At 65.7% G+C, this 55,564-nt stretch carries 54 protein-coding genes and 1 pseudogene (2 of these 55 cut by a window edge); 30 read left to right on the forward strand and 25 right to left on the reverse strand.

Translation table 11 applies throughout. The features are described from left to right. A protein-coding gene (gene speA, locus HU825_RS08645; protein ID WP_234303313.1) for an arginine decarboxylase crosses the window boundary here: on the forward strand, positions 1–1,528 show its 3' portion. It extends 383 nt beyond the left edge of the window; the window shows 1,528 of its 1,911 coding nt (coding positions 384–1,911); the start codon falls outside the window, past its left edge; the stop codon is at positions 1,526–1,528. 6 nt (positions 1,529–1,534) lie between these two features. Here speA and HU825_RS08650 read toward each other — a convergent pair whose 3' ends face one another. The 3 genes from HU825_RS08650 to HU825_RS08660 all read right to left on the reverse strand — a co-directional run bounded on the left by HU825_RS08650 (position 1,535) and on the right by HU825_RS08660 (position 3,757). Further along, on the reverse strand, positions 1,535–1,993 hold the full coding sequence (locus tag HU825_RS08650) for a DUF2214 family protein (protein ID WP_043297979.1): 459 nt from the start codon (positions 1,991–1,993) through the stop codon (positions 1,535–1,537). Position 1,994: 1 nt separating this feature from the next. Then, positions 1,995–3,374 carry an MATE family efflux transporter gene (locus tag HU825_RS08655; RefSeq protein WP_234303314.1) on the reverse strand — a complete coding sequence of 460 codons (1,380 nt, stop codon included), beginning with the start codon at positions 3,372–3,374 and terminating at the stop codon, positions 1,995–1,997. 89 nt (positions 3,375–3,463) lie between these two features. Beyond that, positions 3,464–3,757: a hypothetical protein gene (locus HU825_RS08660; RefSeq protein ID WP_043297977.1), complete on the reverse strand. Its 294-nt coding sequence runs from the start codon at positions 3,755–3,757 to the stop codon at positions 3,464–3,466. Positions 3,758–4,000: 243 nt separating this feature from the next. Between HU825_RS08660 and HU825_RS08665 the strand changes: the two genes are divergently transcribed. Then, positions 4,001–4,930, forward strand: a complete 930-nt coding sequence (locus HU825_RS08665; protein WP_234303315.1) for an SdiA-regulated domain-containing protein — start codon at positions 4,001–4,003, stop codon at positions 4,928–4,930. A 6-nt stretch (positions 4,931–4,936) separates the two neighbouring features. Here HU825_RS08665 and HU825_RS08670 read toward each other — a convergent pair whose 3' ends face one another. The 5 genes from HU825_RS08670 to HU825_RS08690 all read right to left on the reverse strand — a co-directional run bounded on the left by HU825_RS08670 (position 4,937) and on the right by HU825_RS08690 (position 7,796). Beyond that, on the reverse strand, positions 4,937–5,386 hold the full coding sequence (locus HU825_RS08670; RefSeq protein WP_234303316.1) for a DMT family transporter: 450 nt from the start codon (positions 5,384–5,386) through the stop codon (positions 4,937–4,939). Between the two features lie 87 nt (positions 5,387–5,473). Continuing rightward, entirely contained in the window at positions 5,474–6,034 is a 561-nt protein-coding gene (locus tag HU825_RS08675) for a DUF4136 domain-containing protein (RefSeq protein WP_043297974.1), read from the reverse strand. An 88-nt stretch (positions 6,035–6,122) separates the two neighbouring features. Further along, positions 6,123–6,728, reverse strand: coding sequence for a DUF4136 domain-containing protein (locus HU825_RS08680; protein WP_077682620.1), 606 nt, complete (start codon positions 6,726–6,728; stop codon positions 6,123–6,125). 16 nt (positions 6,729–6,744) lie between these two features. Continuing rightward, the gene (locus HU825_RS08685; RefSeq protein WP_234303317.1) at positions 6,745–7,494 is read right to left on the reverse strand and encodes a methyltransferase domain-containing protein; all 750 of its coding nucleotides are present in this window, start codon (positions 7,492–7,494) and stop codon (positions 6,745–6,747) included. Then, entirely contained in the window at positions 7,491–7,796 is a 306-nt protein-coding gene (locus HU825_RS08690; protein WP_043297971.1) for a nucleotide pyrophosphohydrolase, read from the reverse strand. Before HU825_RS08690 ends, HU825_RS08685 begins: the two co-directional genes overlap by 4 nt. Before the next feature lie 144 nt (positions 7,797–7,940). Here HU825_RS08690 and HU825_RS08695 point away from each other — a divergent pair, with 144 nt between their 5' ends. Then, entirely contained in the window at positions 7,941–8,258 is a 318-nt protein-coding gene (locus tag HU825_RS08695; protein WP_043297970.1) for a TraR/DksA family transcriptional regulator, read from the forward strand. Between the two features lie 21 nt (positions 8,259–8,279). Here the strand turns inward: HU825_RS08695 and HU825_RS08700 are convergent, their stop codons facing one another. Further along, positions 8,280–8,588, reverse strand: coding sequence for a hypothetical protein (locus HU825_RS08700; protein ID WP_043297969.1), 309 nt, complete (start codon positions 8,586–8,588; stop codon positions 8,280–8,282). A gap of 68 nt (positions 8,589–8,656) precedes the next feature. Continuing rightward, a complete protein-coding gene (locus HU825_RS08705) occupies positions 8,657–10,240 on the reverse strand; it encodes a peptide chain release factor 3 (protein WP_043297968.1) in 1,584 nt (527 codons plus the stop codon). A 393-nt stretch (positions 10,241–10,633) separates the two neighbouring features. Between HU825_RS08705 and HU825_RS08710 the strand changes: the two genes are divergently transcribed. After that, positions 10,634–11,797 carry a type III PLP-dependent enzyme gene (locus HU825_RS08710; RefSeq protein ID WP_043297967.1) on the forward strand — a complete coding sequence of 388 codons (1,164 nt, stop codon included), beginning with the start codon at positions 10,634–10,636 and terminating at the stop codon, positions 11,795–11,797. A gap of 85 nt (positions 11,798–11,882) precedes the next feature. On the opposite strand, the gene HU825_RS08715 is transcribed toward HU825_RS08710, so the two are convergent. The 4 genes from HU825_RS08715 to ytfE form a co-directional block, all read right to left on the reverse strand. Continuing rightward, positions 11,883–12,080 (reverse strand): hypothetical protein, encoded by a 198-nt coding sequence (locus HU825_RS08715; protein WP_008567390.1) that lies wholly within the window; start codon positions 12,078–12,080, stop codon positions 11,883–11,885. Between the two features lie 51 nt (positions 12,081–12,131). After that, complete coding sequence (locus tag HU825_RS08720; RefSeq protein ID WP_054093519.1) at positions 12,132–12,815, reverse strand: Crp/Fnr family transcriptional regulator; 684 nt, start codon at positions 12,813–12,815, stop codon at positions 12,132–12,134. A gap of 145 nt (positions 12,816–12,960) precedes the next feature. Further along, on the reverse strand, positions 12,961–13,119 hold the full coding sequence (locus tag HU825_RS08725) for a hypothetical protein (RefSeq protein WP_156716262.1): 159 nt from the start codon (positions 13,117–13,119) through the stop codon (positions 12,961–12,963). A gap of 60 nt (positions 13,120–13,179) precedes the next feature. After that, a complete protein-coding gene (gene ytfE / locus HU825_RS08730) occupies positions 13,180–13,851 on the reverse strand; it encodes an iron-sulfur cluster repair protein YtfE (protein ID WP_043297966.1) in 672 nt (223 codons plus the stop codon). Positions 13,852–14,002: 151 nt separating this feature from the next. Here ytfE and norR point away from each other — a divergent pair, with 151 nt between their 5' ends. The 5 genes from norR (at position 14,003) to ubiT (ending at position 18,396) form a co-directional block, all read left to right on the forward strand. Continuing rightward, complete coding sequence (gene norR, locus HU825_RS08735) at positions 14,003–15,526, forward strand: nitric oxide reductase transcriptional regulator NorR (RefSeq protein WP_043297965.1); 1,524 nt, start codon at positions 14,003–14,005, stop codon at positions 15,524–15,526. 81 nt (positions 15,527–15,607) lie between these two features. Then, on the forward strand, positions 15,608–15,817 hold the full coding sequence (locus tag HU825_RS08740) for a hypothetical protein (RefSeq protein ID WP_003287976.1): 210 nt from the start codon (positions 15,608–15,610) through the stop codon (positions 15,815–15,817). Between the two features lie 196 nt (positions 15,818–16,013). Next, a complete protein-coding gene (ubiU, locus tag HU825_RS08745; protein WP_043297964.1) occupies positions 16,014–17,009 on the forward strand; it encodes a ubiquinone anaerobic biosynthesis protein UbiU in 996 nt (331 codons plus the stop codon). Positions 17,010–17,023: 14 nt separating this feature from the next. After that, complete coding sequence (locus tag HU825_RS08750) at positions 17,024–17,914, forward strand: U32 family peptidase (protein ID WP_234303318.1); 891 nt, start codon at positions 17,024–17,026, stop codon at positions 17,912–17,914. After that, positions 17,908–18,396 carry a ubiquinone anaerobic biosynthesis accessory factor UbiT gene (gene ubiT, locus HU825_RS08755; RefSeq protein WP_043297962.1) on the forward strand — a complete coding sequence of 163 codons (489 nt, stop codon included), beginning with the start codon at positions 17,908–17,910 and terminating at the stop codon, positions 18,394–18,396. The genes HU825_RS08750 and ubiT overlap by 7 nt, the downstream gene beginning before the upstream one ends. Positions 18,397–18,497: 101 nt before the next feature. On the opposite strand, the gene HU825_RS08760 is transcribed toward ubiT, so the two are convergent. Beyond that, positions 18,498–18,893, reverse strand: a complete 396-nt coding sequence (locus tag HU825_RS08760; RefSeq protein WP_043297961.1) for a putative zinc-binding protein — start codon at positions 18,891–18,893, stop codon at positions 18,498–18,500. A 99-nt stretch (positions 18,894–18,992) separates the two neighbouring features. Then, the gene (locus tag HU825_RS08765; RefSeq protein ID WP_054093522.1) at positions 18,993–19,670 is read right to left on the reverse strand and encodes a Crp/Fnr family transcriptional regulator; all 678 of its coding nucleotides are present in this window, start codon (positions 19,668–19,670) and stop codon (positions 18,993–18,995) included. A 237-nt stretch (positions 19,671–19,907) separates the two neighbouring features. Between HU825_RS08765 and HU825_RS08770 the strand changes: the two genes are divergently transcribed. The 3 genes from HU825_RS08770 (at position 19,908) to HU825_RS08780 (ending at position 22,850) form a co-directional block, all read left to right on the forward strand. After that, positions 19,908–21,926 carry a ribonucleoside triphosphate reductase gene (locus HU825_RS08770; protein ID WP_193749378.1) on the forward strand — a complete coding sequence of 673 codons (2,019 nt, stop codon included), beginning with the start codon at positions 19,908–19,910 and terminating at the stop codon, positions 21,924–21,926. Positions 21,927–22,002: 76 nt separating this feature from the next. Further along, positions 22,003–22,158 carry an anaerobic ribonucleoside-triphosphate reductase gene (gene nrdD / locus HU825_RS08775; protein ID WP_043297960.1) on the forward strand — a complete coding sequence of 52 codons (156 nt, stop codon included), beginning with the start codon at positions 22,003–22,005 and terminating at the stop codon, positions 22,156–22,158. After that, on the forward strand, positions 22,155–22,850 hold the full coding sequence (locus tag HU825_RS08780) for an anaerobic ribonucleoside-triphosphate reductase activating protein (protein WP_043297959.1): 696 nt from the start codon (positions 22,155–22,157) through the stop codon (positions 22,848–22,850). Before nrdD ends, HU825_RS08780 begins: the two co-directional genes overlap by 4 nt. Before the next feature lie 10 nt (positions 22,851–22,860). Here the strand turns inward: HU825_RS08780 and HU825_RS08785 are convergent, their stop codons facing one another. Next, complete coding sequence (locus HU825_RS08785; RefSeq protein ID WP_138301062.1) at positions 22,861–23,331, reverse strand: Lrp/AsnC family transcriptional regulator; 471 nt, start codon at positions 23,329–23,331, stop codon at positions 22,861–22,863. A 198-nt stretch (positions 23,332–23,529) separates the two neighbouring features. Between HU825_RS08785 and HU825_RS08790 the strand changes: the two genes are divergently transcribed. The 9 genes and pseudogenes from HU825_RS08790 to HU825_RS08825 all read left to right on the forward strand — a co-directional run bounded on the left by HU825_RS08790 (position 23,530) and on the right by HU825_RS08825 (position 36,212). After that, complete coding sequence (locus tag HU825_RS08790; RefSeq protein WP_156716265.1) at positions 23,530–27,000, forward strand: indolepyruvate ferredoxin oxidoreductase family protein; 3,471 nt, start codon at positions 23,530–23,532, stop codon at positions 26,998–27,000. An 84-nt stretch (positions 27,001–27,084) separates the two neighbouring features. Continuing rightward, on the forward strand, positions 27,085–28,179 hold the full coding sequence (locus HU825_RS08795) for a Glu/Leu/Phe/Val dehydrogenase dimerization domain-containing protein (protein ID WP_234303319.1): 1,095 nt from the start codon (positions 27,085–27,087) through the stop codon (positions 28,177–28,179). Between the two features lie 104 nt (positions 28,180–28,283). Beyond that, positions 28,284–29,693 (forward strand): sodium-dependent transporter, encoded by a 1,410-nt coding sequence (locus HU825_RS08800; protein ID WP_043297956.1) that lies wholly within the window; start codon positions 28,284–28,286, stop codon positions 29,691–29,693. A 306-nt stretch (positions 29,694–29,999) separates the two neighbouring features. After that, positions 30,000–31,082, forward strand: coding sequence for a 4-hydroxyphenylpyruvate dioxygenase (gene hppD / locus HU825_RS08805; RefSeq protein ID WP_077682627.1), 1,083 nt, complete (start codon positions 30,000–30,002; stop codon positions 31,080–31,082). Between the two features lie 80 nt (positions 31,083–31,162). Beyond that, on the forward strand, positions 31,163–31,813 hold the full coding sequence (maiA, locus tag HU825_RS08810) for a maleylacetoacetate isomerase (RefSeq protein ID WP_234303320.1): 651 nt from the start codon (positions 31,163–31,165) through the stop codon (positions 31,811–31,813). Positions 31,814–31,891: 78 nt separating this feature from the next. Next, positions 31,892–33,352 (forward strand): sodium-dependent transporter, encoded by a 1,461-nt coding sequence (locus HU825_RS08815; protein ID WP_234303321.1) that lies wholly within the window; start codon positions 31,892–31,894, stop codon positions 33,350–33,352. 309 nt (positions 33,353–33,661) lie between these two features. Next, positions 33,662–34,501: pseudogene (locus HU825_RS18860) on the forward strand (cache domain-containing protein); the annotation flags it as partial. 141 nt (positions 34,502–34,642) lie between these two features. Beyond that, the gene (locus tag HU825_RS18865; RefSeq protein ID WP_431978470.1) at positions 34,643–35,407 is read left to right on the forward strand and encodes a methyl-accepting chemotaxis protein; all 765 of its coding nucleotides are present in this window, start codon (positions 34,643–34,645) and stop codon (positions 35,405–35,407) included. Between the two features lie 121 nt (positions 35,408–35,528). Then, on the forward strand, positions 35,529–36,212 hold the full coding sequence (locus HU825_RS08825; RefSeq protein WP_234303323.1) for a type 1 glutamine amidotransferase domain-containing protein: 684 nt from the start codon (positions 35,529–35,531) through the stop codon (positions 36,210–36,212). A 1-nt stretch (position 36,213) separates the two neighbouring features. On the opposite strand, the gene HU825_RS08830 is transcribed toward HU825_RS08825, so the two are convergent. The 4 genes from HU825_RS08830 to HU825_RS08845 form a co-directional block, all read right to left on the reverse strand. Next, positions 36,214–37,008, reverse strand: coding sequence for a S6 modification regulatory phosphodiesterase RimA (locus tag HU825_RS08830; protein ID WP_234303324.1), 795 nt, complete (start codon positions 37,006–37,008; stop codon positions 36,214–36,216). A gap of 116 nt (positions 37,009–37,124) precedes the next feature. After that, positions 37,125–38,042: an alpha/beta hydrolase gene (locus HU825_RS08835; RefSeq protein WP_102827620.1), complete on the reverse strand. Its 918-nt coding sequence runs from the start codon at positions 38,040–38,042 to the stop codon at positions 37,125–37,127. Next, positions 38,039–38,344, reverse strand: coding sequence for a DUF2218 domain-containing protein (locus HU825_RS08840; RefSeq protein ID WP_102827619.1), 306 nt, complete (start codon positions 38,342–38,344; stop codon positions 38,039–38,041). Before HU825_RS08840 ends, HU825_RS08835 begins: the two co-directional genes overlap by 4 nt. 51 nt (positions 38,345–38,395) lie before the next feature. After that, positions 38,396–40,534, reverse strand: a complete 2,139-nt coding sequence (locus HU825_RS08845) for a TonB-dependent siderophore receptor (protein WP_234303325.1) — start codon at positions 40,532–40,534, stop codon at positions 38,396–38,398. A 172-nt stretch (positions 40,535–40,706) separates the two neighbouring features. Between HU825_RS08845 and HU825_RS08850 the strand changes: the two genes are divergently transcribed. Beyond that, positions 40,707–41,660: a helix-turn-helix transcriptional regulator gene (locus HU825_RS08850; protein WP_234303326.1), complete on the forward strand. Its 954-nt coding sequence runs from the start codon at positions 40,707–40,709 to the stop codon at positions 41,658–41,660. A gap of 22 nt (positions 41,661–41,682) precedes the next feature. Here HU825_RS08850 and HU825_RS08855 read toward each other — a convergent pair whose 3' ends face one another. The 3 genes from HU825_RS08855 to phhA all read right to left on the reverse strand — a co-directional run bounded on the left by HU825_RS08855 (position 41,683) and on the right by phhA (position 44,234). Continuing rightward, positions 41,683–42,876, reverse strand: coding sequence for an amino acid aminotransferase (locus HU825_RS08855; RefSeq protein WP_234303327.1), 1,194 nt, complete (start codon positions 42,874–42,876; stop codon positions 41,683–41,685). Beyond that, a complete protein-coding gene (locus tag HU825_RS08860; protein ID WP_234303328.1) occupies positions 42,876–43,232 on the reverse strand; it encodes a 4a-hydroxytetrahydrobiopterin dehydratase in 357 nt (118 codons plus the stop codon). Before HU825_RS08860 ends, HU825_RS08855 begins: the two co-directional genes overlap by 1 nt. A 216-nt stretch (positions 43,233–43,448) precedes the next feature. Beyond that, the gene (gene phhA, locus HU825_RS08865; protein WP_234303329.1) at positions 43,449–44,234 is read right to left on the reverse strand and encodes a phenylalanine 4-monooxygenase; all 786 of its coding nucleotides are present in this window, start codon (positions 44,232–44,234) and stop codon (positions 43,449–43,451) included. A 255-nt stretch (positions 44,235–44,489) separates the two neighbouring features. Here phhA and HU825_RS08870 point away from each other — a divergent pair, with 255 nt between their 5' ends. Beyond that, positions 44,490–46,046 carry a sigma-54-dependent transcriptional regulator gene (locus HU825_RS08870; RefSeq protein ID WP_077682638.1) on the forward strand — a complete coding sequence of 519 codons (1,557 nt, stop codon included), beginning with the start codon at positions 44,490–44,492 and terminating at the stop codon, positions 46,044–46,046. 426 nt (positions 46,047–46,472) lie between these two features. Next, complete coding sequence (locus tag HU825_RS08875) at positions 46,473–47,465, forward strand: TRAP transporter substrate-binding protein (RefSeq protein ID WP_234303330.1); 993 nt, start codon at positions 46,473–46,475, stop codon at positions 47,463–47,465. 7 nt (positions 47,466–47,472) lie between these two features. Here the strand turns inward: HU825_RS08875 and HU825_RS08880 are convergent, their stop codons facing one another. After that, positions 47,473–47,874 (reverse strand): DUF488 domain-containing protein, encoded by a 402-nt coding sequence (locus HU825_RS08880; protein WP_043297943.1) that lies wholly within the window; start codon positions 47,872–47,874, stop codon positions 47,473–47,475. Between the two features lie 216 nt (positions 47,875–48,090). Here HU825_RS08880 and HU825_RS08885 point away from each other — a divergent pair, with 216 nt between their 5' ends. The 6 genes from HU825_RS08885 to HU825_RS08910 form a co-directional block, all read left to right on the forward strand. Then, complete coding sequence (locus tag HU825_RS08885; RefSeq protein WP_043297942.1) at positions 48,091–48,441, forward strand: hypothetical protein; 351 nt, start codon at positions 48,091–48,093, stop codon at positions 48,439–48,441. A gap of 109 nt (positions 48,442–48,550) precedes the next feature. Next, positions 48,551–48,991, forward strand: a complete 441-nt coding sequence (locus HU825_RS08890) for a CopD family copper resistance protein (protein WP_043297941.1) — start codon at positions 48,551–48,553, stop codon at positions 48,989–48,991. 173 nt (positions 48,992–49,164) lie between these two features. Then, entirely contained in the window at positions 49,165–50,415 is a 1,251-nt protein-coding gene (locus HU825_RS08895) for an acyl-CoA dehydrogenase family protein (protein ID WP_138299298.1), read from the forward strand. Between the two features lie 255 nt (positions 50,416–50,670). Continuing rightward, positions 50,671–52,851, forward strand: a complete 2,181-nt coding sequence (gene nosR / locus HU825_RS08900) for a transcriptional regulator NosR (RefSeq protein WP_234303331.1) — start codon at positions 50,671–50,673, stop codon at positions 52,849–52,851. Between the two features lie 74 nt (positions 52,852–52,925). Continuing rightward, complete coding sequence (gene nosZ / locus HU825_RS08905; RefSeq protein WP_234303332.1) at positions 52,926–54,839, forward strand: TAT-dependent nitrous-oxide reductase; 1,914 nt, start codon at positions 52,926–52,928, stop codon at positions 54,837–54,839. Positions 54,840–54,972: 133 nt separating this feature from the next. Continuing rightward, on the forward strand, positions 54,973–55,564 hold the 5' end (the start) of the coding sequence (locus tag HU825_RS08910; protein WP_431978455.1) for a nitrous oxide reductase family maturation protein NosD. Its footprint extends 719 nt past the window's final position; 592 of the gene's 1,311 nt are visible here — the first part of the coding sequence; its start codon is at positions 54,973–54,975; its stop codon lies off the right edge, out of view.

The following is a 55,564-nucleotide window of genomic DNA, read 5'->3' on the forward strand; positions in this document are numbered from 1 at the left end:
CGGGCTGGAAGCCGGCTCGAAGCCGGAGCTGATGGCCGTGCTGGCACTGGCGCCGAAGGGCGGCACCATCGTCTGCAACGGCTACAAGGACCGTGAGTTCATCCGCCTGGCGCTCATGGGGCAGAAGCTCGGCCACAACGTGTTCATCGTCATCGAGAAGGAATCCGAGGTCGGCCTGGTGATCGATGAGGCCAACGAGCTCAAGCTGATGCCGCAGATCGGGCTGCGCGTGCGGCTCTCCTCGCTGGCCTCGTCCAAGTGGGCCGATACCGGCGGCGAGCGCTCCAAGTTCGGTCTCTCGGCGGCGCAGCTACTCTCGGTGATCGAGCGCTTCCGCGTCGCGGGCATGGATCAGGGCATCCGTCTGCTGCACTTTCACATGGGTTCGCAGATCGCCAACCTAGCCGACTACCGCCAGGGCTTTCGCGAGGCCATCCGCTATTACGCCGAGCTGCGCGCGCTGGGCCTGCCGGTGGATTACATCGATGTCGGCGGCGGGCTGGGCGTCGATTACGACGGCACCCATTCGCGCAACGCCAGCTCGATCAATTACGACATGGACGAGTACGCCGGCACCGTGGTCGGCATGCTCAAGGAGTTCTGCGACCGCCAGGAACTGCCGCACCCGCACATCTTCTCCGAGAGCGGCCGCGCGATGACCGCGCACCACGCGGTGCTGGTGATGCAGGTCACCGATATCGAGCGGCACAACGACGAGGTACCGCAGATCGACAACTACGACGAGCTGCCGGACATCGTCCAGTCGCTGGTCGATCTGCTCGGTCCGACCGATCCGGAAATGGTCACCGAAACCTACTGGCGCGCCACCCACTACATGAGCGAGTCCGGCGCGCAGTACGCCTCCGGCAAGCTGACCCTGGCGCAGAAGGCATTGGCCGAGCAGAGCTACTTCGCCATCTGCCGCCGTCTGTACAACCAGCTCAAGGCACGCCAGCGTTCGCATCGCGCGGTGCTCGACGAACTCAACGACAAGCTCGCCGACAAGTACATCTGCAACTTTTCAGTGTTCCAGAGCCTGCCGGATACCTGGGCCATCGACCAGATTCTGCCGATCGTGCCGCTGCAGCGGCTGACCGAGGAGCCGGTTCGCCGTGCCGTGCTACAGGACCTGACCTGCGACTCGGACGGCAAGATCAAGCACTACGTCGACGAGCAGAGCATCGAAAGCAGCATGCCGGTGCACGAGGTCGCGCCGGGGGAGGAGTATTTCCTCGGGGTGTTTCTGGTCGGCGCCTATCAGGAGATCCTCGGCGACATGCACAACCTGTTCGGCGACACCGACTCGGTGAACGTCTATCAGCGTGAGGACGGCAGCTACTACCACGCGGGCATCGAGACCCACGACACCATCGAGGACATGCTGCGCTACGTGCATCTGTCGCCCGAGGAGCTGATGACCTACTACCGCGACAAGGTCGCCAGCGCCAAGCTCAGCGCCAAGGAACGCACCCAGTTCATCGATGCGCTGCGCCTGGGGCTGACCCGCTCGTCCTACCTCACGCCTTGAGCCGGCTCAGCCGGTCAGCACGCCGAAGCCGCGCGCCATCAGCGCGGCCAGCAGCGGGATGACCAGCAACAGCAGCAGCTCCAGACGAATCACCCAGGTCAGCCAGCGTGCCGTGGGGGCGCTGAGTACCGGCACTTGGCGGTTACGCAGCGCGCTGCGCCAGCCGAGGAAAGTTACGGTCGGATAGATCGACAGCACGGCAACGATGACGAACAGGCCGACCTTGGCGTGGAACAGGCTGTTCTGCAGGTAATAGTCGGCGCCTTTGCCATACCAGCCGGCGCGTGCGACTCCGCTGACCAGCGCTGCCCCGGCGACGATGCCGAACAGCAGGTCGGTGCGAAACAGGCTGCGGGCGCGGGCGAAGCTCAACGGCCGCCGCAGCAGCTGGTGTTCCAGCAGCAGCAGTGCAAACAGCAGGAAGACCGCCAGAAAGTGCAGGTAGGCGGCGATGGCGTAGGCCATGTCAGTGTCCTTTGGCTGGATGTCCCGAAGGTGTGCCGTGGGTCGGTGCGAGCCACGCCTGGCGAACCTGCAGGCGCCACGCCAGCCCGCCGAGGCAGACTCCTCGCAGCAGCATGAAGCAGAGGAACGCCAGCCACAATCCGTGATTGCCCATGTCCTGCAACAGCCAGCCCAGCGGCAGGCTGAGCGCGACGGCGAGCAGCATGCTGTCGCGCATCTCGCGGGCGCGGGTGGCGCCGATGAACAGGCCGTCGAGCAGGTAACTCCAGACGGCGATCAGCGGCAGCGCGGCGAGATAGGGCAGATAAGTCCAGGCCAGTTGGCGCACCTCGGGCATATCGGTCTGCAGACGAATGAACAACTCACCGCCGAGCAGGAAGAACAGCGCGAAGGCGAGGCTGGCCAGCAGCGACCAGCCGCCGGCGACCACCAGCACCCGGCGCAGTGCCAGGCGGTCGCGCGCGCCGATGGCGTGGCCGCAGAGCGCCTCCACCGCATGGGCCAGGCCATCCAGCGCATGGGCGGTGAGCAGCATACCGTTGAGCAGCAGCGCATTGGCCGCGACGGTGGCGTCGCCCAGGCGAGTGCCCTGCACCGTCACCATGAAGAACACCAGCTGCAGCGCCAGCGAGCGCAGGAAGATGTCGCGGTTGACCGCCATCAGCGGTCGCCAGCTGGCCCAGCGGCGCAGTTGCGCGTAATCGACCTGGCCCGGATGGCGGCGGAGGGCGCGTGCCGCCAGCGTCAGGCCGAGCAGCGCGCCGCTCCATTCGGCGATCACCGAGGCGCGTGCTGCGCCGAGCACACCCCATTCCAGACCGAGCACGAACCACAGATCCAGCACGACGTTGAGCAGGTTAGTGGTGAGCAGGATCGCCAGCGGTCCTCGCGCATTCTGCGCGCCGAGCAGCCAGCCGATCAGGGCATAGCTGGCCAGCGCGGCCGGCAAGCCGAACAGGCGGGTATGGAAATAATCGCGGGTCAATGCGTCGAGTGCCGCCGAAGGCTGCATCAACTGCAACGCCAGGCCTTTGAGCGGCACCGCCAGCGACCCGAGCAGCAGCCCGAAGCCCAGCGCCAGCAATAGCCCCTGCAGCAGGACCTGGCGCAGCGTGCCGCCGTCGCGGCGGCCGCTGGCCTGAGCGGCGAACCCGGTGGTGCCCATGCGCAGAAAGCCCATCAGCCAGACCAGCAGGGTGTACAGGCTGCCGCCAACCGCGACCGCGGCCAGTTGATGTGGGTGCGGCAGATGGCCGACCACCGCACTGTCCACCAGCGTGACCAGGGGCACGGAGAGGTTGGACAGGATCATCGGCGCGGACAGGCTCCAGACTCGGCGATGAGTCGGAGCATGGCGCCAGGCAGCGAACAGCCGGGACATCACGAGAGCACTCCAGAACGGCCCGAAACTATACGTGTCCCCGACGTCGAACGCAGCTGCGGCGGGCGGCGCCGGTCACCGCCGGCGACTCAGCGGATCAACCAGCTCAACAGCCACAGGCCGAGGAACAGCCAGACCAGACCGCTGATGAATGCTCGCCGGAGGAACGCCCGTACCGCCGCCACCAGCAACAGCAGCCCGATCACCAGCGCCGCCAGACTGAGCAGCGAGCGGTCCATGCCCAGCGTGCGCGACAGTCCCTCGAGGAAATCGTGTCCCGCAGTCACGAAGAATCCGAAGAAGCCGCTGAGTGCTTCGACGATGTAGCGAATCACCGTTCCGAGAACCTGGCCCAGCCATTCGAAAACGCCTTCCACCCGCATGCTGTTCTCCCACTCCGCTGAAATGGCGGCGTGCCATACCCGCCGCCGACCTCGCTTTGTCCGTCGAGACGGCCGGCGAGTTCCGTCAGCTTGAACGGTGCGCCACGGAACCTCGAGCGGCGAGGGCAGTCGGACTCTGGCTTGGCTATTCGTGTCGGTGATCGGGGCGTGTTGTCAGCGTCATCCAATTGCAACGGCTTTGCCGCAAGGTGCGGGCAGGCCAGAACGAACGAGAGCCAGCCAATGCCTGCAAGTTCCAGACGCCTGCGCCTGATCGGCGGCGTGCGCCCGCAAATGTGGATCGCCGGGCTGCTTCTGCTCTGCGGTTATGTGAGCACCACCTTTCACCTCGACGAGCGTCTGTTCTTTTCCCTGAGTACCGCCTGGCACGAAAGTCGGTTGAGCGAACGCAGCCTCTGGCTGCCGGAATACCGCGTGCGCACCGAGGCGGCGCCGGTAACCGGCGTGGCGAACAATCTGTCCGGTCTCACCTACGATGAGCAGCGCGACCAGCTCTGGGCGGTCGTCAACAATCCGGAGGAACTGCTCGCCCTGGATACCGACGGTCGCCTGCTAGCGCGCTACCGACTCGAGGGGTTCAGCGATGTCGAAGGTGTGACCTACCTCGGTGACGACCTGCTGGTGATGGCCGAGGAACGCAACCAGACGCTGGTCGTCGTGCCGCTGCCGACCGCGGCCGGGCCGTTGCAGCGCGCGGACTACCAGGCGATCAGCCTCTCTCTGCACGCACCGGGCAACAGCGGCTTCGAAGGCGTCGGTTACGATCGCGCCGGCGATCGGCTATTCGTGGTCAAGGAGCACTCGCCGCGCAAGCTCTACGAGATCCACGGCCTCAAGCGCAGCCTGGGCGGCACGATGGAGCTGAAGATCATCGACCGCGAGGCGTGGATCGAGGACAAGGACATGGCCAGCGACCTGGCTTCGGTGCATTTCGACGAGCGCACCGGGAACCTGGTGCTGCTCAGCGACGAAGCGAGGATGATGCTCGAGCTGGATGGCCAGGGACGGATGGTCAGCTTCCGCTCGCTGTGGAGCGGTTTTGCCGGACTGGAGCGCAGCGTGCCGCAGGCGGAGGGCATGACCTTCGACGCGCGCGGCAATCTCTATCTGGTCAGCGAGCCGAACCTGTTCTACGCCTTCGACCGCGACTGATTGGCGTCAGCTGCGGCGGATCAGCCAGACGCCGACGACGATCAGCAGCAGGCCGGCGACTTTGCCAGGGCTGAGCGGCGCCGGGCGAAAGCCCGCCCAGCCGAAGTGATCCAGCAGCAGCGCCATGCACAGCTGCCCGGCCAGCACCAGCGCCATGAACAGCAACGCGCCGGTACGCGGCGCGGCAAACGCGGCGGTGGCGATGAAGAACGCGCCTAGCAGGCCGCCGCTCCAGTGCCACCAGTTCAGGCTTTTCAGCGTCTGCAGCGCCGGCAGGTCGCGCTGCGCCGCGACCACGCAAAGCAACGCCAGCGTACCCACGGCGAACGACAGCAGGGCGGCGCCCATCACGCTGGCCAACTGGCGCGCCAGCTGTCCGTTGATCCCTGCCTGCAACGGCATGAAGGCTCCGGCAACGAAAGGCAGGGCGAGCAACCACCAGGCTACAGCAGGCATGCAGCGTATCTCCGCGGATAAAAAGGGGCGGCAGTATGGGCAGTCCGACGCGGGCTGGCCAGGGGGACGCTATCGGCGATGCGCCGCTCAGCGCGGCGGATAGTGCGCCAGCAGCTGGGCCACGGTTTCGCGCAGCATGCGTTCGCGCTCGGCAGGCGTTCCGGCGCTCCTCGGCAGGATTCGCTCGGTACTGCCGCGCCAGACCAGCTTGCCGTCGGCGGCGTCGTAGAAGTCGATCTGCAGCGTGCCGACCTGATAGTCCACGGTGCGCGTATCGGCATAGATCGGGGCGCCCCAGAAACCGGGCCAGGCCCCGCCCCAGGCGCCGCCGGACATGCTGGTGTAAGTCTGCGTGCGTTGTTCGACGATCAACCAGGCCTGCACCAGCACCTGCGCCGGCGCGCTGGCGGTCGCCGGACGCAGCCCGCGCTGCTCGAGCTGCTCGGCAAGGGCATTGCGCACGCGCTGTTCGGTGAGATCGCTGCGAATGCGCGGGTCATCCGGACGGTACTGAAGCGCCGGTTCCTTCCAGCCCCAGTTGCGATAGCGGCTGAAGTCGCGGTCGGGATCGAAGTCGCGCTGCAACGGCGCGCTCTGGCAGGCGACAAGCAGGACCAGCAGTGGAATCAGCAGCAGATGGCGGTACATGAGCGGTCTCCGATGCGGCATATGTTTGAGTGTATGCCCGCGCGCGCTGGTTGGTGTGCGAGCGCGTGCCGCGCTGCCGGCCAATGGCTCAGCGCGGCGGATAGTCCGCCAGTGCGCGGTCTACAGCCTCGCGCAGGGCGTCACGCAGCTGGCTGCGGTCGCCACCCTGGCGTGCCTGCGCCTGGTTGCTCCAGACCACGGCGGCGCGGCGCGGATCGAACAGTTCGAGGTGTACCACCAGTACGGTTTCCTCGTAGGTCCGCACCAGCGGCGCATGCCCCCACATGCCGTAGTCGCTGCCGTAACGGCCGCGGCCGTAGTAGCTGCCGTAGTCGTCGTAGACCTGCCGCAGGCGGGTCTCGCTGCGCACCTGGGCGGCGATCTGCAGGTCGGCCGCACCGCCTGGCGCGGCCGGGCGCAGGCCGTGCTGATCGAGCGCGCTGGCGACGATCTCCTGCAGTTCTTCGGGCGTCAACGAGCCGGTGCCGGCCGGCGGGTTGCGCCAGCTCCAGGTGCGATAGCTGGAGAACTCCACAGGTGCTGCCGGATAGGCGCTGCGGTCGGGTGTGGCGGCGCCGGCCGGCGGCGCCGCCGGGACGGGTGCGGCCGTGCTGGTGTAGGGGTTGTCGTGCTGGCAGGCGCTCAGGCCCAGCGTCAGCAGACAGAGCGTGAGGCGTGCGAACGAGCGTGCCATGAATACCTCCTCGCCGTCAGCGCGGTCGGCACAGCCAGTGCAGGTAGCGCCCGAGACCGGCGAAGGTCGGGTGACGCCGGTAGGCCAGCTCCATCTCCAGCAGCTCGGCCGGCTCGGTGCGCGCCTGGAATTCGGGCGGCATGTAGTCGTGGAACACGCGCACGCCGCTCCTGTGTTCGACCTGCCATAACGGGGCGAGTTGCGTCGCCAGCTCGCGCGGATCGAGCGGCTGCTGCGGGGTCAGGCTCTGCCGTTCGCCGGCGAACGATTGCGCGCGCAGCTTCTTGAAATGTCCCTTGAGCAGGTTGCGGTAGATCAGTGCGTCGCGGTTGTAGAACGCCAGTGACAGCCAGCCATCGCTGGCGGTCAGGCGATGCAGCAGCGGCAGGATCGCCTGCGGCTCTGCGAGCCACTCCAATACCGCGTGGCAGATCACCAGATCGAAGCGGCCGTCGACGAGTGTCTCGACTTCCTGCCAGGGCGCCTGAATGAACAAGGCGTGCTGGCCGGCTTCGGCGAAGCGCGCCCGCGCGCCCTCGAGCATCGGCGCCGCGGGCTCGGCGAGCGAAACGTCATGCCCCTGCTGCGCCAGCCAGAGGCTCATGTGGCCGAGTCCGGCGCCGATGTCAAGCACGCGCAGCGGGCGCGGCGCCAGCACCTCGGCCAGATCGGCCTGCAGCACGGCGAGGCGGATCGCCCCCTTGGCGCCGCCGTAGATCTTCTCGGCGAAGCGCGCGGCGAGCTCGTCGAAGTGGCGATCGCTCATCGGGCAAAGCGCCTCTCGTTGTCGGCCAGCTTGCTCAGCAGTGCCTGCTCCATGTCGATGCCCAGCTCGCTGCACATCAACAGCAGGTACATGAGGATGTCGCCGACTTCCTGGCCGGCGTGTTCGAGCCGCTCGGCGGGTAGTTGGCGCGATTCGTCCTCGCTGAGCCACTGGAAGATTTCCACCAGTTCGGCCATTTCCACGCTAGCTGCCATGGCCAGGTTCTTCGGACTGTGAAAACGCTGCCAGTCATTGCTGTCGCGGATCGCGTGCAGGCGCTGGGTGATGGCTTGGATATTCATGAAGACCACGAGTTACGGGAAGGCGGCTAGCTTCCGCCACTCGTCGCCGGCTCGCAAGGGGCTGGCGGTGCAGCGGGATTGACGGCTATCAGTGCGCGATTCCTGGAAGCGGCCACACTCAAATCATTACTCAGGAGGCGAACCATGTCCCGATTCGAACCGCGTGAAGAGCTCGAGCGCCTGTCCAGCGAATACCTGCAGCGTGCCGCCGCGCTGCGTCGTGATCTGGCGAAGGCTCACGACCCGGATTTCGCCGAGCAGGCACAGGAGCGGCAAAACGATGATGTTCTGCGCAGTCTGCTGATCGAGGCCGAAGAGGAGTTGCGTCTGGTCGGTCTGGCGCGCCAGCGGCTGGCGCAGGGCCGCTATGGCGTATGCCAGCGCTGTGGCGAGCCGATCGACGAGGCGCGTCTGCGGGCGAAGCCGGCGGCGGAGTTCTGCCGGCAGTGCGCGGCTGGCTGAACCCCGCTGCGTGGAGTCCGGTCAGCAGCGCCTTCCGTGGAGTGGGCGGTCACCCTTGGGTTCGACGCACTGCTGCTCGCCGTGCTGTTCGATGCGTGGAGACTTGCCGCGCAGGCTTGAGGTCAGGCTGTTCATGAACTTCCCCGCCTGCGTTGGATCGTCGAAGCGCCGGGCACCGTTCAGCGAGCCCGTATAGCCAGCATTGCTGGAGGCATAGCAACGCGGGTTGTTCGGGCAGTCCAGGGCGATCACCCAATAAGGACTGTTGATCAGCACCCCCGCCTGAGTGGCAGGGGCGAGCAGGGCGAGAAGAATCAGCAGGCGTTGCACGAGGGTTGCTCCGGAAGTCGAGCGCCGGAGCATAGTCTATCGTTCACGCGCCGCCTGCGCGGCGGGTCTCAGTGATGCTCGCGGGTGGCGCGGAATTTCACATCCGGCCAGCGCTCTTCCATCAGGCTGAGATTGACGCGGGTCGGTGCCAGGTAGGTGAGGTGGCCTCCGCCGTCGATGGCGAGGTTCTCGTAAGCCTTGTCCTGGAATTCCTTGAGCTTCTTCTCGTCGCTGCACTCGATCCAGCGGGCTGACCAGACGTTGATCGCTTCATACGCGCACTCGACCTTGTATTCCTCCTTCAGGCGGCTGGCGACCACGTCGAACTGCAACACGCCGACCGCGCCGAGGATGATGTCGTTGTTGCGCTCGGGGAAGAACACCTGGGTGGCGCCTTCTTCGGCCAGCTCCTGCAGGCCCTGGCGTAGCTGCTTGGACTTCAGCGGGTCCTTCAGGCGCACGCGGCGGAACAGCTCCGGGGCGAAGTGCGGGATGCCGGTGAAGCCCAGCACCTCGCCTTCGCTGAAGGTGTCGCCGATCTGGATGGTGCCGTGGTTGTGCAGGCCGATGATGTCGCCGGCATAGGCTTCTTCCAGCATTTCACGCTCGCTGGAGAAGAAGGTCAGCGCGTCGGCGATCTTCAGATCCTTCTTGATCCGCACGTGGCGCATCTTCATACCCTTCTCGTACTTGCCGGAGCAGATGCGCATGAAGGCGATGCGGTCGCGGTGCTTGGGGTCCATGTTCGCCTGGATCTTGAACACGAAGCCGGAGAACTTCTCCTCGACCGGCTCGACCACCCGCTCGTGGGCGGCGCGCGACAGCGGCATCGGCGCCCAGTCGACGATGGCGTCGAGCACTTGGTCAACGCCGAAGTTGCCGAGCGCGGTGCCGAAGAATACCGGGGTCATCTCGCCCTTGAGGAAGGCCTGCTGGTCGAACTCGTGGCAGGCACCCTGGACCAGTTCCAGCTCCTCGATGAAGCGCTCGTACATATCGCCCAGGTGGGCACGCGCTTCGTCGGAGTCCAGTTTGTTGATCACCCGCTGCTCGGTGCGCTCATGGCCGTGGCCCGGCACGTAGACGATGATCTTGTCCTCGTGCAGGTGGTACACGCCCTTGAAGTCGCGGTAGCAGCCGATCGGCCAGGTGATCGGCGCGGCCTTGATCTTCAGCACCGCCTCGATCTCGTCGAGCAGTTCGATCGGATCGCGAATGTCGCGGTCGAGCTTGTTGATGAAGCTGACGATGGGCGTGTCGCGCAGGCGGCAGACTTCCATCAGGGCGATGGTGCGTGGCTCCACGCCCTTGCCGCCGTCGAGCACCATCAGCGCGCTGTCCACCGCGGTCAGGGTGCGGTAGGTGTCTTCGGAGAAGTCTTCGTGGCCGGGGGTGTCGAGCAGGTTGATCATGTGCTCGCGGTAGGGGAACTGCATCACCGAGGTGGTGATGGAGATGCCGCGCTGCTTCTCCATCTCCATCCAGTCGGAGGTGGCGTGGCGGTCGGATTTGCGCGACTTCACCGTGCCGGCGACCTCGATGGCCTTGCCCATCAGCAATAGCTTCTCGGTGATGGTGGTCTTGCCCGCATCGGGGTGGGAAATGATGGCGAAGGTACGGCGCTTCGCGACTTCGGCGGCCTGAGTGGTCATCGGAATAAAGGAACCCGTCGACGAGTAGTCGGTCTGTCAGAAAAGGCGGCGATTATAGCGGCAAATGCCTCGGACTGCGGTTCGCCGGACGCCGGAAAATCGCTGTTTGTGCAGTTTCTGGGACGCTTTGTTTTGAATCGAGAACAAGCCGGAAACGGATGCGTGGCGAGGGTGTTTTTTTGATTGATCTATGTCCCCCTTGGTCCTAAAGTTCGCGCCCGAACGTCCATGCTGGCAACGATCCATCCGGCTCAAGTACTGACGACGAGAGATCGCGCCCGCGATACTCGGCGACATGCCTTGGGAAGTAGGCGAACCAAAGTGGGGAAACTGATCAGGCGTTCTGTTTTTCATCCCTAATCCGACTTTCGTTTCCCGTTTTGGAGTTCAGGCATGACCGTCAAGATCGAAGACTATTTCCCCCGCGCGACCTTCCAGAAAATGAAGGCCTTCGCCGACCAGCAGGAAACCCCCTTCGTCGTCATCGACACCGACACTATCAGCAAGGCCTATGACGATCTGCGCGCCGGGTTCGAGTTCGCCAAGGTCTACTACGCGGTCAAGGCCAATCCGGCCGTGGAAATCATCGATCTGCTGCGTGACAAGGGCTCGAGCTTCGACATCGCCTCGATCTACGAGCTGGACAAGGTCATGTCGCGCGGCGTTGGCCCGGAGCGCATCAGCTACGGCAACACCATCAAGAAAGCCAAGGACATCCGCTACTTCTTCGAGAAGGGCGTGCGCATGTTCGCTACCGATTCCGAGGCCGACCTGCGCAACATCGCCAAGGCCGCGCCGGGCTCCAAGGTTTACGTACGCATCCTCACCGAGGGCTCGACCACTGCCGACTGGCCGCTGTCGCGCAAGTTCGGCTGCCAGACCGACATGGCGATGGACCTCTTGATCCTCGCCCGCCAGCTGGGTCTGGTGCCGTACGGTTTGTCGTTCCATGTCGGCTCGCAGCAGCGCGACATCTCCGTGTGGGACGCCGCCATCGCCAAGGTCAAGGTGATCTTCGAGCGCCTGAAGGAAGAAGACGGCATCGAGCTGAAGATGATCAACATGGGGGGGGGCTTCCCGGCCAACTACATCACCCGCACCAACAGCCTGGAAACCTATGCCGAGGAAATCATCCGCTTCCTCAAGGAAGACTTCGGCGATGATCTGCCGGAAATCATCCTTGAGCCGGGCCGTTCGCTGATCGCCAACGCCGGCATTCTGGTCAGCGAAGTGGTGCTGGTGGCGCGCAAGTCGCGTACCGCCGTCGAGCGCTGGGTGTACGTCGATGTGGGCAAGTTCAGCGGTCTGATCGAGACGATGGACGAGTCCATCAAGTTCCCGATCTACACCGAGAAGAAGGGCGAGGTGGAGGAAGTGGTGATCGCTGGCCCGACCTGCGACAGCGCCGACATCATGTACGAGAACTACAAGTACGGCCTGCCGCTGAACCTGGCCATCGGTGATCGCCTGTACTGGCTGTCCACCGGTGCCTACACCACCAGCTACAGCGCCGTCGAATTCAACGGCTTCCCGCCGCTGAAGGCCTTCTACATCTAATAAGCCGGATGCCGCGAAGCAACGCCCCGCTCAGTCGGGGCGTTTTCGTTTGTGCTGCGGAAAGCGGCGTGCGAGCCGGGCGGCTTCAGCCGAAGATGCTGCCGCGCGGCAGCCAGACGATCATCACCGCGCAGAAGATGGTCAGCGCGATGCAGAACCACAGAAAACGCCGCTGGCGTCGCTCGCCGGCACCGTCGGCGCGTGCCGGCAGCGGCATGCCGCAGTTCAGGCAGTCGGCCTGGTACGGTGGGTTTTCCTCCTGGCAGTAGAGGCATTTGGGCATGTCGATGCTCCTGTGACTACGGATGCAGCAGGGCGAGGGGCCCGCGTCGGCTCATTCGAACTGCTCCAGCCGCTGGCGGTCGAGGATGCTGATCTGCCGGCCTTCCTGGGCGATGATTTCCTCGTCGATCAGGCGGCGGATGATCCGCGAGAAGGTTTCCGGTTGGATCGACAGGTGCCCGGCCACCAGCTGCTTGGCCATCGGCAGCTCGAAGCTGGTGCCGCCGTCCTTGACCCGCGCCAGCTGGGTCAGCAGATAGCGCACCACGCGGTGGGTGGCGTTCTTCAGCGACAACGTTTCGATCTCGTTGATTCGCTGGTGCAGGCGCACGCTGAGTTTGCCGAGCAGGGCGAAGGCCAGGCGCTGGTTGGCTTCCAGCAGGCGCATGTAGGCCGTGTTGGAGAAGCGGTAGACCTGCGACGGGCACACCGCCTGCGCCGAGGCGACATAGTTGGGTGTGTCCATCAGCATCATGGCTTCGGCGAAGGTCTGCCGGTTGCCGATGACCTCGAAGACCTTCTCCTGACCATCAGGCGTCAGGCGGTAGATCTTGATGGCGCCGGAAATCACGAAGTAGAACGAATGCGCCGGCTCGCCCTGCAGGAACAGGTTGTCGCCCTTGTCGAGATTGAGCAGCTGGCTGGCATTCATCAGCTCGTCCATCTGCTCGTCGTTCAACGGCTCGAACAGGTGGTGGCTGCGAAGGATCTGGTGATGTACGCGATGAAGCACCATGCAAGGCATTCCTGAGTTCTTGATGTGAGGAGCGCGAGCTCGACCGCTCAGCGGCTCGGCCTGGACCGGAGGCGCACGGCGGTGATGCGACGATAGCATTGACCGGCGCGTCGGTTCGAGCGCTCTCCGGGGTACGCGGCGATGTCTATTCGGCGCGTAGCGGCTGCAATTCGGCAACCGCCTGCGGGTTCGGGGCGACGGGCTGGGCGGTGCTGGCGACCAGATCCAGCGCCAGGCTGCTCGCGGTTGCCAGGATCGAGGCTAGGACAAGGCCCCAGGCAAGGGGTTGAATGACTGTGTTCATGCGGGCCTCCGTTACTGCAGGAGTGGCGGACACGCCGTCCGCCACGGCATGCCTCTTTCTTCAGCGGGCTTCGGCACCACGAAAGAGGATGTTGTTTTCCAGGTGAATGTGCTGCATCAGATCGCCGTGCAGCTCTTCCAGCCCGCGGTACAGCGCACGCCAGGTGTTGCAGGCGTTGGCCGGCGGGGTGATGTCATTGGTCAACGCGGACAGGCGCGCCAGCGCGTCGCCGTGCTGGTCGTGCTCGTAGCGCATCACCGAGATCGGGCCGTCGGTCTGCGGGGTCTTGATGCCGCGCTGCAGCATCGGGAAGAGGATCTGTTCCTCCTTGAGCATGTGGCTTTCCAGCTCCTGCTGCAGCGTCCACAGCATCTCGGCCAGCCCGTTCGGGCAGTCCGGCTTGGCACCGTGAACGTGTTCGACGCGGCTGGCCAGGCGGATCAGCTCGGGCAGCTGTTCGCGATGGCGTTCGTGGAAGCGCTCGAGGATGTGTTCGATCAGCTCGTTGGTCGGTGCGCTGCGCCAGTCCGGCTCGCCATCGGCCGAGGCGCCGAGCGCTGTCAGTTCGGCTGCGATCTGCGCAGCGTCGAGGCCGCGGCTGGCGGCGGCTTCATGCAGCGGGACGTTGCCGCCACAGCAGAAATCCAGGCGGTACTGGTGGAACACACGGGTGGCGCCGGGGATGGAGCAGGCCAGATTGCCAAGGGTTTGGTCGGTCAACGCAACGGTCATGATCGAATATCCGGTTGGTGGGAAGTTGTCTGCACGGTCGCAAGCGCTGTGCCAGGTCGGAACCGGCGAATTGTCGGGGGTTGGCGAATCTTGCTGGTTAAATCGACCATTCGCGGTTAGGGTTATAAAAACCTTGAGGGTCCGAAAAACCATGATGGAAGAAGCGCTTCTCGCCGATCTGGTCACCGAACTGCCCAATGCAGTGCGTCTGCAACGTCTGGTGCACACCCTGCATCAGCGGTTTCGCTGCGGCGCCGTGGTGCTGCTGCGCCTGGACGATGACAGTCTGCGACCGATGGCAGCGGTCGGGCTGGTGCAGGAGGCGCTCGGCCGGCGCTTCATCGTCGCCCAGCATCCGCGGCTGGCGGCCATCCTCTCGCAGCGTGAGCCGACCTGGTTCGAGCCGGATAGCCGGCTGCCCGATCCCTACGACGGCCTGCTCGACGAGCGCGTCGGCGAACCGCTGCCGGTGCACGATTGCATGGGCGTCAGCCTCTACGTCGAGGGCAAGCTGTGGGGCGCGCTGACGCTCGATGCACTGCATGCCGGCACCTTCGACGATGACGCGCGCCGCGACCTGCAGCGCTATGCGCTGGTGATCGAGGCGGCGGTGCGCATCACCCGTCTGGAGCACGAGAATCGCGGCCTGCGCCTGGCGCGTACGGATACGCTGGAGGCGCGCCTGATTCAGGATGACGGTGAAATCCTCGGCCACAGCGCGGTGATCCGCGATCTGCTGCGCGAGCTGCAGGTGGTCGCCGATTCCGAGCTGCCGGTGCTGCTGCTCGGCGAAACCGGTGTCGGCAAGGAGCTGTTCGCCCGCTGGTTGCACCGTCACTCGCGGCGGCGCAACAAGCCGCTGGTGCACGTCAACTGCGCGGCGCTGCCCGAGTCGCTGGCCGAGAGCGAGCTGTTCGGCCACGTGAAGGGCGCGTTCTCCGGCGCCACCACCGACCGCCCGGGGCGGTTCGACGCAGCCAATGGCGGCACGCTGCTGCTCGACGAGGTCGGCGAGCTGCCGCTGACGGTACAGGCCAAGCTGCTGCGTGCGCTGCAGAATGGCGAGATCCAGCGTCTGGGGGCCGATCAGCCGCGGCGGGTGGACGTGCGCATCATCGCCGCGACCAACCGCAACCTGCGCGACAGCGTACGCGACGGGCATTTCCGCGCCGATCTCTACCATCGCCTGTCAGTCTACCCGGCGCCGATCCCGCCGCTGCGCGAGCGTGGCAACGATGTGCTGATCCTCGCCGGGCACTTCCTCGAGCTCAATCGCGCACGCCTGGGGTTGCGCAGTGTGCGCCTGTCGCCGGCCGCCGAGCGCGCGCTGCTCGGTTACGACTGGCCAGGCAATGTGCGCGAACTGGAGCACGTAATCAGCCGCGCCGCGCTGCGTCTGCTCAGCCGCGGCGGCTCGCGCAGTGAGATTCTCACCCTGGAGGCCGACATGCTGGCGCTGGACAGTCGTCCCGAAGGCCCCGCCGCGGTGGTGGTCGAGCCGCTACAGGTGGGCGAGCGAATCCTGCCGCTGCGCGAGGCGGTGGATGCCAGCCAGCGCCTGGCAATCGTCCGGGCGCTCGAGGCCAGCGGCGAGAACTGGGCGCAGGCCGCGCGACTACTGGATGTCGATCCGAGCAATCTGCACAAGCTCGCGCGCCGGCTCAAGCTCAAGTAGCACGACGGTCGTCGGCCGGCTGGAGACGCTGGCGCGACGGCATGGTCTACCCTCATTGCGCACCCGCTGAGGAGACCCGTCATGGCGCTGAACCAGGAAGAATTCGACGGCTTGCTGAGCCAGGCGCTGGCTCATGCCGAGCTGGCCGCCCGCGAAAACGAACCGCTGCACTATCGCGAAGCCTTTGTCGCCACGCTCAAGGCCATGCGCCTGCTCGGCGAAGAGTCCGGCGCCTGGCGGCAGATGGTCGCCCGCGCCACCGAGGAGTTCGAGGGCGACGAGGGCGTTTGAGCCATTGCCCGCCGGGCTTTCGCCATGCCGGACGCGCCGTTCGTGGCGCCGGCAGCCCCCGGGTCGATCTTGACGCCCATCAATGCTGGCCCCCTGTCAGCTGCCTAGACTGCCGGCTGTTTTTTGCTCCGTTCAGCCCGAACGATCGCTGTGCCTCGGGGTGCAGCGTGCATTATCCGAACGTCTAGGAGTTGCCATGCACCTGGTCTGCCCGGCAGGAAGCCTGCCCGCGCTCAAGGCCGCCGTCCAGCAGGGCGCCGATGCCATCTATGTCGGTTTTCGCGACGACACCAACGCCCGTCATTTCGCCGGACTCAACCTCGACGAGAAGCAGCTCGACAAGGGGCTGCAGCTGATCCGCGAGAAGGGTCGTCAGCTGTACGTAGCCGTCAACACCTACGCACAGCCCGAGGGCTGGGAGCGCTGGCAGCGTTCGGTGGACCAGGCGGCGGACATGGGCGTCGATGCGCTGATCGCCGCCGACCCCGGTGTGCTCGGCTACGCCAGCAAGCGTCATCCGAAGCTCAAGCTGCACCTCTCGGTACAGGGCTCGGCGACCAACGCCGCGGCGCTGGGGTTCTACCAGGAACGCTACGGCATCAGCCGTGCGGTGCTGCCGCGCGTGCTTTCGCTCAAGCAGGTCAAGCAGGTCGCCGCCAGCAGTCCGGTGCCGATCGAGGTGTTCGCCTTCGGCAGCCTGTGCATCATGGCCGAGGGCCGCTGCCACCTGTCGTCCTATCTCACCGGCGAGTCGCCGAACCTTTGCGGCGTCTGCTCGCCGGCCAAGGCAGTGCGCTGGAGCGAGGAGCCCGAAGGGCTGACCTCGCGCCTGAATAACGTGCTCATCGATCGTTACGCCGAGGGCGAATCGGCCGGCTATCCGACGCTGTGCAAGGGCCGCTTCATGGTCAACGGCCAGCGTTTCCATGCGCTCGAAGAGCCGACCAGTCTGAACACCCTCGACCTGATTCCCGAGCTGGCCGCCATCGGTGTCACCGCGATGAAAATCGAAGGCCGCCAGCGCAGCCCGGCCTACGTCGAGCAGGTCACCCGCGTCTGGCGCGCCGCGCTGGACAGCTACCTCAAGGCGCCGCAGCGCTACAGCGTGCAGCCGGCGTGGCGCGAGGCGCTCGACGGGCTGTCCGAAGGCTCGCAAACCACCCTGGGTGCCTACCACCGGGCCTGGCAATGAACGAGGAAGCCACCATGAAACTTTCCCTGGGCCCCATCCTGTTCTACTGGGACCGTCAGCAAACCCTGGACTTCTACGCCAACATGGCCAGCCAGCCGCTGGACGTGATCTACATGGGCGAGACGGTCTGCTCCAAGCGCCGCGCGATGATGCTCGACGACTGGATGGGGCTGGCGCGCGATCTGGCCGAAGTCACCTCGGCACAATTGGTGCTGTCGGGCCTGACGCTGGTCGAGGCGGCCTCCGAGCTTTCCAGCCTGCGCCGCCTATGCGAGAACGGCCAGCTGCTGGTCGAAGCCAACGACATGGGCGCGGTGCAACTGCTGGCCGAACGCAAGCTGCCGTTCGTCGGCGGTCCGGCGCTGAACCTGTACAACGGCCATGCATTGGCCGAACTGGTCAACAGTGGCATGCAGCGCTGGGTGCCGCCGGTGGAGGCCTCCGGCGCGCTGATCAAGAGCGCCCGCGCGCAGCTGCAGCGGCTGGGCGTCACGCTGCCGGAGATCGAGATCTTCGCCTACGGCCACCTGCCGCTGGCCTATTCGGCGCGCTGCTTCACCGCCCGCGCCGAGAATCGGCCGAAGGACGATTGCCAGTTCTGTTGCCAGAACTACCCCGAGGGCATTCCGCTGCTCAGCCAGGAGGGCGAGGCGCTGTTCACCATCAACGGCATCCAGACTATGTCTGCCTCGGTCAGCAACCTGCTGGCCGACTACGAAGGGCTGGTCGACAGTGGTGCCGACCTGCTGCGTCTGAGCCCGCGTGCCGCCGGCATGGAAGAGGTGATCGCCGCGTTCGACGCCGTGCGCAAGGGCGCACTGCCGCCGCTGGCGGTGGACGGTTGCAATGGTTATTGGCATGGCCAGCCGGGCATGCTGCGTGCCGAGGAGGCCGGTCTATGCTGAACCCGCGTGCCCATCTGGTGAACCTCGGCGGGCGCCTGCTGCCGCTGGCGGCCAAGACGCCATTCCTGCTGCAGCGCCTGGCGCTGGAGCGCAGTCTCAATCAGATCTTCGCCGAGGCGCTGGCCGATGGCGCCTTCGACGTGCTGGAAGGCCACTGGATGAAGCTCGAGGTCATCGACCTCGGACTGGCCTGGTGTCTGACCTGCGACCGGGAAAAGCTGCGCATCGCCGCGCAGGCGCCGGTGGAAGTGAGCATCCGCGGCAACTGGCGCGAATTCCTCCTGCTGGCCAGCCGTCAGGAAGACCCGGACACGCTGTTCTTCCGTCGTCGGCTGATCATCGAAGGCGATACCGAGCTGGGCCTGGCGATCAAGAACCTGATCGACAGCCTCGATCCCGATACGCTGCCGTCCTGGTTGTGGAAGATGCTGCAAGGCGCCGGTGAGGAAGTGGCGCGCGCAGGCAAGGCACAGCCGGCGTAACGAGATAGTTGCTCTGAGGGGGGCGACAAGGCGGGGCATGCCCCGCCTTTTTTATTCGTACTTCGAAGCGCCGCTAAGCGCGCGCAGGTGGATCGTGTGGTTCAGCAGACCCGCAGGCGGCGCGGCTGCATGCGGTCGCTGGCGATGATGTCCTTCATGTCCTCGAACAACGCGTTGGCTTCTTCCTCGCTGCAGTCCTCGCGATAGCGCTTGCGCAGACCGTAGCTGCTGAGGGTGATGTGCACGTCGGGCGTGACGCCATGCTGTGCCAGGCATGCGCGGGCGCAATGCAGCGGGCAGCCGTCGATGGCCAGGATCGGCCGGCCGGAATGCGCCTTGCGCACCAGCGCCTCGACGCGACCGCCGACGCCGGCGATGCAGGACATTTCCGCCAGCCCGGCGCGGTCGAGGCGTACGGCGAGGGTATTGGCCATCTGCGCCACGTTGGAGCAGCCCGAGCAGGAATACACCAAAGGTTGAATGCTGGACTTGGTCATGAGCTCCTCCCGCTGCGTGAAACCGAAAGGCAGTATCGCGCCCGACCCCGGGCGCGGCCTTGATGATGATCAAGATGCCTGAGGCGATCTGCCGCAGGTCTATTCGTCGTAGGCGGTCAGCGCGCGGCTGTCGAGAATCTCGATGCGGCGGCGTTGCACGGCAATGGTTCCGGACTCCACCAGCCGATGCAGGATGCGCGAAAAGGTTTCCGGCTGGATACCCAGCTTGGAGGCGATCAGCCGCTTGGGCACGTCGAGTGTGATTACGCCGCTGTCGTCGCTCTGCGCCTGGGCGAGAAAGCGCGCCACGCGGCGGCTGGCGTTGGCCAGCGTGAGGGTGTCGATCTCACCCATGCGTTGGTGCAGGCGCACGCTGAGCGTGGCGAGGATTTCCAGGCAGATCGCCGGGTGCTCCTCGAGCATGCGGCGGTACTGGGGGCCGTTCAGGCTGGCGACCAGGCTGGTCTTGAGCGCTGTGGCGCTGACCGGATACAGCGGGGTGCCGCGAAACAGCAGCGCCTCGGCAAACGACTCGCCCGGACGCATCACCTCGACCAGTTTCTCCTGGCCGTCGCAGATGACCCGGTGCAGCTTGATCTGCCCGCTGAACAGGAAATAGAAACGGTCGGCCCTGTCGCCCTGATGAAATAGCGAGGCACCTGCGGGCAGGCGCTTGAGATTGGCCGTGGCGCAGATTTCCTGCATGGCGGCTTCCGGCAGGCGGCTGAACAGGTGATGACGGCGCAGCCCGGCGATGAGCGACGGTTCTGTAAGCATGGCTCCTCCCCCGGCACCGGGCCGGGATGGTTCGAGGCTGCATCCTAGAAGGTGGCTGCCCGGATTTTCCTTGACCGCGGACAAGTTGGGGCGCCGTCGCACCTCGCTGAACGCCTCCGGTCGATGTTTTGCCCGACTTGATGATGGTCAATTCGCTGCAGCCCTTTAGCCCGTAGATTCCCACCATATTGTGTGTATGTGTGAATTGAGTATCTACATATAGTATTCGGAGGCGGGATGGACGAGCGGGTTGAGGGCGCGGTGTCACGGATGCTGCGCAAGCGCGATGGACGGCGGGTCGCGTTCGAGTTGGACAAGATCAGCCGCGCCATCGCCGCGGCGGGTGAGGCCACTGGCGAATTCGGTGGTGCGGCAGCGCTGACGCTGGCCGACACCGTGCAGCGGCAGCTTGGCGCGCTGGACGAGGTCGATGTCGAACAGGTGCAGGATCGCGTCGAACATGCGCTGATGCGCGCGGGTTACTTCGACACCGCGCGCGCCTACATCGTCTACCGCGAGCGCCACGGGCGCCTGCGCCGCGACCGCAAGGCCATCGTCGATGTCGCCTCCTCGATGAACGAATACCTCTCGCGCGAGGACTGGCGCGTGCGCGCCAATGCCAACCAGGGCTATTCGCTGGGCGGGCTGATTCTCAACGTGTCCGGCAAGGTCACCGCCAACTACTGGCTGGACGAGGTCTATAGCCCGGAGATCGGCCGTGCCCACCGCGACGGCGATCTGCACATCCATGATCTGGATATGCTCGCCGGCTACTGCGCCGGCTGGTCGCTGCGCACGCTGCTCAACGAGGGCTTCAACGGCATTCCCGGGCGTGTCGAGGCGGGGCCGCCGAAGCACCTGTCCAGTGCGCTGGGACAGATGGTCAACTTCCTCGGCACGCTGCAGAACGAGTGGGCCGGTGCCCAGGCGTTCAGCAGCTTCGATACCTACCTCGCGCCCTTCGTGCGCAAGGACAATCTCGGTTATGACGAGGTGCGCCAGGCGATTCAGGAGTTCATCTACAACCTCAACGTGCCGTCGCGCTGGGGCACGCAGACGCCGTTCACCAACCTGACCTTCGACTGGGTCTGCCCCGAGGACCTGCGTGAGCAGATTCCCTATATCGGCGGCGAGGAAATGCCTTTCGCCTACGGCGAGCTGCAGGCCGAGATGGAGCTGATCAATCGGGCCTATATCGAGGTGATGCAGGCCGGTGATGGCCTCGGCCGGGTGTTCACCTTCCCGATCCCGACCTACAACATCACCCACGATTTCCCGTGGGACAGCGAGAACGCCGAGCGCCTGTTCGAGATGACCGCACGCTACGGCCTGCCGTACTTCCAGAACTTCCTCAATTCCGATATGCAGCCCAACCAGGTGCGCTCGATGTGCTGCCGCCTGCAGCTGGACGTGCGTGAGCTGCTCAAGCGCGGCGGCGGTCTGTTCGGTTCGGCCGAGCAGACCGGCTCGCTCGGCGTGGTGACCATCAACTGCGCGCGCCTGGGCTATCTGCATGCCGGTGACAAGGCGGCGTTGCTCGAGCATCTGGATGCCCTGCTGGAAATGGCGCGGCAGAGCCTGGAGGTCAAGCGCAAGGTGATCCAGCACCACATGGATGCCGGGCTCTACCCGTACACCAAGCGCTACCTCGGCACGTTGCGCAATCACTTCTCCACCATCGGCGTGAACGGCCTGCACGAGATGGTGCGCAACTTCACCGATGACAGCGAGGGCATGCACACGCCGGCCGGCCGCGCGCTGGCGGTGGAGCTGCTCGACCATGTCCGCGCGCGGCTGGTGCAGTTCCAGGAAGACACCGGCCACCTCTACAACCTCGAAGCGACACCTGCCGAGGGCACCACCTACCGCTTCGCCAAGGAAGACCGCAAGCGTTTTCCGGACATCCTCCAGGCCGGCTCGGCCGAGGCGCCGTACTACACCAACTCCTCGCAGCTGCCGGTGGGCTTCACCGACGATCCCTTCGAGGCGCTGGCGCTGCAGGACGAGCTGCAGACCAAGTACACCGGCGGCACCGTGCTGCACCTGTACATGGCCGAGCAGATTTCCTCCACCGAGGCCTGCAAGAAGCTGGTGCGCAACGCGCTGTCGCGTTTCCGCTTGCCATACCTGACGGTGACGCCGACGTTCTCGATCTGCCCGGTGCACGGCTACCTGGCCGGCGAACACGAGTTCTGCCCCAAGTGCGACGAGGCCCTGCTGCACAAGCAGCGCGCCGAAGCGGCGTTGCCCGCCTGAGCTGCGACCCCATGCCCCGCAGCTCCGCGCGGTGCGGCGCTGCATACTCACACCCCAGCAAGTAAGGAGAAGCACCATGAGCCAAGCCAGCCAACTGCCCCAGGAACAGCGCCAGCGTTGTGAAGTCTGGACCCGCGTGATGGGCTACCACCGCCCGGTTGCGGCGTTCAACCCGGGCAAGCAGTCCGAACACCGCGAGCGCCTGCATTTCACCGAAGCGGCGGCGCGGTGACCGCAGCGCTGCGGGTCGGGGGCCTCGTGCCCCTGACCACTCTGGATTTCCCCGATCACCTGGCCTGCGTGCTGTTCTGCCAGGGTTGCGGCTGGCGCTGCCGTTACTGCCACAACCCGCAGCTGATCCCCGCCTGCGGCAGCGAGGAAAAGTCCTGGGCGGAGATTCTCGATTTCCTCGAGCAGCGCATCGGCCTGCTCGAGGCGGTGGTGTTCAGCGGTGGCGAACCGACGCTGCAGACCGCGCTGCCGGACGCAATCGCCCAGGTGCGGGCGCTGGGTTACAAGGTCGGCCTGCACAGTGCCGGGATCAAGCCGAAGCTGTTCCGTCAGGTGCTGCCGCTGGTGGACTGGGTCGGCTTCGACATCAAGGCGCTGCCCGAGCAGAGCACGCTGATCACCGGCGTCGAGGGCAGCGGCAAGGCCAACTGGAAGAGCCTCGACCATCTGCTGGAAAGTGGCGTCGAGCACGAGTGCCGGACCACCGTGCACTGGAACCTATTCGATGCCGGGCTGCTCTGGGACATGGCCCAGCGCCTGCGCGCCCGCGGTGTCGAGCGCTTCGTGGTGCAGTGCGTGCGCACCGCGCGCATGCTCGACGCCAGCCTGGCCGACAGCACGGCGCCGTATGACCTGCAGCGTCTCTGGGAGCGCCTGGACCGGCTGTTCCCCTCGTTCGTGGTGCGCGGCTGAGCGCACCGACTCAATCCAGCGGCAGCTCCGTGGTGCGCTTCACCTCGCTCATGGCGATGTGCGAGTGCGCCTCCTGCACATGCGGGCGCTGCAGCAGCTGGTCGCGCAGGAAGCGCTCGTAGCTGTCGATGTCCCGGGCCACCACCTTGAGCAGGTAGTCCGATTCGCCGGCCATGGTGTAGCACTCCAGCACCTCGGGATAACCGACCACCGCCTGCTCGAACTCGTCCAGGTTGCTGCGCCCGTGCGCCGAGAGCTTGATGTTGACGAACACCGTCATGTTCAGCCCGAGCTTCTTCGGGTTGAGCAGGGCGACCTTGCGCTCGATCAGTCCTTCCTCCTGCATGCGGTTGATCCGGCGCCAGCAGGGCGATTGTGACAGCTCGACCCTCTCGGCGATCTCCGCGGCGGAAAGATCGGCGTTGTGCTGCAGCAGCAGGAGAATCTTGCGGTCGATGGGGCTGAGTGGAGAGGGCTGCATGGTTGTTCCTGTTTTATTGTTGTTCGCGAAATGATCATGCACGGCACGGCCGTTCCAACGCAAAAGTAGAAAGAAAATCTCTGTTCGTCGCGGCCAGACTGTACGCACGAGCAGGCAGGGCGATCCCCTGTCCGAGCAAAAGGCGGGTGGCAACATCGTGACCACCCTGACTCCGATAACAACAAACAGGAGCGCCCCATGTCACTGGCCGAGATCCGTCTGGATGACAAGTACCGGCTCGCAACCGGTCATCTGTACCTCACCGGCACCCAGGCGCTGACCCGCCTGCCGATGTTGCAGCATCAGCGCGACCAGGCCCGTGGCCTGAACACCGGCGGCTTCATCTCCGGCTACCGCGGCTCGCCACTCGGCGGGCTGGACAAGAGCCTGTGGGACGCCCGCGACTATCTCAAGCAACACGCCATCCACTTCCAGCCGGGCGTCAACGAAGAGTTGGCCGCCACCGCCGTATGGGGCAGCCAGCAAACCAACCTGTTCCCCGGCGCCAAGTACGACGGCGTGTTCGCCATGTGGTACGGCAAAGGCCCGGGTGTCGACCGCGCTGGCGATGTGTTCAAGCACGCCAACGCGGCCGGTGTTTCGCCGCATGGCGGCGTGCTGCTGCTCGCCGGTGACGACCACGGTTGCAAATCCTCGACGCTGCCGCACCAGAGCGAGCACGCCTTCATCGCCGCCTCGATCCCGGTGCTCAACCCGGCGAACGTCCAGGAAATCCTCGACTACGGCATCATCGGCTGGGAGCTGTCGCGCTACTCCGGCTGCTGGGTGGCCCTGAAGACCATCGCCGAGAACGTCGACTCCTCCGCCGTGGTGGAAGTCGACCCGCTGCGCGTGCAGACGCGTATCCCGGAAGATTTCCAGCTGCCCGAAGACGGCGTGCACATCCGCTGGCCGGACCCGCCGCTGGCTCAGGAAAAGCGCCTCAACCTGTACAAGATCTACGCCGCCCGCGCCTTCGCCCGGGCCAACAACCTGAACCAGGTGATGCTCGATTCGCCGAACCCGCGCCTGGGCATCATCACCACCGGCAAGTCCTATCTCGACGTGCGTCAGGCACTGGATGACCTGGGCCTCGACGAAGCGCTGTGCGCGCAGGTCGGCCTGCGGGTGCTCAAGGTCGGCATGAGCTGGCCGCTGGAACCGGTCTCGGTGCACGAGTTCGCCCAGGGGCTGGACGAGATCCTGGTGGTCGAGGAGAAGCGCAGCATCATCGAGGACCAGCTCACCGGACAGCTCTACAACTGGCCGGTGGACAAGCGCCCGCGGGTGGTCGGCGAATTCGACGAACAGGGCAACTCGCTGCTGCCGAACCTCTCCGAGCTGACCCCGGCGATGATCGCCCGGGTCATCGCCAAGCGCCTCGCGCCGATCTACACCAGCGACAGCATCCAGACGCGCCTGGCCTTCCTCGATGCCAAGGAAAAGGCCCTGGCCGCGCGCAGCTACACCACCGTGCGCACCCCGCACTACTGCTCCGGCTGCCCGCACAACACCTCCACCAAGGTGCCCGAGGGCAGTCGCGCCTCGGCCGGTATCGGCTGTCACTACATGGTGCAGTGGATGGACCGGCGTACCGAGACCTTCACCCAGATGGGCGGCGAGGGCGTCAACTGGATCGGCCAGGCGCCGTTCACCGACACCCCGCACATGTTCCAGAACCTCGGCGACGGCACCTACTTCCACTCCGGCAGCCTGGCGATCCGTGCGGCCGTGGCGGCGGGCGTCAACGTCACCTACAAGGTGCTCTACAACGACGCCGTGGCGATGACCGGCGGCCAGCCGATCGACGGCGAACTGCGCGTCGACCAGCTCAGCCGGCAGATCGCCGACGAGGGCGTCCGGCGCATCGCCCTGGTCAGCGACGAGCCGGACAAGTACCCGAGCCGCGACGGCTTCGCGCCGATCACCAGCTTCCACCATCGCCGCGAACTGGACGCCGTGCAGCGCGAGCTGCGCGAGTTCAAGGGTGTCTCGGTGATCATCTACGACCAGACCTGCGCCACCGAGAAGCGCCGTCGGCGCAAGCGCGGCAAGCTGGAAGACCCGGCTAAGCGCGTTTTCATCAACCCCGCCGTGTGCGAGGGCTGCGGTGACTGCGGCGAGAAATCCAACTGCCTGTCGGTGCTGCCGCTGGAGACCGAGCTGGGGCGCAAGCGCGAGATCGACCAGAACGCCTGCAACAAGGATTACTCCTGCGTCGAAGGCTTCTGCCCGAGCTTCGTCACCGTGCACGGCGGCGGGCTGCGCAAGCCCGAGGCGGTCGCTCATGGCCTCGAAGCGGCCGAGCTGCCCGAGCCGCAGCATCCCTCGCTGCAGCGGCCGTGGAATGTGCTGATTCCCGGCGTCGGCGGCAGCGGCGTGACCACCCTCGGCGCGCTGCTGGGCATGGCCGCGCATCTGGAAGGCAAGGGCTGCACGGTGCTCGACCAGGCCGGTCTGGCGCAGAAGTTCGGCCCGGTGACCACCCACGTGCGCATCGCCGCCAAACAGAGCGACATCTACGCCGTGCGCATCGCCGCCGGCGAGGCCGACCTGCTGCTCGGCTGCGACCTTGTGGTGGCCGCCGGCGACGAGTCGCTGACCCGCCTCAACGAGCTGAACAGCAACGCCGTGGTGAACAGCCACGAAGCGGCCACCGCCGAGTTCACCCGCAACCCGGACGCCCAGGTGCCCGGCGCGGCCATGCGCCAGGCGATCAGCGATGCGGTCGGTGCCGACAAGACCCACTTCATCGACGCCACCCGCCTGGCCACGCGGCTGCTCGGCGACAGCATCGCCACCAACCTGTTCCTGCTCGGCTTTGCCTATCAGCAGGGGCTGCTGCCGATCAGCGCCGAGGCCATCGAGAAGGCCATCGAACTCAACGGCGTGTCCGCCCGGCTGAACCTGCAGGCGTTCCGCTGGGGCCGTCGCGCGGTGCTGGAGCGTGAGGCGGTGGAGCAACTGGCGCGCCCGGCGGAGGCGGTCGAGCCAGTCTGCAAGACCCTGGAAGAAATCGTCGACTGGCGCGTGGACTTCCTCACCCAGTACCAGAGCGCCGCCCTGGCGCGGCGTTATCGCCAGCTGGTGGAGCGCGTGCGCGACGCCGACACGGCGGACGACCTGGCGCTGTCCAAGGCGGTCGCGCGTTACTACTTCAAGTTGCTGGCCTACAAGGACGAGTACGAGGTGGCGCGGCTGTACAGCGAGCCGGAATTCCGCCAGCAGCTCGAGGCGCAGTTCGAGGGCGACTACAAGCTGCAGTTCCATCTGGCGCCGGCCTGGCTGGCCAAGCGTGACCCCGTGACCGGCGAGCCGCGCAAGCGCCAGTTCGGTCCGTGGATGCTCGATGTGTTCGGCGTGCTGGCCAAGCTGCGCTTCCTGCGCGGCACGCCGCTCGATCCGTTCGGCTATGGCCATGACCGCCGCGTCGAGCGCCAGCTGATCGTCGACTACGAAAAGACCGTCGCCGACCTGCTGGCTCAGCTCAAGCCGACCAACTACCGCACCGCCGTGGCCATCGCCGCGCTGCCGGAACAGATCCGCGGCTACGGCCCGGTGAAGGAGCGCGCCCTGGCCAAGGTCCGCCAGCAGGAAAAACTGCTGCGCGAGCAGCTGGCCAAAGGCGACGAAGTGCAGAGCGTGCGGCTGTTCCAGCCGGCGGCGTGAGCGGCGCAGCATCCGCCCGGAATGTTTTGCCCAGAGCCCCGCGCCTGCGGGGCCACAACCTGACAACAACCACGAGGTAACACCATGTCCGTCTTCGCTCACCCCGACTTCGACCGCCATGAACAGGTGGTCTTCTGCCATGACCAGGCATCGGGTCTGAAAGCCATCATCGCCATTCACAACACCCGCCTGGGCCCGGCGCTGGGCGGTTGCCGGATGTTCCCCTACGCCAATGACGACGACGCGCTGCGCGACGTGCTGCGCCTGTCGCGCGGCATGACGCTGAAGTCCTCGCTGGCCGGGCTCAAGCTCGGCGGCGGCAAGGCGGTGATCGTCGGCGATCCGCACACCGGCAAGAGCCAGGCGCTGCTGCACGCGATGGGCGATTTCATCGAGAGCCTCGGCGGCCGCTACATCACCGCCGCCGACTCCGGCACCGGCGACGCCGAGATGCAGGCCTTCGCCCAGCGCACCCGCCATGTGATGGGCGCGACGCCGCGCACGCTGCTCGATGGCAGCATCGCCAGCGGTGACCCGTCGCCGTCCACCGCGCTCGGCGTGTTCGTCGGCCTTAAGGCCGCGGTGCGTCATCGCCTCGGTCGTGACGACCTGACCGGGCTGAAGGTGGCGATCCAGGGCGTCGGTCATGTCGGCCTGGGCCTCGGCCGACACCTCAAGGCGGCCGGCGCCGAGCTGTGGGTGGCGGACATCTTCGACGCCAACGTGCAGCAGGCAATGAACGAGCTGGGCGCCAACGTGGTGCGGCCGCAGGACATCTATGGTCTGGACGTCGACGTGTTCGCCCCCTGCGCCTTGGGCGGCATTCTCAACGAGCAGACGCTGGAAGTGCTGCGTGCCCCGGTGATAGCCGGCGCCGCCAACAACCAGCTGGCCACGCCGGAGATCGGCGCCGAACTGCAGCGCCGCGAGCAGCTGTATGCGCCGGACTACGCGATCAACGCCGGAGGCATCATCGACGTCTACTACCAGCGCATCGGCGGCAGCGCCGCGCAGAGCGATGCCCACGTGCGCGCCATTGGCGACACCCTGGGTGAAATCTTCACCCGCGCCGCCGCCAGCGGCGAGCCGACCTCGGTGATCGCCGACCGGCTGGCGTTGGAGCGCTTGCATGCCGGTGGCGACGCTCAGCCCGAGGCGCTCCAGCGCCAGGCGTCGTGACCCGCGCCGGCCGTTCGGCCGGCATCTCTTGAGCCGCGCCAGCACGCACCGGCCGCGCGCTCCGTTCGTTTCGACCTGACAAAAACAACAAGCAGGAATCCGCAATGACCGATAAAAGCAGCCTCGCCGCCGGCAGTCTCGCCGGCGCGCTCGCTCGTCCGCAACCCAGCGCCGCCCGCGGCCTCTGGTCGTCCCGCTGGGTGTTCTTCCTCGCCGCCACCGGCTCGGCGGTGGGCCTGGGCAATATCTGGAAATTCCCCTACATCACCGGCGAGAACGGCGGCGGCGCCTTCGTGCTGGTGTACCTGGCCTGCATCCTCACCATCGGCATCCCGCTGTTGATGGCCGAGGTGATGATCGGCCGCGCCGGCCGGCAGAACCCGGCGGGCTCGGTGGCGCGGCTGGCCGCCCTGGCCGGCGCCAGCGCGCACTGGCGCAAGGTGGGCTGGCTCGGCGCGTTCACCGGTTTTCTGATCCTGAGTTTCTATGTGGTGATCGCCGGCTGGGCACTGGCCTATGTGCCGGCAACGCTGGGCGGCGCGTTCAGCGGCGCCGATGCCGCGGCCAGCACGGCGCAGTTCGACGCGCTGCTGGCCGATCCGCTGCGGCTGGTGCTGTACGGCTCGGCGGTGCTGGCGGTGACCATGCTGATCGTCGGGCTGGGCGTGCGCGACGGCCTGGAGCGCGCATTGCGTTTCATGATGCCGGGCCTGTTCCTGCTGCTGCTGGGCATGGTCGGCTACGCGGCAATCGCCGGCGACTTCGCCCGCGGCGCCGCATTTCTGTTCGTGCCGGACTTCTCCAAGCTGAGTGCCGAAGGTTTCCTGCTCGCCCTCGGCCACGCGTTCTTCACCCTCAGCCTCGGGTGCGGCGCGATGATGGCCTACGGTTCGTACCTGCCCAAGGGCGTGTCGATCGCCAAGACCTCGTTGCTGGTCGCGCTGGCCGACACCACGGTGGCGCTGCTCGCCGGATTGGCGATCTTCCCGCTGGTGTTCGCCAACGGCCTGGAACCGGGTGCGGGGCCGGGACTGATCTTCGTCACGCTGCCGATCGCCTTCGGCCAGATGCCGCTGGGCCAGCTGTTCGGCGGGCTGTTCTTCGTGATGCTGGTGCTCGCGGCCGTGACCTCGACGATTTCCCTCAGCGAGCCGGGCATCGCCTGGCTCAACGAGCGTTTCGGCGTCAGCCGGACCCGCGCGGTCCTGCTGACCGGCGCGGTGCTCTGGCTGATGAGCCTGGCCAGCGTGCTTTCGTTCAACCACTGGGCCGAGTATCAGCTGTTCGGGCATACCTTCTTCGACAGCATGGACTACCTCACCGCCAACTGGCTGATGCCGCTGGGTGGCTTGGGCACGGTGCTGTTCACCGGCTGGGTGCTGCAGAAGGAAGCGGTGCGCGAGGCCATCGGCATCGCTCAGCCGGGCTGGTTCAGCGCCTGGTGGAACCTCTTGCGCTACGGCACGCCGGTGGCGATCACGCTGGTGTTCCTCAACCTGATCGGGGTGATCTAGCGGGAGCTGCGGGGCGGCGGGCTTCGGCGCGCCGTCGTTCAGGGGCCACGTGGTGCCCCAGAGGAGCTGTGCGACAGCCTGTCGCAGCCGGTTGTCAGCTTTTCGTTACGCCTGGCAAGGCGGATGGCCGCGCCAGCGCGCGGTTGGCGCGGTGTAAGGAAAAGCTGACGCGGCCACCGGCATGCGGCTCGCCCAGGCGGCCGCCGCCCGCTTGTTTCGCCGCCTGCGCTGGTTTGTCATGGCCTCAGTCATGCGTGCAGGAGTCTTCGGACTTCATCGAATCGATAACAAGAAACAGGAGGCGCAATGAACGCCGTTAACAAGATCGAGCAACACAATCCCATCGGTACCGACGGCTTCGAGTTCGTCGAATTCACCGCGCCGAATGCCGAGGGCATCGAGCAGCTGCGCACGCTGTTCACCCAGATGGGCTTTACCGAAACCGCCAAGCACCGCTCCAAGGAGGTCTGGCTGTTCCAGCAGCACGACATCAATATCGTGCTCAACGGCAGTCCGACCGGGCATGTGCGTGAGTTCGGCGAAAAGCACGGGCCGAGCGCCTGCGCCATGGCGTTCCGGGTGAAGAACGCCGCGCAGGCCGCCGCCTACGTCGAATCCCAGGGCGCCAAGCTGGTGGGCAGCCACGCCAACTTTGGCGAGCTGAACATCCCCTGCGTCGAAGGCATCGGCGGCTCGCTGCTGTATCTGGTCGACCGCTACGGCGACAAGAGCATCTACGACGTCGATTTCGAGTACATCGAAGGGCGCACGCCGAACGACAACGCCGTCGGCCTGATGTGCATCGACCACCTGACCCACAACGTCAAACGCGGGCAGATGGACGTCTGGTCCGGTTTCTACGAGCGCATCGCCAACTTCCGCGAGATTCGCTACTTCGACATTGAGGGCAAGCTCACCGGGCTGTTCTCCCGCGCCATGACCGCGCCGTGCGGCAAGATCCGCATCCCGATCAACGAGTCGGCCGACGACAAATCGCAGATCGAGGAATTCATCCGCGAATACCATGGCGAGGGCATCCAGCACATCGCGCTGTCCACCGACGACATCTACGAGACGGTCCGCAAGTTGCGCGCCAACGGCGTGGATTTCATGACCACGCCGGACACCTACTACGAGAAGGTCGATACTCGCGTGCCGGGCCATGGCGAGCCGCTGGACCAGTTGCGCGAGCTGAACCTGCTGATCGACGGCGCGCCGGGGGATGACGGCATCCTCCTGCAGATCTTCACCAACACGGTGATCGGCCCGATCTTCTTCGAGATCATCCAGCGCAAGGGCAACCAGGGCTTCGGCGAAGGCAACTTCAAGGCGCTGTTCGAATCCATCGAGGAAGACCAGCTGCGCCGGGGCGTGATCGGCGGCGAGTAAGCCGTAGGGTGGGCTTCAGCCCACCAGCGCCGAAACTGATCGGTGGGCAGAAGCCCACCCTACGGGCCGGAGACCTTTTCGTGCTGACCCTCTATTCCTACTGGCGCTCCAGCGCCGCCTATCGTGTGCGCATCGCGCTCAACCTCAAGGGCCTGGCGTATCGCCAGGTGCCGGTGCATCTGGTGCAGGGCGGCGGACAGCAGCGCGCCGCCGCCTATCGGGCGCTCAATCCGCAGCAGCTGGTGCCGTTGCTGGTGGACGAGATCAACGGCGGGGCGCGTATCGCGCAGTCGCTGGCGATTCTGGAATACCTCGAGGAGGTGTTTCCGGTGCCGGCGATCCTGCCCGGCGATCCGCTGGAGCGGGCGCAGGTGCGCGCTCTGGCGCTGCATATTGCCTGCGAGATCCATCCGCTGAACAACCTGCGCGTGCTGCAATACCTCAGCGGCGAACTCGGGGTAGACGATGCGGCGAAGGACGCCTGGTATCGCCATTGGGTCGCTACCGGCCTGGCGGCGGTGGAGCAGGGGCTGGAGGCGTTCGGCGAGCGCTTCTCACTCGGCGACCGCCCCGGTTACCTGGAGGCGTGCCTGGTGCCGCAGGTGTACAACGCGCGCCGTTTTGCCTGCGATCTCGCGCCGTTCCCGCGCATCCGCCAGCTGGCCGAGCGGTGCGAGGCGCTGGACGCCTTCCGCAACGCCGCCCCGGAGGTGCAACCCGACGCTCAATGACCCGTGGTGCCTTGCATGCCGTCGCGCCACGGTGCGGCGGTCCGAATTCCGTCACAGATAAAAACAAACAGGTGACGCATGACTCGTGAAAAACCGAAGAACCTCTGGCTGTCGCGCTGGGGTTTCATCCTCGCTGCAACCGGCTCCGCCGTGGGCCTGGGCAATATCTGGAAATTCCCCTACATCACCGGCGAATACGGTGGCGGCGCCTTCGTGCTGATGTACCTGGCGTGCATCCTCGCCATCGGCATTCCGGTGATGATGACCGAGATCGCGCTCGGCCGGCGCGGGCGTGGCAGTCCGATCGACGCCATCGGCCGCGTGGTGCGCGAGAACAACGGCAACCCGGCGTGGAAGCTGGTCGGCGGCATGGCGATGCTCGCCGGCTTCCTGATCCTGTGCTTCTACGTGGTGGTGGCCGGCTGGGCGTTTTCTTACACCTGGAAGATGCTCGACGGCTCGCTCGCCGCGCCCAGCGTGGAAGCGCTCGGCCAGGTGTTCGAGGCGCACAACGCCAATCCCTGGGCGCTCGGCGGCTGGGGTCTGCTGGTGGCGCTGCTGACCCTGTGGATCGTCGGCAAGGGCGTGCAGGCCGGCGTCGAACGGGGGTTCCGCTGGATGATGCCGGGGCTGGCGGTGATGCTGCTGGTGCTGGTGGGCTATTCGGTCACCAACGGTAGCTTCGCCGAGGGCTTTGCCTTCCTGTTCAGCTTCGATGCCTCGAAGATCACCGGCGAGGCGCTGCTGGCGGCGCTGGGCCACGCGTTCTTCACCCTCAGCCTGGCGTCGGGTGCGATCCTTACCTACGGCTCCTACATCCCGGACGGCCAATCCATCGCCCGCACCACCTTCATCGTTGCTATCGCCGACACCTGCGTGGCGCTGCTGGCGGGGTTGGCGATCTTCCCGGTGATTTTCGCCAACGGTATGGACCCGAGCGCCGGCCCCGGGCTGATTTTCATGAGCCTGCCGCTGGCCTTCCAGCAGATGCCGTTCGGCACCGCGTTCGGGGTGCTGTTCTTCGCCATGGTCTCGGTGGCGGCGCTGACGTCGGCGATCTCGATGATCGAGGCGGTGGTGGCCTATCTCAACGAGAAGCACGGCATCAGCCGCGCCCGCGCTGCCGCCAGCTCCGGTGCGGTGCTGATCGTGATCAGCCTGCTGGCGATGCTGTCGTTCAACCTCGGCGCGGAATGGAAGCTGTTCGGCATGACGCTGTTCGACGGGCTGGACTACATCACCTCGCGCTGGATGATGCCGCTGGGTGGCATCTGCATGGTGGTGCTGGCTGGCTACTGCCTGCGTTCGGAGATCATGCGTGACGAGCTGGGCCTGTCGCCGGCCGGGCATGCGCTGTGGCTGTTCATGGTGCGTTACGTCAGCCCGGTGATGATCCTCATGGTGTTCCTGCATGCCCTCGGCTGGCTGGGCTTCGACCCGCTGGCGCGCTGGTACTGGATCGTCGGCGCCATCGCGCTGCTGAGCCTGCTCGGCGAAGGCCTGCGCCCACGGGTGATGCCGGCCCTGGCCGGACGCTGAGCCGAGCGGTTCGCACGCTGGCGCGGTGCTGGCGTGCGGACCGGGCGGTCACGGGCCTCGCCGCTGCGTTCAAGTTTGCTGACGGACGGCCGAGAAGCTGACTGAGATCAAGGATTTTCACATTCCGCAGGATGCGCCCAGTCAGTCAATCGGACGCCCCTCAAAATGCCCAGTCGCCTCAAGTTCAGCCACAAGATCCTGCTGGCCGCATCGCTGGTGGTGATCGCGACCTTCGCGCTGTTCACCCTCTACAACGACTACCTGCAGCGCAACGCCATCCGCGCCAATCTCGAGAGCTACCTCGACGAGATGGGCAAGATCACCGCGAACAACATCCAGAACTGGCTTTCCGGCCGCATTCTACTGGTGGAAGGCGCGGCCGAATCGGTCGCCGCCGACAACAGCAGCGAGCGCGTGGCCAGGCTGTTCGAGCAGCGTGCGCTGACCTCGACGTTCGCCTTCACCTACCTCGGTGGCCAGGACGGCAGCTTCCTGCTGCGTCCCTACGATGAAATGCCGGCCGACTTCGATCCGCGCACCCGGCCCTGGTACAAGGACGCCGTGGCCGCCGGCGGCTCGACGCTGACCGAACCCTATGTCGATGCCGCCAGCGGGCAGCTGATCCTGTCCATCGCCACCCCGGCCAAGAGCGGCGCGCAGACCCTTGGCGTGGTCGGTGGCGATCTGGAGCTCAAGGCGCTGGTGGAGATCATCAACGCGCTGGATTTCAACGGCATGGGCTATGCCTTCCTGGTCAGCGGCGATGGCAAGGTGCTGGTCCACCCCAACCAGCAGATGGTGATGAAGACGCTGCGCGACGTTTACCCGCAGAACACGCCGTCGCTCGACAGCCGCTACGTCGAGGCCGAACTCAATGGCTCGCCGCGCGTGCTCGGCTTCAGCCCGGTGAAGGGGCTGCCGTCGGTGAAGTGGTACGTGGGCATCTCGCTGGATCGCGACAAGGCCTACGCCAGCCTCAGCAGTTTCCGCACCACCGCGCTGATCGCGACCGTCGCGGCGGTGGCCTTCATCCTGCTGCTGCTGGGCCTGCTGATCCGCGTGCTGATGCGTCCGCTGACCGACATGGGGCGGGCGATGGCCAACATCGCCGAAGGTGAGGGCGACCTGACCCGCCGCCTCGACGCGCAGTCCAATGATGAGTTCGGTGAGCTGGCCGGCGCCTTCAACCGCTTCGTCGAGCGCATCCATGGCTCGATCCGCGAAGTGTCCTCGGCGACGCAGGCGGTGCATGAAGTGGCGCAGCGCGTGCTCGACGCTTCCAACGCCTCGATGTCCAACTCCGACGAGCAATCCAGCCGCACCAACAGCGTCGCCGCGGCAATCAACGAGCTGGGGGCCGCCGCGCAGGAAATCGCCCGCAACGCCGCCGACGCCTCGCAGCACGCCAGCAACGCGCGCCTGCAGGCCGATGACGGGCGCCAGGTGGTCGAGCAGAACATCGCCGCGATGCGCCAGCTGTCCGACAAGATCAGCGCCTCCTGCGCGCAGATCGAGACGCTCAACGCCAAGACCGTCGACATCGGCCACATCCTCGAAGTGATCAAGGGCATCTCCGAGCAGACCAACCTGCTGGCGCTGAACGCCGCCATCGAGGCCGCGCGTGCCGGCGATGCCGGACGCGGATTCGCCGTGGTCGCCGATGAGGTGCGCAACCTGGCGCACCGCACGCAGAGTTCGGCGCAGGAAATCCAGCAGATGATCGAAGAACTGCAGATCGGCGCCGGCGCCTCGGTGCAGACCATGACCGAAAGCCAGCGCCAGAGCGAAGCCAGCGTGTCGATTGCCGACCGCGCCGGCGAGCGCCTCGGCGAGGTGACCCAGCGCATCGGCGAGATCGACGGCATGAACCAGTCGGTGGCCACCGCCACCGAGGAGCAGACCGCGGTGATCGAGTCGCTGAACATGGATATCACCGAGATCAACACGCTGAACCAGCAGGGCGTGGAGAACCTGCAGTCGACCCTGCAGGCCTGTGGCGATCTGGAGCGGCAGGCCACCCGCCTCAAGCAGCTGGTGGGCAGCTTCCGCATCTGATTCCGGCGGGTTCACCAAGGGCGCTGCGGCGCCCTTTTTCTTGCGTGTGAACGAACAACGGAGCATCGCGCGGCGATTGGCAGTCACAACTGCTCACCCCGCGCATCCTTCAGGAGGCTCCATGAAAGTGCTCATCGTGCTCACATCCCACGACCGGCTGGGCGACACCGGCAAGCCCACCGGCTTCTGGCTCGAGGAATTCGCCGCGCCGTACTTCGTGCTGCGCGACGCCGGCGCCGCCATCACGCTGGCCTCGCCCAAGGGCGGGCAGCCGCCGCTCGACCCCAAGAGCGACGAAGCGGAGGCGCAGACCGACGCTACCCGGCGCTTCAAGGCGGATGCCGAGGCGCAGCGCGCGCTGGCCAGCACCGTGCCGCTGGCACAGGTGTCGGCGGCGGATTTCGATGCGCTGTTCTTTCCCGGCGGCCACGGCCCGCTCTGGGACCTGGTGCGTGACCGCCATGCCATCGAGTTGATCGAGACGTTCGCACGCAGCGGCAAACCGGTCGCGGCGGTCTGCCATGCGCCGGCGGTGCTGACCGAGGTGCGCGGCGCCGATGGCGATTTCCTGATCAAGGGGCGCGGCGTCACCGGCTTCACCAACGGCGAAGAGGCGGCGGTGGAGCTGACCGACGTGGTGCCCTTCCTGCTGGAAGACCGGCTCAAGGAACGCGGCGGCAACTACAGCAAGGGACCGGACTGGGCGCCCTACGTGGTGGTCGACGGCCAGCTGGTGACCGGGCAGAACCCGGCCTCCTCGGAAGCCGCCGCAACGGCGCTGCTGGAGCTGCTGCGCGCCGGCTGATTCAGCGCGGCAGCTCGGGCCAGAGCAGGCTCTCGGCGCTGGCGCAGGCGCCGAACAGCGGTTTGCTGAACAGGTAGCCCTGCATCAGCTCGATGCCCTGATCGGCCAGGCACAGGCATTCGTCGAGGGTTTCGATGCCCTCGGCGATCAGGCGGATGTCCAGTTCGCGGCAGATTTCCGTCACGCCACGCACGATGGCCTGCCGCGAGTGGCTGGCGTCGATGCCGCGAATCAGACCCATGTCCAGCTTGATCAGGTCGGGCTGGAAGTCGGCCAGCAGGTTGAGCCCAGCGAAGCCGGCGCCGAAATCGTCGATGGCGGTCATGAAGCCGATGCGCTGGTATTCGCGCAGCACCTCGGCCAGCCACTTGCCGTCGTCGATCTCCTCGCCTTCCACCGTCTCGAAGATGATCCGCTCGATGGGAAAGCCGTACTGCTGCGCCGCCTCCAGCGTGGAGCGGATGCACAGCTCCGGGCGGTAGATGGCGTTGGGCATGAAGTTGATCGACAGGCGTGTCTGCATGGCCAGCGCCGCGGCGGTGCGGATCGCTTCGACCCGGCAGGCCTGATCGAAGCGGTAGCGGTTGTCCTCGGTAACCTTGGCCAGCACGCTCGGCGCTGGCTCGCCGGCAGGGCCGCGGACCAGCGCCTCGTGGGCGAACAGCTGGCGCTCGCGCAGGTTGACGATCGGCTGGTAGGCATAGGCGAAGCTGAAATCCAGCGCCTGGCCGTTGCGGCAGCCTTCGCAGGCGGCCTTGGCGAGCGGGGACTCGCAGTCGGTGGAGCGGCGATACATCGAACGTCCTCGGATTCGCCGCCCGCGGCGGACAGCCGCGAGCACAGGCGCGATGTGCTGCTATCGGTCGCCGCGGGACTTTCTTGACTGCTGCACGTCGGCTCGCCGGGTTGCGCTCACTTCCCGGCCCCGGCCGCCCACTCCAGCGCCTGCACGCTGCTGTAGTGCGCGTTGCTGCCGTGGTTGGCGCCCTGGTTGATGCGCAGCTCGACCTGCATGCCGGGCATCGTACCCAGACGTTCGGCGAAGTCGCGGGCATTGTCGACCATGCGCCGCTCGGCCATGTGGCGCTGGCGCGGGTCGTCCAGCGGGTCGCCGGCGGCCGGCTGTTCGGCGCTGCCGACGGTGATCAGCAGGCGGCTGTGCGCCGGATGCTGTCGCAGTTGGCGCTCGAAGCGGGCCAGGCTGCGCTCGACGTAGCCCTGATACCACCAGATCGACGGACTCGCAGCGACGTAGCGGCTGAACGCCTGCGGCCGGTTCAGCTGCGTGTAGAGGGTGAACAGCCCGCCATAGGAGTGACCGAACAGCGTTTGCTGCTCGGGATCGACTCGATAGCGCGAGGCGATCAGCGGCTTGAGCTCGCTTTCCAGGAAGTCCAGGAATCGCTCGGCGCCGCCGGATGGCGGCGCTTCGCGACCGGGCAGGCGCTGGCGGTCCTCGGCGTGCGGCGTGTAGTCCTCGGCGCGAGCCTTGAAGTCGTAGAGCGCGTCGCCCGGATAACCCACGCCGACCACCAGCACGCTGTTGCGCAGCGTCGGCTCGGGGCGCGCTTCCAGCGCCCGGGCCTGCAGCGCCAGCGCCGGGAACAGCGCATTGCCGTCGAGCACGTAGAGCACTGGAAAGCCACCGGGTGGCGCCGGCTGCGTCGGCCGCGACAGGAAGATCTGGTAGTCGCGCCCGGTGTGGCGCGAATGCAGCACGCGCTGCTCGGTCTGCGGCAGCGTCACGGGCAGCCAGGCGGACGCCGCTGGCGTAGCCGCCTGGGTCGGCACGCTCAGCAGCGTGAGCGTGGCCAGGGCGAGGCGCTTCATGCGTGAGTCAGCGGCAGCGCGCCGTCCTGCCAGTGCACCTTGAGCGCTTCCTCGCCGGAGAAGCGTTCGAGGTGGTCGGCTATGACCAGACTCAGGCGCTTCTGCGCCTCGCCGGCCTCGGACTGGCAGTCGATCAGCAGACGGTCGGCTTCGGCGAGCATGCGGCAGCTGCCGAAGGGGAACTGCACGCGGGCGCGGGTTTCGTCGAGTTCGACCTCGCCCTTGTGGGCGAAGTGCTTGAACAGCCGGGTCATGTTGCGCGCGGCGCGCGGGGTGAGTACGACGGCATGGAACTGGGGCACGGGTAATCTCCTTGCAGGGTGGGCCGGCCCGCAGGCCGGCAGTGGGGTGGCTCAGAATTCGTAGCGCGCGCCGACGACGAAATTGCGCGACGGGCCGTAGAAGTTGAAGGTGCCGACGCTGCCGACCCGCGAGTAGTACTTGCGGTCGAGCAGGTTGTTGGCGTCGAAGGTGGCGGTCAGCTTGTCGGTGAGCGGGTAGGACAGCTTGGCGTCGACCACCGCGTAACCCGGCGCGCTCAGTCGCGGGCTACCGGCGCGTTCGATGCTGAAGTCGCTCATGGCGCTGATGCCGGCGCCGAGGCCGAGGCCGCGCAACGGGCCGCCGGGCAGCGTGTACTTGCTCCACAGCGAGGCCTGGTGGCGCGGCATCAGCGCGAACAGCGCGTTCTCGTCGCCGGCCAGGTTCTCGCTCTTCATGTAGGTGTAGCCGGCCAGCAGCTCCCAGTCGGGCGTCAGGTAGCCGCTGACTTCCAGCTCGCCGCCGCGGATGCGGGTCTTGCCGGTGGCTTCGTAGACGCCGTTGAGCGGCACGCCGAAGTCGTCGATAGCACCGGTGGCGCGGTTCTCGTCGGTGAGCTGGAAGGCGCTCAGGCGCGCATTGAGGTCGCCGGCGTAGTAGCTGCCCTTGATACCGACCTCGTATTGCTCGCCCTCGCGCGGCTCGATGATGCGCCCGCCGGCATCGGCCTCGGTTTGCGGCTTGAACACCTGCGAGTAGCTGGCGTACAGCGAGTGTTGCGCGTCGAGGTCGAACACCAGCCCGCCATAGGGCGTGACATGGCCGCTTTCGCGCACCTCATGCACGGCCGTGTTGTTCTCGCCGGTGTAGCTGCTGACGCGGGCGCCGCCGATCAGCGCCAGGCGCGCGATCGGGCGGAAGGTCAGCTTGGCGTACAGCCCGGCCTCGCGTTCGTCGGTTTCGGTCGGCGCGCCGAAGGTGACGTTCGGTCGCGGCTTGTCGCCCGGGTGGTAGCTGTCGACGTCGATCACGCCGAGGTTGCCGCGTGCATCGGCGTATTCGGTCTCGTAGCGCTTGAAGTCGGTGCCGACGACGAACTCGCTGACCTGGCCGAGCAGCGCGAATGGCTGGCTGTAGTTGGCGTCCACGGCGAGGGTGTCCTGCTCCAGGTCGCGCGCGGTGTAGGCCAGGTTGGTCGCGCCGGTGCTGGCGTTGCGCCCGGTGAAGGCATACAGGTAGTCGGTGGCGCGCTTGGAGCCGCGCACGGCGATGCGCCCGTAGCCGCCATTGTCGAAGCGGTGGGTCAGTTCGGCGACGGCATCGGTGCTGCGGCCGTCGAAGTCGCCCCAGTCCGCACCCAGGTAGGTCGAGCGGCTGAAGTGCTGCAGGCGGCCGTCGGTGGCGGCCGGGTAGCCGTTGTGCGGGACGATGTCCTTGGTCTGGTGGATCAGCCCGAAGGACATCGCCGTGGCGTCGCTGAGGTCGACGTCCAGCGCGCCGTAGAAGCTTTCGCTGGTGTTGGCGTTGTAGTCGACCTCGCCGTTGCTATCGGCGCGCGAGGCGACCAGGCGTCCGCGCACGCGGCCGTCCTCATCCAGCGGGCCGGAAAAGTCGGCTTCCTGGTAGTTCTGGTCCCAGCTGCCGTAGCGACCGGTGAGACTGCCCTGGAATTCGCGGGTCGGGCGCTTGCGCACCATGTTGACGATGCCGCCCATCTCGCTGGTGCTGCTGAACAGGCCCGACGGCCCGCGCATGATCTCCACCCGGTCGAACGGCGACAGCGACGGCAGCGTGCCGTTGATGCTGGCCATCGGCGCGGGCAGGCCGTCGATGTTGAATTCGTCGTACTCGTAACCGCGCGCGTAGATCGACGAGCGCCCGCTGTCGTTAGTCAGAGTGCGCAGGCCGGCGGTGTACTTGGCGAGGTCGTCGAGGTTCACGAACTGGCGGTCGCGGATGTAATCGCTGGTGTAGACGGTGATCGACTGTGGAATGTCGCGCAGCTCGGCGGGCGTCTTGGTGCCCACGGTGGCGGCCGGCACGGTGTAGCCGCCACTCTGCTCGGAGGGCGCCATGTCGTACAGGCGATTGCCCTCGACGGTGATGCTCTCCAGCTCGACTGCCTGCTGCGGGGTGATGCTCTGCGCCAGGGCATTCAGCGGGAACGGTGCGAGCAGCCCGAGCAGCAGCCAGCGGCGGGAAAAAGGGGAACGGCGGGTGGTGCGGTCCATGTTGCGGCTCCTGTCGCAAGCGGCGGGGCAGGTTGGCGACTGTCCCACGATTGCACAAATGATAACGATTTGCATCCGAGAATGACGGCGCGTAGTCTGCCACCACGGCCTGGGCCGAACCTTTGCGCGAGCGAACATTTGCTTTGCGATCCGTCTTCCGGGGATTTGCGCCATGCAGCAACCTGATCACCTCATCCGTCGCGGCGAACTGCCGGCAGCGAGCCAGCCGGGGCTGCGCCTGGCGCGCCCGGAGGACGACCGGCTGTTCTTCGGCCGGGTGGGCTGGGTGCAGCTGCGCGAGGGGCTGTCGCTGCACTGGTCGGATTACCAGGAGCTGCAGGATTTCGTCGCCGAGAATCCGGTGCAGCCGCGCCTGTCGTTCGTGCTGTTCCTCGACGGCCAGAGCGAGGTGAACTACGGCGACCTGGCGCTCACCTTCGGCCAGACAGATCGCCGCCAGCGTCCGCAAGGCGTGGCGCTGGCGATGACCGAGCCGGTGCTGTTCCGTCGCCAGGCCCGGCGCGGTCGGCATATCCGCAAACTGGTGGTGAGTCTGGCGCCGGAATGGTTCGACCACGCCGGCGCCGAGGCCGGCAGCGCGGTGCGGCGCTTTATGCAGAGCCATCTGACGCCGCGTGTGTGGCAGCCATCGGCACGGCTGCTGACGCTGGCCGAACAGATGCTCAGCCCGACGGGCTACGACCCGCTGCTCGAACGGCTGTATCTGGAAAGCCGCGCGCTGGATATCGCATGCGAGGCGCTCGGCAGCCTCGGTGAGGCGGCGCCTGAGGCGGGGCTGCGTCCGCAGGAAGGATTACGCCTGCAGCGGTTGCAGGAGTTGCTCGACAGCGGCGCGGCAGATGCCTGGACGCTCGAGCGCATCGCCCGCGAGATGGGCGTCAACGCAGGCACCCTGCAGCGCCAGTTCCGCAGCGCGCGCGGCATGACGATCTTCGAGTACCAGCGCGCCCGCCGTCTGCTGCAGGCCCGGCAGGCGCTGGAGCGCGAAGGAATCAGCGTGAACGAGGCCGCCTGGCGCGCCGGCTACAACAGCCCGGCGAACTTCGCCACGGCATTCAAGCGCCAGTTCGGCATCAGCCCGCGGCAGGTGCGCGGGCGCCTGTGACGGCCGCGGCCTGACAGGCTGGCTAGTCGACCACGCTGGCGATGGCGCGGGCCAGCTCATCCAGTCGCCCGGCATCCAGCCCGGCGACGCTGGCGCGGCCGCTTTCGACCAGATACACCGAATGCTCGGCGCGTAGCCGGCGCACCTGGGCAGCGGTCAGGCCGGTGTAGGAGAACATCCCGCGCTGCTCGGCGATGTGCGCGAAGCGCTCGGCCAGCCCGTACGGCGTCAGCGCCTCCACCAGCCCGTGGCGCAGGCTGGCGATGCGCTGGCGCATGCCTTCCACTTCGTCCTGCCAGATCTGCCGCAGCGCGTCGTCGGCGAGAATAGTCGTCACCACCGCGGCGCCGTGCGCTGGCGGCGTGGACCACAGCCCGCGGGCCAGCGCGGCGAGCTGGCTGCGCACATCCAGCAGTTGCTCGTGACCGGCGGCGATGACGATCAGCGCGCCGGTGCGCTCGCGGTAGAGGCCGAAGTTCTTCGAGCAGGAGCTGGTGATCAGCACTTCCGGCAGCGTTTCGGCGAACAGCCGCACCGCCCAGGCATCTTCCTCCAGCCCTTCGCCGAAGCCCTGGTAGGCGAAGTCGAAGAGCGGCAGCAGTTCGCGGCTGCGGACGATCTCCAGCACACGCAGCCAGTCGTCGTGGCTCAGGTCGAAGCCGCTCGGGTTGTGACAGCAGGCGTGCAGCAGCACGACGTCGCCTGCCGGGATGCGCTCCAGCGCGGCGAACAGGCCGTCGCGATCCAGGCGGTTGTCGGCGCCGACGTAGGGATAGAGCTGCAGCGGCACGCCGGCGGCAGCGAACAGCGTCTGGTGGATCGGCCAGGTCGGGTCGCTCAGCCATAGCGTGCGCCCCGGCAGGCAGCGGGCGATGAACTCGCCGGCCAGGCGCAGCGCGCCGGTGCCGCCGGGTGCCTGGGTGCAACCGGCTCGATCCTCGGCGAGCGCCACGGCGCGCGGGCTGAGCACCAGACGCATCAGCAGGGCGCCGAACTGCGCATCGCCGTGGCCGCCGATGTAGCTCTTGGTCTTCTCGCTGTCGACCAGCCGCTGCTCGGCCAGCTTCACCGCGCGGGGAATGGGCGTCTGTCCGTGGGCGTCCTTGTAGACGCCGACGCCGAGGTCCAGCTTGGCCGGGTTGGCGTCGGCGCGAAACGCATCCAGCAGGCCGAGGATCGGATCGCCGGGCACGCGGGGTATCTGGCCGAAATGCATCACTTGCGCCCCTCGGCAGTGGCGGCGAACTGGTCGGTGCGCGCGGCCATGATGAAGTCGTTGCGGTGCAGGCCGCGCATCTCGTGGCTCCACCAGGTCACGGTGACCTTGCCCCATTCGGTGAGCAGGGCAGGATGGTGGCCGACTTCCTCGGCAATGGCGCCGACCGCGTTGGTGAACGCCAGGGCGTGACGGAAATTGCGGAACAGGAACACGCGCTCCAGCTCCATGTGGTCGCCGCGCACCTCGATGTTCCAGTCGGGAATTTCGCGGATCAGCTCGGCCAGTTCTTCATCGGATACCTTCGGCGCATCGGCGCGGCAGGCTTCACATTGGGCTTGGGCGAGAGCGGTCATGGTATCGGTCCCTTTGGTCTGTTGGGTGAAAGTCATTGGAAAGCCTAGGCGAATAGAAGGCCGTAGGGTGGACAACGCCGCAGGCTTGTCCACGCGTCGGGTTCGCTCCGCCACGCTGTCGAGGGCTCAGGTTGCGGTCGGTGGATGAGCCTTGCGGCGTCTTCCACCCTGCGACTTGGCCCGTAGGGTGGGCTTCAGCCCACCACGAGCACCGAATCACGCCGCCTTGGGCGGGAACTTCGGCTGGTGCAGGCCCAGGCGCATGGCCTGGTGAACCAGCGCCATGATGTCCTGCTGGGCCAGCTCGAACAGCCGGTGCAGGTCCGGCAGCACGAAATACAGTGGCTGCAGGATGTCGATTCGATAAGGCGTACGCATCGCCTCCAACGGATCGAACGGCTGGTGCTCGGGCTCGGCAGACAGGCTGTAGAGCGTTTCCTTCGGCGAGGAAAGAATGCCGCCGCCATAGATGCGCCGACCTTCAGGCGTATCCACCAGGCCGAACTCGATGGTCATCCAGTACAGCCGCGCGAGATAGACGCGCTCCTCCTTGCTCGCTGCCAGGCCCAGCTGGCCATAGGTGTGGGTGAACTCGGCGAACCACGGGTTGGTGAGCAGCGGGCAGTGGCCAAAGATCTCGTGGAAGATGTCCGGTTCCTGCAGGTAGTCCAGCTCTTCCGGCGTGCGTATGAACGTGGCGACCGGGAAGCGCTTGCTCGCCAGCAGCTCGAAGAAGGTCTGGAACGGGATCAGCGCCGGCACCCGCGCGACCTGCCAGCCAGTGGCGGCCTGCAGCACGCGGTTGATTTCGCCGAGCTGCGGAATGCGCTCGCGGGGCAGGTCGAGTTGCTCGATGCCGGCCAGGTATTCCGGGCAGGCGCGCCCGTCGAGCAGCTTCAGCTGGCGTTCGATCAGTGTCTGCCAGACGGCGTGCTCGGCGTCCGGGTAGTGGATGTGGCCGTGCGCGTCCGGTTCGCGGGCGACATAGGGCGTGGTGTTCATCGGACCTCCTGAGCGGGTGGCCGCCTGAGTCTTGTTGTTATGGATGCCTCATCTGAACGTGCCGGCGCGGGCGTTGGGTAGTAGGCGTGCGAAGGCCGAGCGCACTTCGCTTGCGGCTGGATGTAAAGAAAGTCTTACGAATCCGCCCGGCGGCGTGGTGATCGCCTTGTATGCGGCTGCGTTCGTCAAATAATCTTGACGATAATCAAGCCTGGCTTGCGAATAACTCGCCGCATAACAATAAAAGGGCCGCGTATGCGTATCCGAATCCTTTGCCAGAACCGCGTCGGCATCCTGCGCGACATGCTCAACCTGCTCGTCGATTACGGCATCAACGTGGCGCGCGGTGAGGTTGGGGGCGAGCAGGGCAATGCCATCTACCTGCACTGCCCGAACCTGATGAACCTGCAGCTGCAGGCCCTGCGGCCGAAGATCGAGGCGCTGCCCGGCGTGTTCGAGCTGCGCAAGGTCAGCCTGATGCCCAGCGAGCGGCATTCGCTGGAACTCAACGCGCTGCTCGGCGCACTGGACTTTCCGGTGCTCTCGGTCGACATGAGCGGCGCCATCGTCGCGGCGAATCGCTGCGCGGCGCAGCTGCTCGGCGTGCGGGTGGACGAGGTGCCGGGGCTGAGCCTGTCGCGCTACGCCGAGGATTTCGATCTGCCCGAGCTGGTGCGGGCGAACAAGGCGCGCATCAATGGCCTGCGGGTGCAGATCAAGGGACAGGTGTTCCTCGCCGACATCGCGCCGCTGCAGTCGCAGCACGACGACAGCGAGGCGCTGGCCGGCGCGGTGCTGACGCTGCACCGCGCCGATCAGGTCGGCGAGCGCATCTATAACGTGCGCAAGCAGGAGCTGCGCGGCTTCGACAGTATCTTCCAGAGCTCGAAGATGATGGCGGCGGTGGTGCGCGAGGCCCGGCGCATGGCGCCGCTGGACGCGCCGCTGCTGATCGAGGGCGAAACCGGCACCGGCAAGGAGCTGCTGGCGCGAGCCTGTCACCTGTCCAGCCCGCGCGGTCAGGCGCCATTCATGGCGCTCAATTGCGCCGGCTTGCCGGAGTCGATGGCCGAGACCGAGCTGTTCGGCTACGGCCCTGGCGCCTTCGAGGGCGCGCGCCCGGAAGGCAAGCTGGGGCTGCTGGAACTTACCGCCGGCGGCACGCTGTTTCTCGACGGCGTCGGCGAGATGAGTGCGCGCTTGCAGGCCAAGTTGCTGCGCTTTCTGCAGGACGGCGGCTTTCGCCGGGTCGGCAGCGACGAGGAGGTCTATCTGGATGTGCGGGTGATCTGCGCAACGCAGGTCGATCTGTCCGAGCTGTGCGCCAAGGGTGAGTTTCGCCAGGACCTGTACCACCGGCTCAACGTGCTGTCGCTGCACATTCCGCCGCTGCGCGAGTGTCTCGACGGCCTGGAGCCGCTGGCGCTGCACTTCATCGACCAAGCCAGCCGGCAGATCGGCTGTCGGTTGCCGACACTGTCGGCCGCCGCGCTGGCGCGCCTGGGCGGCTATCACTGGCCGGGCAACGTGCGCCAACTGGAGAACACGCTGTTTCAGGCGGTCTCCCTCTGCGACGACGAGCGCATCGAGCCCGAACACATCCGCCTGCCGGCCTACGGTGCAGCGCAGCCGCTGGGCGACTTCGCCCTCGACGGCGATCTGGCAAGCATCGTCGGGCGTTTCGAGAAGGCCGTGCTGGAAAGCCTCTATCAGCAGCATCCCAGCAGCCGGCTGCTGGGCAAGCGGCTGGGCGTATCGCACACCACCATTGCCAACAAGCTGCGCGAATACGGCATTGGTCGGGAGGATTGAGCCCGCGTGCGGCAAACGGTGTGCCTGGAATTGCGGCAGCGTTAGCCATACACGCGTGCAGGATGCGTCCGAATGATCGCCTCATCGAGCGGCCGGAAAGTGACTGATTGGTCAGTTTCGTTTCGCGGTTTTTCTGTGCGCAACGGCGTGACCGGGTTCGCGAAACCGGCGCTGTCCAGGTCGCTTGCGCTTGTTTGCCGCGGCCGCTTGCCGAAGACTCGCGGCGGCCTGCGCCGCGACGGGTAGTCGAGGCGCAGGCAGTACCGCATGCCAATAAAGACCGGTCGGCAGCCTTGGTTGCCACGAACCGGCCATTCGCCCGAATTGGATCGCGCCGCCTGGCCGCGCCATTGCACTTATCCGATCAACGACGCGACCGGCGCTCACGAGGCACCGTCGTCGCGCAGCCGTTTCTGGGAGCTTTCGATGTTCAAGTCTTGTGTCACCGCGCTGGTCGCGACGCTGTCTCTGCTGGGGCTGTCGGCCGCCAGCGCCGCGGAGCCGATCGTCATCAAGTTCGCCCACGTGGTGGCGGACGATACGCCCAAGGGCAAGGGGGCACTGCTGTTCAAGCAGCTGGTCGAGCAGCGTCTGGCCGGTCAGCTGAAGGTCGAGGTCTACGCCAACTCCAGTCTCGTGGGCGATGCCGAGGAGATGCAGGCACTGCTGGACAACCGCGTGCAGCTGCTGGCGCCCTCGTTGTCGAAGTTCGAGAAATACACGCGCAAGCTGCAGGTGTTCGACCTGCCGTTCCTGTTCGATGACGAGGCAGCGGTCAAGCGTTTCCAGAGTCGCGAAAAGAGCCGCGAGCTGCTGCGCTCGATGGCCGAGCACAACATTTATGGCCTGGCCTATTGGAACAATGGTCTCAAGCAGCTTTCCGCCACCCAGGCGTTGCGCCTGCCGGGCGACGCCGGCGGTCTGGCGTTCCGCGTGCAGCCTTCGGCGGTGCTGGAGGCGCAGTTCGCTGCCGTAGGCGCCAAATCGGTGCGCCTGCCGTTCGCCGAGGTGTTCAAGTCGCTGCAGAGCGGCGTGGTGCAGGGGGCGGAGAATCCCTGGTCGAACATCGCCAGCCAGAACATGCACAGCGTGCAACCGTACATCACCGAAACCAATCACGGTGTGCTCGCCTACATGCTGGTCACCAACGCCGAGTTCTGGCGCAGCATTCCGTTCGCGACCCGTTCGGAACTGGAGAACATCATCGTCGAGGTGACCGCGGTGGTGAACGAGGAAGCGGAGGCGCTGAACCGGCGCGATCGCGAGCGCATTCTCGCCAGCGGCAGCAGCAAGCTGATCAGCCTGTCGCCGGAGCAGCGCCAGGCCTGGCGCGAAAAGATGCAGCCGGTGTGGCAGGCCTACGAGGCAGACATCGGTGCCGACGTGATCCGCGCGGCGCTGACCGTTAACCGGCGCTGAGCGCGTTTCATTCCAGCGGCTTGCCGGCGTAACAGGTCGGCGAGCTGGGATCGGCGCGGCGCTCCAGTTCCTCTGTTAGCCATTCGGCAAGCACCTGCGCGTTGTTCTCTCGTTCGTCCCGCGCGGCGTAGACCAGCGTGAGCGTGCCCCGCGCGGCACGCTCCAGCAGCGGCCACCAATGCTCGGGATGCGCCGCGAGTTCCTGTCGGTAGCGCTGGCGGAACGTGGCGAAATCCAGCAATCCACCCTTGAACTCGCGGCGCAGTGCGGTGCTAGGGGCCAGCTGCGGCAGCCAGCCATCGAGTGGCAAATCTTCCTTGCGGCAGTTACGCGGCCAGAGTCGATCGACCAAGACGCGCTGGCCATCCTCGTCGGCCGTTGGCAGATAGGCGCGTTTGCACTGGATCATCGGCGGACTCCTTCTTTTTCAGCATCGGGTGAGAAAGACCGAGCGTCTTGCTTGGTATTAAATACCTCGTCTGATTGTTATTTAAACCCTTATGTCGCAGGTCATATCTACCATCTGAAATGTTAACTCATTGATTTTCAATGGTTAAGAAAGCGGCACGCTTCGTGAAGTGTTCTTGGGGTGCGACATCTCACAAACGTCAAGAGGAGCATCCCCATGAAAAAGTTGATCGTAGCAGCAGCCAGCGCCGCCATCCTGATCTCGGCATCCGTTCACGCCGACGAGATTCTTGAGGTTCACCCCGATCATGCGGTCGGTGGTGGTTTCGGTGGGCTCAGTGGCTTCATGGTCGGCGCGGTAGGCGGGCCGATAGGCGCGCTGGTTGGTGGCGGGCTGGGCTGGCTGCTGGGTAGCGGTGTGCAGGACGCCGCCGGGCTGGAACAGACACTGTACGTGGTGCGCAAGGAGGACGGCAGCATCGACCGTATCCGCAGTTCCGACGGGAGCTTCCTGGCGGGCCAGCATATCCGCCGCGACGGTGCCGAGATCACCGCAATGCGCCCTTGAGCAGTAGTGCGACGGGTCTGTCTTCAGCCAGTCGATAGGCCCGCGGCGCTTGGCCTCTCGGGTAGCGCTGAGGGATGATCGTGCGCCTGTCTTGTCCGAGGAGCCTGCGATGACCTATTCCGTGCTGCATGTTGTGCACCTGCTGGCAGCGATCTTCTTCATCGGCACGCTGTTCGTCGAAGTGGCGATTCTTGCCAGGATTCGCCCGCAGCTCGGCGAGTCGGTCGCGCAGCAGCTGGATCGAGCGGTCGGCGCGCGCTCGCGGGTGGTGCTGCACTGGGTCGTGTTGTTCGTCTACGGCGCCGGCATCGGTCTGGCCTGGTTCCACCGCCAGGCGCTGGCCGAGCCGTTTGCCGGCAGCTTTGGGATGCTGCTGAGCCTGAAGATCCTGCTGGCCGTCGGCGTGTTTTTCACCTTCGGCCTGGTGGCGATCCTGCTGCGCAGCGGGCGGATGACGCCGGCGCGCTACCGCGCCATCCATTGGGCGATCTTCCTGCAGATGGTCGGCATCGTGGTGCTGGCCAAGGCGATGTTCTACGTGCACTGGTAGCTGTACCAGCGTCTCGGCCTAGCAGGTCCGCGGCGGCCGATGATGATTTCCGTCAAGACCGAGGTCGCTTGTCGCGGCGCTGATTGAGCCCAATTCAGCCGCTGCAGACTCATTGCGTTCGTCGTTGCCCCGGCTAAGGTGGCTGCATCGCACTTTATCTGCAGGGGTACCACATGAACTTCGCTTACAGTCCGCGCGTGGAGGCGCTGCGCCAGCAGATCCGCGCCTTCATGGATGAGTACATCGTGCCGCGCATCGGCGCCTGGCATGCTGAGGTGGCGGCGGGCCGGTATCCGGTGTCGTTCATGGACGATCTCAAGGCGCTGGCGCGGGCTGAAGGGCTATGGAACCTGTTCCTGCCTTCGCTACGCGAAGACGAACCGGGCACCGCGCTGAGCAACCTGGAGTACGCACCGCTGGCTGAGATTATGGGGCGCGTGCACTGGGCCTCGGAGGTGTTCAACTGCAATGCACCGGACACCGGCAACATGGAACTGCTGCACCTGTTCGCCACGCCCGAGCAGCGTGAACGCTGGCTCACGCCGCTGCTCGAGGGCCGGATCCGCTCGGCCTTCGCCATGACCGAGCCGGACGTGCCGTCGTCCGACGCCACCAATATCCAGACGCTGATCCGCCGTGACGGCGACGACTACGTGATCAATGGCCGCAAGTGGTTCATCACCAACGCCTCGCACCCGGACTGCCGGTTGCTGATCGTGATGGGCAAGACCGATCCCGCCGCCGAGACCCACCACCAACAGAGCATGATCCTGGTGCCATTCGACACCCCGGGTGTGGAGCTGGTGCGCAACATTCCGGTGATGAACCACATCGCCCCTGAAGGCCATAGCGAGCTGCTGCTGAGGAACGTGCGAGTGCCGGCGAGCAATCTGCTCGGGCGTGAGGGCGACGGCTTCATGATGGCCCAGGCCCGGCTCGGGCCGGGGCGCATCCATCACTGCATGCGTTCGATCGGCCAGGCGGAGCTGGCACTGGAGCTGATGGTCGAGCGTTGCCAGGAGCGCAAGGCATTCGGCAAGTATCTGCAGCAGTATTCCAATGTCGCCGACTGGATCGCCGAGTCACGCATCGAAATCGAGCAGGCGCGCCTGCTGGTGCTCAAGACTGCGTGGATGATCGACGAGGTCGGCGCCAAGGCGGCACGCCGTGAAATCGCCATGATCAAGGCGCTGGTGCCGCGCATGCATACCCGCGTGGTGGATCGCGCGATCCAGGTCTACGGGGCGATGGGGCTGACGCCGGATACGCCGCTGGCCGATATGTGGACCGGTGGCCGTGCACTGCGCTTCGCCGATGGCCCGGATCAGGTGCATCTGCGCAGCGTGGCCAAGATGGAGCTCAAGACCAGTGAGACCAATCGCGGCGCCACGGTCGCGTACCTTACGCCGGGGCGGCATCACTGAGTGGCGCGCCGGGGATAAACCAGTCCGTCACGTGCGCGGATTAATCTGTACGACCGTCGGCCGGTAGCTCTTCGGGCGATATGACCTACCTTGAATTTCGTCCGTCTGGTCAGACTTTCGCGCGCCAGAGCACTTGTTGACATGGCTCAATGGAAACCGTGATGGACCGCCCAGGCTTGATTGCAATCAAGGGGCGGTGGTGCTTCACTCCCCTACTATGCGCGGCACATCCCGCCGTGGAAGTAAGGTAACTCTATGAAACCCCATTGCTTTTCTTTTCGCAGCCTGCTGCGCTCATGGGGGAACGGCCTCGTAGTGCTCCTTGCCGTGGCTCTCTGTGCCGTTCAGGCGCAGGCCAAGGACTACGCCGTTGAGCAACAACGAATCGAGCAGTTTTTCCCGAAAGCTACCCATATCTCCGAGCCGGAAGGCGAATATAAGGTGCGTACGCTCGCCGATGGTGTGGGCACCGTCTATGGCTACGCCTACCAGAGCATCAACGTCACCCAGATCCCTGCCTACTCCGGCAAGCCGATCAATATGCAGGTGCTGCTCGATCCGCAGGGCGTGATCGTCGACGCCTACGTGCTCGAGCACCACGAGCCGATCCTGCTCATCGGCATTCCCGAGCAGAAACTGCACGATTTCGACCTGAAGTATGCCGGCATCAAGGCCGATCAACGCGTGGTGGTGGGACGTTCCAGCGATAAGAGTGCGGTGACGGTCGACGCGGTGACCGGTGCGACGGTGACCGTGATGGTGGTCAACGAGATCATCATGGGCTCGGCCCACAAGGTCGCCGCGTCGCTCGGTCTGGTCAAAGACAACATCGAGGCGCGGCAGAAGCCTGCGCTGGTGCGCGCGGATGTTTACAAGCCGGCCAGTTGGGCTGAGCTGACCGGCAGCGGGGCGATCCGTCGTCTGCACCTGACCAATGGTCAGATCAACGAGGCCTTCAAGGGCACTGCGGCAGAGGGTGTGGACGAAGCGTCCGCCGAGGAGCTCGGCGAGACGTTCATCGATCTCTATGCTGCGCATCTGAATCCGCCGACCATCGGTCGCAACCTGCTGGGCGACAACCAGTACCGCTTCCTCATGGAAGAACTCAAGCCGGGCGAGCACGCCATCGCCGTGCTCGGCAGCGGCGAATACTCGTTCAAGGGCTCGGGCTATGTGCGCGGCGGCATCTTCGATCGGGTGCAGGTGCGCCAGTTCGGCAACATCATCAGCTTCCGCGACCTGGACTTCCAGCGGCTCAACGACGTGTACGCCGAAGGCATTCCGGAGTTCAAGGAGATGGCGATTTTCATCATCCGCGAGCAGACCGGCTTCGATCCGGGTACGCCGTGGACGCTGGAGCTGCTGGTGCGGCGCCAGACCGGTCCGGTCGATGGCATCTTCACCAGCTTCGAGCTGCCGTATCAGATCCCCGAGGAATACATCGAGCGTCCGCAGCCGACTGCCGAAGAGCTCGCCATTATCGAAGAAGCCAACCGGCCGATGTGGGTCAACATCTGGTACCAGAAGAGCTTCCAGATCGGCGTGATCCTCGTCGCGCTGGGCCTGCTGACCGTGATCCTGTTCCTGCAGGACAAGCTGACCAAGCATCCGACCTTCCTCAAGCGGCTGCGTCACGGCTACCTGGTATTCACCGTGGTGTTCATCGGCTGGTACGCGCTGGGGCAGCTGTCGGTGGTCAACGTGCTGACCTTCGTCCATGCGCTGGTCAAGGATTTCCGCTGGGAACTGTTTCTCACCGACCCGGTGATCTTCATTCTCTGGGTGTTCACCGCGGCCAGCATCCTGCTCTGGGGGCGCGGCGTGTTCTGTGGCTGGCTGTGCCCGTTCGGCGCCCTGCAGGAGCTGATCAACGAGGCGGCGCGCAAGCTGAAGATTCCGCAGTACGACGTGCCCTTCGCGGTGCACGAGCGGCTCTGGGCGATCAAGTACATCGTCCTGCTGGTGCTGTTCGGTATTTCGCTCGAGTCGATGATGATGGCGGAGAAGGCCGCTGAGGTGGAGCCGTTCAAAACCGCTATCACGCTCAAATTCGACCGCCAGTGGTGGTTCGTGGTGTATGCGGTGGCGCTGCTGGTGGTCAACATCTTCACCCGCAAGGTCTACTGCCGCTACATCTGCCCGCTGGGCGCCGGTCTGGCGATCACTGGTCGCTTCCGCCTGTTCGACTGGCTCAAGCGGCGCAAGGAGTGCGGTAACCCCTGTCAGATCTGCGCCAATGAATGCGAGGTGCAGGCGATTCATCCGGATGGGCACATCAACCATAACGAGTGCCACTACTGCCTCGATTGCCAGATGACCTATCACAACGACAACAAGTGCCCACCGTTGGTGAACAAGAACAAGCGCAAGAAGCGTGACAAGAAGGCCCCGGTCGGGCCGGAAATGATCCCTGTAGTTGAAGTGGTGGAACCCTGAGCGTCGTCTGCGGACGAGCCGTTCGGAACTGATCGTCTGACCTGTGTTTGTAAGCGATAAGGAGCAACACCCCCATGAGTGACAAGAGCAAGAACAATCCCGAAACGCTGGAGAAGGGTGGCCTGAGCCGCCGTGGCTTCCTCGGCGCAACTGCCATGACCGGTGCGGCTGTTGCTGCCACCGCCCTGGGCACTTCCGTCATGACGCGCGAGTCCTTCGCGGCCGCGGTCAAGGAAGCGAAATCGAAGATTCATGTGGCTCCGGGTGAGCTGGATGAGTACTACGGTTTCTGGTCCGGTGGTCACCAGGGCGAAGTGCGCGTGATGGGCGTGCCGTCGATGCGCGAACTGATGCGCATCCCGGTATTCAACGTCGACTCGGCCACCGGCTGGGGCCTGACCAATGAGAGCAAGGCGGTCCTCGGCGACAGCGCCAAGTTCCTCAATGGCGACTGCCACCACCCGCACATCTCGATGACCGACGGCAAGTACGATGGCAAGTACCTGTTCATCAACGACAAGGCCAACACCCGCGTCGCGCGTATCCGTCTGGATATCATGAAGTGCGACAAGATCCTGACCGTGCCGAACTGCCAGGCCATCCACGGCCTGCGCCTGCAGAAGGTGCCGCACACCAAGTATGTCTTCGCTAACGCCGAGTTCGTCATTCCGCACCCGAACGACGGCAAGGTGTTCGACCTGCAGGACGAAAACAGCTACACCATGTACAACGTGATCGACGCCGAGAAGATGGAAATGGCGTTCCAGATCATCGTCGACGGCAACCTCGATAACACCGACGCCGACTACACCGGCCGCTTCGCCGCCTCCACCTGCTACAACTCGGAGAAGGCCTTCGATCTGGGCGGCATGATGCGCAACGAGCGCGACTGGGTTGTGGTATTCGACATCCACGCGGCTGAAAAAGCGGTCAAGGCGGGCAAGTTCATCACCCTGGGCGACTCCAAGGTGCCGGTGCTCGACGGTCGCAAGAAGGGCGACAAGGACAGCGAGTTCACCCGCTACATTCCGGTGCCGAAGAACCCGCACGGCTGCAACACCTCGTCCGACGGCAAGTACTTCATCGCCAACGGCAAACTGTCGCCGACCTGCTCGATGATCGCCATCGACATGCTGCCCGACCTGTTCGCTGGCAAGCTCAAGGACCCGCGTGACGTCATCGTCGGCGAGCCGGAGCTGGGCCTCGGCCCGCTGCATACCACCTTCGACGGTCGCGGCAACGCATACACCACGCTGTTCATCGACAGCCAGGTGGTCAAGTGGAACATGGAAGAAGCCCGTCGTGCCTACAAGGGCGAGAAGGTCAACTACATCAAGCAGAAGCTCGACGTGCACTATCAGCCGGGCCACATCCATGCCTCGCTGTGCGAAACCAGCGAAGCCGATGGCAAGTGGCTGGTGGCACTGTGCAAGTTCGGTAAGGACCGCTTCCTGCCGACCGGCCCGCTGCATCCGGAAAACGATCAGCTGATCGACATTTCCGGCGACGAGATGAAGCTGGTGCACGACGGCCCCACCTTCGCCGAGCCGCATGACTGCATCATGGCCCGCCGCGACCAGATCAAGACCAAGAAGATCTGGGACCGCAACGATCCGTTCTTCGCCGGCACTGTGGAGATGGCCAAGAAAGACGGCATCAACCTGGAAACCGACAACAAGGTCATCCGCGACGGCAACAAGGTGCGCGTCTACATGACCTCGATGGCTCCGGCCTACGGTGTGCAGGAGTTCACGGTCAAGCAGGGCGATGAAGTCACCGTGACCATCACCAACATCGACCAGATCGAGGACGTGTCCCACGGCTTCGTCATGGTCAACCACGGTGTGAGCATGGAGATCAGCCCGCAGCAGACCTCTTCCATTACCTTTGTGGCCGATAAGCCCGGTCTGCACTGGTACTACTGCAGCTGGTTCTGCCACGCGCTGCACATGGAAATGGTCGGCCGCATGATGGTCGAGCCGGCGTAAGCCGAACTTCCTGCCCGACCCCTCCGGTCGGGCAGGAATCTCTGCAGCAACCTTTCCTTAGATTTGTTCCGGCACCCTTGCCGGCACTGAGAAACACCCGCAATCTGCCTGGACGCTGAATAAGGTAACTGTCGTGCTCAGATCTCAGGCTGTCGATGTGCTCTCTCCGTGGGCACTCTGCATTTTTCTCGTATTCGGTGGCGTGGCTCAGGCGGCGCCGCAATCGATCACCGCTCTGCCGTTGCAGGCGGAGGGTGAAAAACTTTGGCGGCTGCCGGCCGGTGAATACGCCGGGCAGTTCCGCATAGACCAGCCGATGCACCTGCGCTGCGAGCCCGGAGCCGTGATTCGGGCGCAGGGCGAAGGCAATGCACTGAACATCGGAGCGCCCGATGTCACGGTCGAAGGCTGCACGCTTCTCGATTGGGGGCGCGACCTCACCGCGATGAACTCTGCCGTGTTCATCGAGCGCAACGCGCGTGGCGCGCAGCTCAAGGACAACCGTCTCGAGGGCGCCGGCTTCGGCATCTGGGCCGACGGAACGCAGGATGTGAAGATCATCGGTAACCGCATCGTCGGTGACCCCAGCGTGCGTTCCCAGGATCGCGGAAACGGTATCCATCTGTATGCGGTGCATGGTGCCGAGGTTGTTGGCAATCACGTCCGCGACACGCGCGACGGTATCTATATCGATACTTCCAACGGCAACCATTTGGAGGGCAATG

Source organism: Pseudomonas phenolilytica (assembly GCF_021432765.1).
GTDB lineage: Bacteria > Pseudomonadota > Gammaproteobacteria > Pseudomonadales > Pseudomonadaceae > Stutzerimonas > Stutzerimonas phenolilytica.

Excerpts from the sequence above, each read along its gene's own strand:
- HU825_RS08650 (WP_043297979.1), bottom strand. The coding sequence starts at position 1,993 with ATGGCCTACGCCATCGCCGCCTACCTGCACTTTCTGGCGGTCTTCCTG.
- HU825_RS08655 (WP_234303314.1), bottom strand. The coding sequence starts at position 3,374 with ATGTCCCGGCTGTTCGCTGCCTGGCGCCATGCTCCGACTCATCGCCGA.
- HU825_RS08660 (WP_043297977.1), bottom strand. The coding sequence starts at position 3,757 with ATGCGGGTGGAAGGCGTTTTCGAATGGCTGGGCCAGGTTCTCGGAACG.
- HU825_RS08665 (WP_234303315.1), top strand. The coding sequence starts at position 4,001 with ATGCCTGCAAGTTCCAGACGCCTGCGCCTGATCGGCGGCGTGCGCCCG.
- HU825_RS08670 (WP_234303316.1), bottom strand. The coding sequence starts at position 5,386 with ATGCCTGCTGTAGCCTGGTGGTTGCTCGCCCTGCCTTTCGTTGCCGGA.
- HU825_RS08675 (WP_043297974.1), bottom strand. The coding sequence starts at position 6,034 with ATGTACCGCCATCTGCTGCTGATTCCACTGCTGGTCCTGCTTGTCGCC.
- HU825_RS08680 (WP_077682620.1), bottom strand. The coding sequence starts at position 6,728 with ATGGCACGCTCGTTCGCACGCCTCACGCTCTGTCTGCTGACGCTGGGC.
- HU825_RS08685 (WP_234303317.1), bottom strand. The coding sequence starts at position 7,494 with ATGAGCGATCGCCACTTCGACGAGCTCGCCGCGCGCTTCGCCGAGAAG.
- HU825_RS08690 (WP_043297971.1), bottom strand. The coding sequence starts at position 7,796 with ATGAATATCCAAGCCATCACCCAGCGCCTGCACGCGATCCGCGACAGC.
- HU825_RS08695 (WP_043297970.1), top strand. The coding sequence starts at position 7,941 with ATGTCCCGATTCGAACCGCGTGAAGAGCTCGAGCGCCTGTCCAGCGAA.
- HU825_RS08705 (WP_043297968.1), bottom strand. The coding sequence starts at position 10,240 with ATGACCACTCAGGCCGCCGAAGTCGCGAAGCGCCGTACCTTCGCCATC.
- HU825_RS08710 (WP_043297967.1), top strand. The coding sequence starts at position 10,634 with ATGACCGTCAAGATCGAAGACTATTTCCCCCGCGCGACCTTCCAGAAA.
- HU825_RS08715 (WP_008567390.1), bottom strand. The coding sequence starts at position 12,080 with ATGCCCAAATGCCTCTACTGCCAGGAGGAAAACCCACCGTACCAGGCC.
- HU825_RS08720 (WP_054093519.1), bottom strand. The coding sequence starts at position 12,815 with ATGGTGCTTCATCGCGTACATCACCAGATCCTTCGCAGCCACCACCTG.
- HU825_RS08725 (WP_156716262.1), bottom strand. The coding sequence starts at position 13,119 with ATGAACACAGTCATTCAACCCCTTGCCTGGGGCCTTGTCCTAGCCTCG.
- ytfE (WP_043297966.1), bottom strand. The coding sequence starts at position 13,851 with ATGACCGTTGCGTTGACCGACCAAACCCTTGGCAATCTGGCCTGCTCC.
- norR (WP_043297965.1), top strand. The coding sequence starts at position 14,003 with ATGATGGAAGAAGCGCTTCTCGCCGATCTGGTCACCGAACTGCCCAAT.
- HU825_RS08740 (WP_003287976.1), top strand. The coding sequence starts at position 15,608 with ATGGCGCTGAACCAGGAAGAATTCGACGGCTTGCTGAGCCAGGCGCTG.
- ubiU (WP_043297964.1), top strand. The coding sequence starts at position 16,014 with ATGCACCTGGTCTGCCCGGCAGGAAGCCTGCCCGCGCTCAAGGCCGCC.
- HU825_RS08750 (WP_234303318.1), top strand. The coding sequence starts at position 17,024 with ATGAAACTTTCCCTGGGCCCCATCCTGTTCTACTGGGACCGTCAGCAA.
- ubiT (WP_043297962.1), top strand. The coding sequence starts at position 17,908 with ATGCTGAACCCGCGTGCCCATCTGGTGAACCTCGGCGGGCGCCTGCTG.
- HU825_RS08760 (WP_043297961.1), bottom strand. The coding sequence starts at position 18,893 with ATGACCAAGTCCAGCATTCAACCTTTGGTGTATTCCTGCTCGGGCTGC.
- HU825_RS08765 (WP_054093522.1), bottom strand. The coding sequence starts at position 19,670 with ATGCTTACAGAACCGTCGCTCATCGCCGGGCTGCGCCGTCATCACCTG.
- HU825_RS08770 (WP_193749378.1), top strand. The coding sequence starts at position 19,908 with ATGGACGAGCGGGTTGAGGGCGCGGTGTCACGGATGCTGCGCAAGCGC.
- nrdD (WP_043297960.1), top strand. The coding sequence starts at position 22,003 with ATGAGCCAAGCCAGCCAACTGCCCCAGGAACAGCGCCAGCGTTGTGAA.
- HU825_RS08785 (WP_138301062.1), bottom strand. The coding sequence starts at position 23,331 with ATGCAGCCCTCTCCACTCAGCCCCATCGACCGCAAGATTCTCCTGCTG.
- HU825_RS08790 (WP_156716265.1), top strand. The coding sequence starts at position 23,530 with ATGTCACTGGCCGAGATCCGTCTGGATGACAAGTACCGGCTCGCAACC.
- HU825_RS08795 (WP_234303319.1), top strand. The coding sequence starts at position 27,085 with ATGTCCGTCTTCGCTCACCCCGACTTCGACCGCCATGAACAGGTGGTC.
- HU825_RS08800 (WP_043297956.1), top strand. The coding sequence starts at position 28,284 with ATGACCGATAAAAGCAGCCTCGCCGCCGGCAGTCTCGCCGGCGCGCTC.
- hppD (WP_077682627.1), top strand. The coding sequence starts at position 30,000 with ATGAACGCCGTTAACAAGATCGAGCAACACAATCCCATCGGTACCGAC.
- HU825_RS08815 (WP_234303321.1), top strand. The coding sequence starts at position 31,892 with ATGACTCGTGAAAAACCGAAGAACCTCTGGCTGTCGCGCTGGGGTTTC.
- HU825_RS18865 (WP_431978470.1), top strand. The coding sequence starts at position 34,643 with ATGTCCAACTCCGACGAGCAATCCAGCCGCACCAACAGCGTCGCCGCG.
- HU825_RS08825 (WP_234303323.1), top strand. The coding sequence starts at position 35,529 with ATGAAAGTGCTCATCGTGCTCACATCCCACGACCGGCTGGGCGACACC.
- HU825_RS08830 (WP_234303324.1), bottom strand. The coding sequence starts at position 37,008 with ATGTATCGCCGCTCCACCGACTGCGAGTCCCCGCTCGCCAAGGCCGCC.
- HU825_RS08835 (WP_102827620.1), bottom strand. The coding sequence starts at position 38,042 with ATGAAGCGCCTCGCCCTGGCCACGCTCACGCTGCTGAGCGTGCCGACC.
- HU825_RS08845 (WP_234303325.1), bottom strand. The coding sequence starts at position 40,534 with ATGGACCGCACCACCCGCCGTTCCCCTTTTTCCCGCCGCTGGCTGCTG.
- HU825_RS08850 (WP_234303326.1), top strand. The coding sequence starts at position 40,707 with ATGCAGCAACCTGATCACCTCATCCGTCGCGGCGAACTGCCGGCAGCG.
- HU825_RS08855 (WP_234303327.1), bottom strand. The coding sequence starts at position 42,876 with ATGCATTTCGGCCAGATACCCCGCGTGCCCGGCGATCCGATCCTCGGC.
- HU825_RS08860 (WP_234303328.1), bottom strand. The coding sequence starts at position 43,232 with ATGACCGCTCTCGCCCAAGCCCAATGTGAAGCCTGCCGCGCCGATGCG.
- phhA (WP_234303329.1), bottom strand. The coding sequence starts at position 44,234 with ATGAACACCACGCCCTATGTCGCCCGCGAACCGGACGCGCACGGCCAC.
- HU825_RS08870 (WP_077682638.1), top strand. The coding sequence starts at position 44,490 with ATGCGTATCCGAATCCTTTGCCAGAACCGCGTCGGCATCCTGCGCGAC.
- HU825_RS08875 (WP_234303330.1), top strand. The coding sequence starts at position 46,473 with ATGTTCAAGTCTTGTGTCACCGCGCTGGTCGCGACGCTGTCTCTGCTG.
- HU825_RS08880 (WP_043297943.1), bottom strand. The coding sequence starts at position 47,874 with ATGATCCAGTGCAAACGCGCCTATCTGCCAACGGCCGACGAGGATGGC.
- HU825_RS08885 (WP_043297942.1), top strand. The coding sequence starts at position 48,091 with ATGAAAAAGTTGATCGTAGCAGCAGCCAGCGCCGCCATCCTGATCTCG.
- HU825_RS08890 (WP_043297941.1), top strand. The coding sequence starts at position 48,551 with ATGACCTATTCCGTGCTGCATGTTGTGCACCTGCTGGCAGCGATCTTC.
- HU825_RS08895 (WP_138299298.1), top strand. The coding sequence starts at position 49,165 with ATGAACTTCGCTTACAGTCCGCGCGTGGAGGCGCTGCGCCAGCAGATC.
- nosR (WP_234303331.1), top strand. The coding sequence starts at position 50,671 with ATGAAACCCCATTGCTTTTCTTTTCGCAGCCTGCTGCGCTCATGGGGG.
- nosZ (WP_234303332.1), top strand. The coding sequence starts at position 52,926 with ATGAGTGACAAGAGCAAGAACAATCCCGAAACGCTGGAGAAGGGTGGC.